A 57,671-nucleotide genomic window follows, 5' to 3' on the forward strand; every position below is an offset into this window, starting at 1 on the left:
AATTCTCGTTCTGGAAAATCAACCTTTTCTTGCCATCTATGACACAGTGTGCTATATTTAATAATTGGATATCATGGGTGTATTATGTAAAAAAATAATACACAGATTGGAGGTATTAATATGGTTTATACATGGGACATTACTATTCCGGAACTGACAGCTGACGAACCCCGCAAAGCCTATGTCTACCTACCGGAATCTTATCATACAGATTCAGATCAACGTTATCCAGTTTTATACATGTTTGATGGACACAATGTATTTTTTGATTCACATGCTACCTATGGCAAGAGTTGGGGAATGAAAGAATATATGGATGCTACATCCACTCCTCTGATCATTGCTGCTGTAGAATGTAACCACAATCCGAACAATGGACGGCTGGAAGAATATTCACCATATACTTTCAGCGATTCTCGTTTTGGAAAAGTTATTGGCCGCGGCAGAACGACAATGGAATGGCTGATTCATACATTTAAGGAAGAAATTGACAAACGCTTCCCTACTCTCCCAGACCGCGAGCATACTTTTATCGCAGGAAGTTCCATGGGTGGTCTGATGAGTCTGTACGCTGTATTAGAATATAATCGCTACTTCTCTCGTGCTGCTTGTCTCTCCCCTTCCCTCTGGGTAGATATTCAAAGAATCGAGCAACTGATCAAACGATCAAAGATCCAACCAGATACAGTTGTTTACATGGATTATGGTTCCAGAGAGATTCATTTCCATCCAAACATGTTACAACAATTTGGAAAAGTGGCATCTCTGCTTTTAAAACGTCATGTGATGCTTGACTGCCGGATTGTTCCCGGCGGAGATCACTGCGAAGCGAGCTGGGAAAAGCAGATTCCATTTTTCATGAATACTCTGCTATACCAGAAATAACAGGAGGAAACTTATGAAAGTACAATATTTTAAGCAGTTCAGCCCAGCGCTTAATAAAGATATGGAATGTAAGGTCTATGGACATGCAGGTCGTCCGATGCTCTTCATTCCTTGTCAGAACGGCCGATTCTTTGATTTTGAGAATTTCCATATGACTGACATATGGGCACCATGGATTGATTCTGGAGAAGTCATGGTATTTTCTATCGATACGATCGATCAGGAAACATGGTCTAATGAAGGAGGAGATCCTCGATGGAGAATCTGCCGCTATGAGGACTGGGTACGCTATATCACGGATGAGATGGTTCCATTTATGCGTGATATGGTGAATGAATGCAATGGCTGGACCGGCTATCCGGGTGTATTGGTCTTCGGCTGTAGTCTTGGGGCAACTCACGCCGCTAACCTGTATTTCCGACGTCCGGATCTCTTTGACAGACTATTAGCATTAAGCGGAATCTATACCGCAGAATATGGATTCGGTTCTTACATGGATGATCTTGTCTATAACAATTCACCAGTTCATTATCTGGCAAATATGCCATTAGATCATCCTTACATTTCTATGTATAATGAACAAAAGTCAGCCATCTGTGTGGGGCAGGGAGCATGGGAACTTCCGGATTCTACCAGACAGTTGGATGGTATTCTGAAAAACAAGGGTATCCATACATGGGTGGATTATTGGGGAATGGACTGCTACCATGACTGGATCTGGTGGTACAAGCAAGTCACTTATTTTGTACCATATTTGTTAGATTAGAGGGGTTTCTTTTTCTATGTAACGTTATAGTTCAACAAAAGAAAGCGAGTAAACACAAATGACAAAGAATTTTATTTTTATTTCTCCAAACTTTCCTACAAACTACTGGCAGTTTTGTGCGGAATTAAAGAAAAATGGTCTGAATGTTCTGGGTATTGGTGATCAGCCTTATGATGAATTATCTCAGGAATTAAAAAACAGTTTGAATGAATATTACAAAGTAAACAGTCTGGAAAATTATGATGAAGTATACCGTGCCGTTGCATTTTTCACTTATAAATACGGACGGATCGACTGGCTGGAGTCTAACAATGAATACTGGCTGGAACGTGATGCAATGCTGCGTACAGATTTTAATATCTCCAGCGGTTTCCACACAGAAGACATGCCTCGTATTAAATACAAATCAAAGATGAAAGAATTCTACACGAAGGCTGGAATCCCGGTAGCCCGCTATCATCTGGTTGACAATGTCGAAAATTGTCAGGATTTTATTAAGCTCGTTGGTTATCCAGTCATTGTAAAACCAGACAATGGTGTTGGCGCATCCCATACCTTTAAGCTTTCATCTGACCAAGATCTTCTTCAGTTCTTTAATGAGAAAGAAGCTGATACACAATACATCATGGAGGAGTTTATCGACGCAGAAGTTAATTCTTACGATGCTGTCATCGATTCTAATGGCGATCCAATGTTCGAGACGGGTAACGTAACTCCAGATTCAATCATGGATATCGTCAATAATTCTGATAACTCTATCTATCATATTGTGAAAAATCTTTCTGAAGATGTACGTACTGCCGGACGTGCTACTGTAAAAAGCTTCGGTGTAAAGAGCCGTTTCGTTCATTTTGAATTCTTCCGTCTTCTAAAGGATTACGACGGAATGGGCAAGAAAGGCGATGTTGTGGCTCTGGAAGTTAACATGCGTCCTTGCGGCGGATTTTCTCCTGATATGATGAATTACGCTAACAGTACCAATGTATACAAGATCTGGGCGGATATGATCGCCTTTGATCACTCCACTCTGCCAGACGGCAAACATGCTTACTGTGCTTATGCCGGGCGTCGTGATGGAAAAGATTTCGTGCTGAGCCATGAAGAAATTCTTGAAAAATATGGTGATAACCTGAAGATGGTCGACCGGATTCCTGATGTATTGTCCGGTGCGATGGGTAATCAGATGTATGTTGCGGTATTCAATACTAAGAAGGAAATGGATAGTTTCTATAAAAATGTCTTGAAATGTAATTAATCGACAAATACATTTAAATTATTCTAAGCCTGTCATGCTACAAAAAGCTGACAGGCTTATACATTTAAAAATCATCATATATTGTTCTTTACTATCCAACTGTAAGGCTCAATGGTTTTATTTCACCAGTATCTGGATTATACCCCCAAAACTCATTCTTATCATTTACAAAATAGTATTTTCCTTTTACAAGTTTTCGATTATCAGAAACATCTGTCGGAATATTCATAAATTCATGTGATTCAATATCATATAATCTCTGTCCCATTTTAATCTTTGTTTCCGTAACTTTACCACTATATCCATCAGAATTTGAAGCCAAAGTGTCTGTTAATTCAATAATCCACTTTCCATTTGTATCTAATACACCATAAAATCTGGTTCTATTTTCGTTTTGTACTTCTATTCCACAATATCCATCTTTAAATGCATATTCTTCTTGCCATCCTGGTGTACCAGTATTTCCCTCCCAGAACAATATATCATACTCACTCAAATCTATTTTTACATTCATATGTATATCATAAAACTTTTTTTGAGTTTTGCTCAAAAATAATCCATCGTTATAATAAGATGTCTCGTATAAAATATCATTCGTTGAAGTTGGACCAACCAGATAATTCCCATGAACATCCTGAATACCTTTGTTATTTTGAGCACTTATAACTGCATACCCATCAGAAAATTCTCCCTTCGGATTCAATATTTCTCCAGTCTCCACATTAACAGAAAATAATGCATCTTTATTAGTATTTCTAATTCGGCAAACACAATCCCCTGCATATTCAACAGATGATATATACTTAAAATTATTTATCGCATGCGGATCATTTTGCTTTAAATATTCATTATTTGAATCAACGCGGCATAATTCCTTACCATTTTCATCATATGCTTTTATAATTATCAAACTATTGGAAGGTGTTTCTTGATTCTCCCGTACCCATACGACATCTTGGGAATCCATTCTGCAAATTCCTAATATCTGTTCATGGTCAGTATCTTTTATAAATTTGTCTTGCATGTCATTACCTTCTATATCATATATACACCCATCATCATATTTTAAATAATGAGAATTTAAATCTACCTTATTCTTTATATTGCCATCCAAATCCACGAATATGCTATCTCCATTTTCTGTTTTTAGCAAAAACAGTTCATCACGATCTAAATAAGTAAAATCTACGATACTACCTTGGATATTGTTTGAAGTTTGAATTGAATGATTGTTATCATCTAAAATATCCTCAATATTATACTCTCTAATTATTTTTCCATTACATGATTCCCATACTTCTCCATTATCGCTATCAACAATTACATAAGCGATTTCTTCCTTCATAGTTTCATTTGTATAATATTGATATTCTTTTGTACTTCCTTCTGATATACCCCCTGCACGATATGCACAATAATAATTATCTAGTATTTCTTCAATTTCTTCGTCTGAGTACTTTTTATTTAAGGTAGATTGATTATTTGTTTTTTCTAATTTAATAGATAAATCTTTAGATTCAAAATAAAATCTATTCTCCCCTTTTTCAAGATTAAGAGTTATCGTTTCAGTTTTATCGTCAGAATTATTAGATTTATATTTTAATAAAAGTTTTAATTTATGAGAAATAATAGAATAATTATACTCACCATCACCTAAATTATCTTTATCATCTTTAAATATTAAATTCCCTGATATAGAATTCGATTCCTTTACATTAGATGGAGAAAAAAATTTTATTACACAATCCTTATATATTGAATTTATATTTAATGAAGTGACATTCCAAGTTCCAACTAATAATTCTGAATCAAACTTATCTTTACAGCCTCCCATGCAAAAACAAAATAAAACAATCAACAAAATAATATGAATTCTCTTTATCACTCTTATTCTTTCCTCCTCTTGATCAATATAATTTTAATGAAATCTATAGCAAAATGGTTTTCTGCCTAACTTAGTCATTATATCTGATAAGTTCAAGAGTTAACTCCTGTGATTTTAATTGAATACAATTATCATCTTTAAAATCCAAAGTAAAAGTCTGATAAAACGTCCAATCGTTTGGAACACCAAACTCATCATATAATTCTAATTCAATTTTTTTTGAAGACTTATGGTAATTGTATTTTCCTCTTCTTTGTGATCCAGAATTCGTTATATAGTTCAAATCACCATAAGTACTACCTTTCTCATCCGGTTCATAAAATTCGATGACATAATTATCAAATGAAGAATCACCACCAATATTGTGAATTTCCCAAATATCCGTTAATTTGTCCAAATCGTTTTTCCCACATCCAAATAAAAGAACTCCGCATCCTAATATAACTAATACTATTTTTTTGACACACTTTCTCATTATTTTCCTCCATCTCATTATCATCATCGGTTAGTCGTACTACGACTAACATTATTATAGTCACAATACGACTATTTTTCAATAGTCACGGGAAGACTTTTTTATAATATATGAAATAATCAAAGGAGAATCTAAATGATTTTTTATAATATAAGAAATTTAAGGGAAGATAGTGATAAAACTCAACAAGAACTGGCATCTTATTTGAATGTCAAACAAACAACCTACTCAAAATATGAACTTGGAAAAATCAACATACCTATTGAAGTATTTATAAAATTAGCAGATTATTATGATGTTTCGGTAGATTATCTTCTTGGTAGAACATCAAAGAAAAAATAAATTAAAATCCTCTATTTATGCTTCTATTATCTATTGGCTGAAAACATTTTTGTTACATTAAAAATATTATTAATATTAGGCAAAACATTTTTAATATGCGAAACTATTTTCCAAAATACGATTAATAAAAATTTATTAATTACAAGATATAAGAAAGCTAATGTTGATGAATGCGCATTAAATGAAAGGGTTGGGCATACAATAAAAGGCAGGAATCTACCTGCCTTTTCTATGCTAATTGTTGTCAAATATATGTTGTCAATTAGTTGTCAAATGTATTAGCATTTATTACTTTTTAAATAATTTAAAACATTCTAAAAATACTGATTTTACGTTATTTATTAGAATCTTCCAGCTTTAGCTGCTTCTTCTACGGAAACTGCTACCGCAACTGTCATACCTACCATCGGGTTATTACCCGCTCCGATGAGTCCCATCATCTCTACATGGGCCGGAACGGATGAAGAACCTGCAAACTGTGCATCAGAGTGCATACGTCCTAAAGTATCTGTCATTCCATAAGAAGCTGGACCTGCAGCCATGTTATCTGGATGAAGTGTACGTCCTGTACCACCGCCGGATGCTACTGAGAAGTACTTCTTGCCCTGCTCGATACATTCTTTCTTGTATGTACCTGCAACTGGATGCTGGAAACGTGTTGGGTTGGTAGAGTTACCTGTGATAGATACGTCTACGCCTTCTTTGTGCATGATGGCAACACCTTCACGTACATCATTTGCCCCATAGCAGTTAACTTTAGAACGAAGTCCGTCAGAGTAAGCGATTCTCTGAACTTCTTTCAGTTCTCCTGTATAGTAATCATATTCTGTCTGAACATAGGTAAATCCGTTAATTCTGGAAATGATCTTTGCCGCATCTTTTCCAAGTCCGTTCAAGATAACACGAAGTGGTTTCTTACGAACTTTGTTTGCCTTCTCTGCAATACCGATTGCACCTTCAGCTGCTGCGAATGACTCGTGGCCAGCTAAGAATGCGAAACAATCTGTATCTTCTTCCAGAAGCATCTTTCCTAAGTTACCATGTCCAAGACCAACTTTACGCTGATCTGCTACAGAACCTGGAATACAGAAAGCCTGCAGACCTTCTCCGATTGCTGCTGCTGCATCAGCTGCTGTCTTACATCCCTTTTTGATTGCAATTGCTGCACCTACTGTATAAGCCCAGCATGCATTTTCGAAACAGATTGGCTGAATACCTTTTACCTGATTGTATACATCAAGGCCGGCATCCTTTGTAATCTTCTCTGCTTCTTCGATGGAAGCAATACCATAGCTTCCTAATACTTCATTGATTTTATCAATTCTTCTTTCATATGATTCAAATAAAGCCATTTACTCGTCCTCCTGATTTTTTTGTTACCTTTTGAATCTTCCCACGAACACACATGAACCTCGTCCATGTGGCGCGTTGCGCCTTCAAAGCCTGTCCCGGTCTACCGATTTCATACAAGCATGAATCATCTGACCAGGTCATCCTTCTCTGTCCGCTTATCGCGTCTATTCTTTTCTAGGATCAATAATCTTTACTGCGTCTGCAACACGTCCATACTGTCCTTTTGCCTTTTCCCAAGCATCGTTAGGTGTATCACCAGCTTTGATGAAGTCAGTGAATTTTCCAAGGCTTACGAACTGATATCCGATAATCTCATCGTTCTCATCCAAAGCAATACCTGTTACATAACCTTCAGCCATTTCAAGATAACGAGGACCTTTTGCTAATGTTCCGTACATTGTTCCAACCTGAGAACGAAGTCCTTTTCCAAGGTCTTCCAGACCAGCACCAATTGCAAGTCCATCTTCTGAAAATGCACTCTGAGTTCTTCCATATACAATCTGAAGGAACAATTCTCTCATTGCTGTATTAATAGCATCACAGACAAGATCTGTATTCAATGCCTCTAAAATAGTTTTTCCTGGAAGGATTTCAGATGCCATGGCTGCTGAGTGAGTCATTCCTGAACATCCGATTGTCTCAACAAGAGCTTCCTGAATAATACCATCTTTAACATTTAAAGTAAGTTTACATGCACCCTGCTGAGGAGCACACCAGCCAATACCGTGTGTAAAACCAGAAATATCTTTTACTTCTTTAGCCTGTACCCATTTTGCTTCTTCCGGAATCGGAGCTGGTCCGTGATTCGCACCCTGAGCCACCGGACACATCATTTCTACTTCATGTGAATAAATCATTTTAAAACTCCTTTCAACTATGTATGATTTTTCTGTCGTAGGGCTTGTTATATCTTTAACACCATACTTATTTATATTTTCTCACATTATTCTACATTCGTCAATTGTTTTTCATTTGGGTACACCACATTTTTCAAAAGGGGACGTAGTAAAACTAAAAAATACTACGTCCCCTTTTTTTACATTTTTGCTGTCACCCACGAAAATCCCAAATCATGGGAATCATCTTTTTTATAATTTAAATCGTATCCTACCTGAACGCCTTCTTCATCCATGTAATAATTGACAATGTAAACACCATCAAGGCTGTCGCCTTCCAGGGTTTTTTTGATTTCTTCTTTGCTTAATTCTGACAGGAAGCTGTCGTTTTTTGTCTCGTCACGCATATTTTGAAGCCATTGATCAATCACTTCATCGTTGATATCTACCAGATCTTTTAATTGGTATGTTTCTCCAGTTTTGGGATTGATATTGCAAGTTCTGAGATGCTGGGAATAATATTGGCTTCCGCCTTCGTAATTATAATCTTCATAGGCGATACTTATTAGGTCATCTGACGCATAACATACTTTATATTTTGCATAGCTTATCAGCATAGGATTTTTTTCGCTAATCACTCTTTCTTTTATCGTATTAGAAGGATTATTATAGATTTCATTTACTGTCTGCATTGCACAATTCTTCAATGCTTTATTTACTTTTTCTTCTATATCGGTATCTGGTAATCCATGAACGACCGGATATGTTACATTGAATTCAATCAACATAGATTCCTTTTCTCGATCAGAAAATGAGTATGTATCTTCCGTTATTTCATACGACAAATTTTCTTCGATTTTTTCTGGGATTGATTCAATTCCTTGTAGATTTTCTTCATCTGTTGAATCTTCTTTTTCTTCATTTGGAAGATCATATTCGTGATTTGGCTCTTCTGCAAATTCTTCATAAATGTCTGGAACATCATAGATATTCTTCTGTATACTTTTTAGCAGTTTGACTTCACCAACAAACAGTCCGATAACTATGACCATACATATAATACTTACAATAATAATCGGTTTTTTAGATTTCTTTTTTACAGGTCTTACCAACCCAGGAATCACATACATTTCTAATGGAACAGAACGAATACCATTTACTACTTGTTCTTCCGCAGTCACATGCATTCCCAGATGTATATATTTTTGCACTGCCTGTGGCGCTGAATTTACTTTTGACACAAAGCTGCTGAGCACAATAATTATAAACACACTGAAACAGCATCCGACCAATGCCTTTTCCTTGATACTGTTTTCTTACAAAGAACAGACTGATATGTCCATCGTTTTTGACTGCGATTGTACCGCATAATTCTGTACCTTGAAATGCACCAAAGAAGAATATTTCTCTTCTTTGGCACATTGTATAAATGTTGTCATATTTGATGAACTTCTGGAACTCAGCAACACCTTCCGGAGTATAAGAAGGTGCAATTTCATCTGCAAATACATCCCATACAAGATGAAGTGCCGGCAGCAGCTCGTATTGTTGCAGCATTCTTATTTCCATGATTCAACCTCCTTAGGCATGATACTTCAATAATTCCTCACGAAGTAATGTCAAAGCCCTTGCAACCGCATATTCACGATTCTTGTCGCGATTGCCAGTAAAATAAAATTCTTCTACCCTGACATGCCCTTTTACATAACATCCTACGTATACAAGTCCAACTGGCTTTTCTTTGGTTCCGCCACCAGGTCCTGCGATACCGGTCACACTTAGAGCTGCATCTGCCCCTGTAGCTTCCGCGACGCCACGCACCATCTCACAGGCTGTCTGTGGACTGACTGCTCCATATTGCATCAAAGTCTCTCTTTTTACCTTCAGCAGACGTTCTTTTGCATCATTAGAATAAGTAATATAACCTTCCTTATATACATTCGATGCTCCTGCTACATTCAAGATCCTGCCTGCAAGAAGCCCTCCAGTACAAGACTCAGCAGTTGTGACCGATAGTTTCTTCTCTTCAAGTATTCTCACAATTGCCTCTTCCAGAGAAATATTTTCTTCCGTGGTATAGATCTTATCGCCAAACCGATGGAATAATTCTTCCATTACAGGAGCAATTAATGCGTTAGCAGCTTCCTCATCTGCTGCTTTGGCAGTTACCCTGAGATGTACTTCTCCAGTCTTAGCATAGGGTGCGATCGTTGGATTCGTCTGTGTATCCATCAGATCGGCAATCATCGTTTCCACTTTGCTCTCTCCGATGGAACATATTTTTATCATTTTCGAATAGATTCCTTCAGGCTGTAGACGATTCAAGTAAGGTGCAATGTCTCTTTCAAACATCGGCTTAATCTCATTTGGCGGTCCAGGAAGAAGAATTGCAATCTTGCCATTCTCTTCTAATATGAGTCCTGGTGCTGTTCCGTTATGATTGTCAACCACGATTGCACCGTCAGGGACCAATGCCTGCTTCCAATTGTTTGGAGTTACTTGGTTACTGTGTACCTGGCGAAAATATTCTTGGATTCTTTCTTTTGTATGTGTATCTTCACGTAGCTCTTTTCCAAATACCTTTGCTGTTACTTCTTTTGTCAGATCATCCTTTGTTGGACCAAGACCTCCGCTTAGAATAACGATGTCTGCCCTGGAAAGTGCAAGACGGACCGTATCTTCCAAACGTTCTTCGTTATCTCCTACCACACTCTGATGAAAACAAGATAACCCCAACATTGCACATTTTTCCGCAAGATAGGCCGCATTCGTATTGATAATATTACCTAATAGAATCTCTGTCCCTACGGAAATCAGTTCTACTGTCATTTTTACATGCCTCCCTGTGTCAATACCTGTACGTTCTTTGCAATATAATCAACCAAAGATATGATTGTCAATATTAAGGATGCCCATATCAACACAGTTCCAATCACGTCAAATACACCTCCGAGATCCATGATCAATACAATAATCATAAACATCTGAGAAACGGTCTTAAATTTTCCCCAGTAACTGGCAGCGATCACAATTCCGTTATCTGATGCCACAAGGCGGAATCCACTGATAATAAATTCTCTGGCAATTATGATAATTACAAACCAGGCCTGAAGTTTCCCTGATGGGATCATACAGATCATTGCAGAACATACCAACAGCTTATCTGCCAATGGATCCATAAACTTCCCAAAATTTGTCACCAGATTTCTTGCACGGGCAATCTTTCCATCCAACATATCTGTAAGGCTTGCCACACAGAAAATCACCAGGGCGATCCACTTATTCGCAGATCCACCTACATCTGTCAGCATAAAAAACACAAAAAAAGGTACCATAATTATTCTTAATACAGTTAATTTATTTGGTAAATTCATTACATCAACTCTCCTATCAAATCATATTCTAATGCTCCAGTTACTTTTACCTTAGCAAAATCACCGGACATCAGTTCTTCATCAGTGTTTATAAAGATTAGCCCATCTACATTTGGTGCATCCTTGTAGGTTCGTCCTACATAAGCATTTTCATCAGCAACTTTTCCTTCTATCATGACAAGAACTTCTTGTCCAATCATATCTTCTGCCTGATCAAATACAATATCCTGCTGCAATTCCATCAGTTCTGCCTGACGTTCTTGCTTCACTTCTTCTGGTATCTGATCCGACATCTCCGCTGCTTTTGTATCCTCTTCCGGCGAATAAGTAAACACTCCCAGGCGGTCAAATTCCATCTCATCTACAAACTCCATCAACTCCTCATGCTGTTCCTGTGTCTCACCGGGAAATCCGGTAATCAAAGTAGTACGAAGAGCAATGTCCGGAATCTCCTGGCGAAGTTTTTTTACAATCTTCTCCAGTTGCCGTTTCGAAGTTCTTCTTCCCATTCGCTTTAAGATGGTGTCATTCGCATGTTGAATCGGAAGATCTAGATAATGACAGATTTTCTTTTCTTCTTTCATTACTTGAATTAATGCATCGTCAATTTCTTCTGGGTAACAATACAAAAGCCGAATCCATCGAATACCATTTATTTTACATAACTCACGCAATAACTTGCTCAGAGACTTTTCCCCATAAAGATCCTTTCCATATAAAGTTGTCTCCTGTGCGACCAAGATCAATTCCTTTACTCCCTGTTCAGCCAATTCTTCTGCTTCTTTTAAAAGCCTTTCCATTGGTATGCTTCTGTAATTACCGCGAATCTTTGGAATGATACAATAAGTACAATGCTTATCACATCCTTCTGCAATCTTCAAATACGCATAATGGCCGCCCGTTGTTACCAATCTCTTTACATCTACTAACGGCAATGCGTCAACATCTGCCAATTCCAAATGTCCATTACCTGCGAGGGCTTCTTCTACTGTTTCTACAATTCTATCATAAGATGTTGTCCCAAGCACAGCATCTACTTCTGGTATCTCTTCCAGAATTTCTTTCTGATATCTCTGAGCAAGACATCCGGTCACAATTAATGCCTTCAATCTTCCTTCCGTCTTATACTGCGCCATTTCCAGAATCGTCTGAATACTCTCTTCCTTTGCATCATGGATAAAGCAACAAGTATTGATCACAATGACATCTGCCAATGTCTCATCATCTACCATCTGATATCCTTTTGCATCTAAAAGTCCAAGCATCACTTCCGAATCCACAAGATTCTTATCGCATCCAAGAGATATAAATAATATATTCATTCTTTCCTCCTTCCATTATTGTGAAGAAAGGCAGATACCTCACGGCATCTGCCTTATATTCACGTCAAACCGTATATGATTCTCTTACTCTTCTTCTCCGACCACTTTAATCTTGGCCTGATTCAATTCATCGATAGCGATAGATAACGGTTTTTCGCTGTCCTTTACAGGCACAAGCGGCATAGCTCCGTCAATAATCTCTCTTGCTCTCTTGGCAGTAGCCATAACAATAGAATAACGGCTGTTAACAACTTTTGTTTCGCCTTCTTCTACATCCTTATTTACTACCTTCATTAAATCTGTGTAAGATGGGTGTAACATACACTATTCTCCTTTCAATTCTGCTTTCATATTCTCTATAAATTCTATATTACGAAAACTTCTTCTGTGTTCTCCCTGGATAATCCGATGCATCTGTTCAACACAATCCTGAAGTACATCATTAATGATCAGATAATCATACTGATCCATGCCGTCAGCCTCTTCTTTGGCACGGTTCATACGGAAATCAATCACATCCATGGTCTCCGTTCCTCGTCCTACCAGACGATTGCGTAATTCCTTTGCAGTCGGTGGTGTCACGAACAATAACAACGTCTCCGGAAACTTCTCTTTCACTTTTAACGCACCTTGAATCTCTATCTCAAGGATAACATCCTTTCCGGCATCTAGCTGTTCTTCTACATATGCTCGCGGTGTCCCATAGTAATTATCCACGTATCTAGCATACTCTATCAATTCATCTTTCGCAATCATTTTTTCAAATTCTTCCACTGTTTTGAAAAAATATTCACGTCCATCTTCTTCACCCGGACGCGGATTTCTTGTAGTGGCAGATATGGACAACGCATAATTATCGTATTGACGCATCATTTCTTTCATAATGGTCCCTTTTCCGGAACCAGAAAATCCAGATACAACAATAAGAATTCCTTTTTCCTTCATGAATTTATCCCCTCTTTTCACTACTCAATATTCTGAATCTGTTCTCTGACCTTTTCAATCTCTGTTTTTAAATCAATTCCAATATTGGAGATTTCCAGATCATTCGCTTTTGACAGAATCGTATTCGCCTCTCGATTCATCTCCTGCGCAATAAAATCAAGCTTACGTCCAATTCCACTTTCCTCAGACTGGAGTGTCTCTTTCATATGTAAGATATGGCTACGGAGTCTGACCACTTCCTCATCTGTACATATCTTATCCGCAAATATCACTACTTCTGCAGCAATCCTTCCCTCTTCAATCTGAGTATCCTCTAACAATTCACGTACCTTCGTCTCAAGCTTTTCTCGGTACTCAGCCACAATCTGCGGAGAACGTTCCTCAATAACGTCCACCAGTTTCAACATACCGTCTAGCTTATTGATAATATCCGTCTTCAGGTTCTCACCCTCCAACGCTCTGGTCTCAACAAACTGCTTGATCGCACCATCCAGAGCCTTTTTCAGTCCATTCCACAATTCGTCTTCATCCATCAGCTGCTCTTCCATTGTCAACACTTCCGGATATCGTGACAGTGTAGAAACACGAATATCATTTTCCAGAGAAAACGATTCCTCCATCTTCTTAAAATAGGTCAGATATTCCTCTGCAAGCTTCTCATTATACTTCAAAGAAACCTGACTTTCAGACAAATCCTCATAGGTAATAAAAATGTCAACCTTACCTCGCTGAACACTTTTCTTTAATAAATTACGAATTGCACTTTCAAAAAAATTCAGTTTCTTCGGCATACGAATATTGGCATCAAGATAACGATGGTTTACCCCCTTCATCTCCACAGTAAACTTCCGCTCCCCATCAGACACCTCACAGCGTCCAAATCCTGTCATACTTTTTATCATATTATGGACCTCTTCTAATTCTAATATATTTGTAACAATCGGCACTTACGCCATTGTTTATTATAAGTCATTTGGCAAATCCCGTCAACTATGTTATGATATAGCAATGAACAGTGCAAAAACACTTAGGAACATAAAATCCTGCCAGCAGGATTTTATGAGACTATGTGTTTTTATAGGGCGAATGCCCTCAGCGAAAGAACTTTGTTCTTGAGCTGGCACTGTGGGCCCTATCTGGTCTGCATAGGGCGAATGCCCTCAGCGAAAGAACTTTGTTCTTGAGCTGGCACTGTGGCCCCTATCTGGTCTGCATAGGGCAAATGCACTACGGACTTTATCTTAGTAGAAAGGAACCATATTATGGCATTTGATGGAATAACTGTTGCTGCAATCGTTCAGGAATTACAATCGAACCTTGTCGATGGGCGAATTGCCAAGATTGCCCAGCCGGAACCTGACGAATTGCTGCTTACAATCAAGACACCACAAGGACAAAAGCGCCTCTATATCTCGGCCAGCGCTTCCCTTCCTTTGATATATTTAACCGACGAGAACAAGCCAAGTCCTATGACTGCGCCTAATTTTTGTATGCTTCTTCGGAAACATATTGGTAACGGGCGCATCACTTGTATTTCTCAACCTAAATTAGAACGAATTATTCATCTGGATATTGAACACTTGGATGAACTTGGTGATCTGTGCAAGAAAAAACTTATTATAGAAATCATGGGAAAGCACAGTAATATCATTTTTTGTGATGATAATGGAATGATTATTGATAGCATTAAGCATGTATCGGCTCAAATGAGTTCCATTCGTGAAGTATTGCCGGGACGCCAATACTTCATTCCTGATACAATGTCAAAACAAGATCCCTTAACTGTAGATCTCGAAGCTTTTATCACGATTCTACAAAATAAACCAATGCCTCTCAGTAAGGCAATCTATACCAGCTTTACTGGTATAAGTCCTGTTGTTGCAGAAGAAATCTGTTACCAGGGTGCTTTAGAATCAGGAATGACTGCTAATGATCTTTCCATAGATGTACTGACTCATTTATATCGACAATTTATCTATTATATAGAAGATGTTAAATCCGGTAATTTCCATCCAACAATCTATTATAATAGAAATGAACCGAAAGAATTCAGCGCTCTCCCCCTTTCTCATTATCAAGAGTACACAGAGAAAGAATATGATTCTATCTCAAAAGTGCTTGCTACGTATTATTCTACTAAGAACACATTGACCCGCATTCACCAGAAAAGCGCTGATTTACGTCACGTAGTTCAGACTTCGCTGGAACGGAATCGTAAAAAATACGATCTTCAGACAAAACAGTTAAAAGATACGGAAAACCGTGAAAAATATAAAGTATATGGTGAATTAATCAACACTTATGGTTACAATCTTCCCTCTGGCTCAAAGGAATTAACTGCGCTAAATTATTACACGAACCAGGAGATTACCATCCCTTTGGATCCTACCAAAACACCACAAGAAAATTCACAGAAATATTTTGGGAAATATAACAAACAAAAGAGAACTTACGAAGCACTGACAGGACTGATTCAAGAAACCGCAGATGATATTCAATATCTGGAATCTATTAGCAACTCTCTTGATATTGCCAGGAGCGAGGCAGATCTCGCACAGATTAAAGAAGAACTCATACAAACCGGCTATATCCGCAGGAAATATTCTAAAAAGAAGGTTAAGCTTACCAGTAGGCCAATGCATTATATCTCCAGCGATGGCTATCATATGTATGTAGGAAAGAATAATCTCCAGAATGACGAACTGACCTTTTCTTTTGCCTCTGGAAACGACTGGTGGTTCCATGCGAAAGGTGCTCCGGGATCTCACGTGATCGTAAAAACCAACGGTGATGAACTTCCGGATCGTACATTTGAAGAAGCAGGGCGATTAGCTGCATACTACTCTAAGAACCGTGGCAGTGATAAAGTAGAGATTGACTACGTAGAGAAAAAACATGTCAAAAAACCTAACGGTGCCAAACCTGGCTATGTGGTATACTATACGAACTATTCTCTAATGATTGATTCTGATATATCCAATATAAAAGCTGTGCAAGATTAACTGCACAGCTTTTTCAGATTATCCGATACGTACGGATCTTTTTATCTTTCTCATTACTATGAATCCTGTCACATCTGCCAACAGCCATCCGATTGGAATTGCCCACCAGATTCCCCATACTCCAATCTCTGGAACAGGAGCCAGTATATATGCCAATACGACTCGTGTGCCCAGAGATATCACCGTCAAGACTACTGACATCTCCGGCTTTCCGATAGAACGATAATATCCATATAGAAGGAACAGGATTCCAATGCCACAGTAGAAACTTCCCTCTACCCGAAGATATCCTACACCGACCTGAATAATCTCCTTCTCCTGCGGACTGATGAATATCATCATCAGATAAGCCGCAAAAATAAATACCATTACAGACACGATGATACAAAAAAGCACAGATATCATAACTGCTGAACGGACGCCCTTTTTTACTCTGTCCTCTTTTCCCGCGCCATGGTTTTGCGAAATGAAGATAGAGAAAGCATTACTGAATTCCTGTGCCGGCATGTATGCAAAAGAATCTATTTTTACTGCCGCTGCAAAAGCGGCCATAACAATCGTTCCAAAACTGTTCACCAGACCCTGAATCAGCAAAATTCCAAAATTCATTACAGATTGCTGGATACTGGACGCAAAAGAATATCTCGCCATTTCCGGCATCCGTCCTCTAGACTGACGTACCCTTTGAATGCTGATTCGAAGCCCAGGCTCTTTCCACCATGTATATATGGCAATTCCGATTCCTGCAGCTATCTGTGAAAATACAGTGGCAAATGCTGCTCCTTCAATTCCCCAATGCAATTTCATGACAAATATCACATCCAGAAGAACATTCAATACAGAGGAAATTCCCAGAAACCAAAGTGGTGTCACAGAATCACCCACTGCACGGAGTAAAAACGCATAATAATTATATAAGAACACAAAGAAGATTCCCCAGAAGATGCTCCAGACGTAATCATGCATCATACCCATTAAAGAATCTGGAATATTTAAGAATCTTAAGATAAAATCTATCTTTACAAAGACCAGGATATTCATCAGTACAGATATTCCACCGACTAAAAGGAAAGATGCCACTATTCCATCCTTCAGCCGCTCATAATCCCTTTTTCCATAATAAAACGAAAATAACGTTCCACTTCCCATACACATTCCTATTAATATAGAAGTCAAAAACGTCATCAAAGTATAGGCAGCTCCTACAGCTGCCAATGCCTCAGCGCCAAGGACCTGCCCTACGATTATCGTATCCACGATATTATAACACTGTTGTAACAGATTTCCCAATATCATCGGTCCCGAGAACAACAGCATTGTTTTCGAGACATTTCCTTCTGTCAGATTCTTCCCCATAACTCTATCTTGACTCTCATCTTATACCTTTTGTTTTTTACTGAGTTCCTGCCAGATAGTCAATGAACTGCTGTGCAGTTCTTCCAGACAGTCCACCGTGGCTTAATTCCCACTTATTAGCCTCCAACAGAAGCTTTTCCTCTGGCATCTCAATACCATTCTTTGCTGCCAGCTGGCGTACGATTTCCTGGAATTCCTTCTTGTCCGGTTTTCCAAAATAAATAGTCACACCAAATCTTGCAACCAACGACAGTTTCTCTTGCACGGTATCATTGGTGTGAAGTTCCTCATCCCGATCTTCCTTATCCTTAAAGGTCTCACGAATCAGATGTCTTCTATTAGAAGTTGCATAGATCAGAACATTCTCTGGCTTTCTTTCCAGACCTCCCTCAATTACTGCTTTCAGATATTTGTACTCAATTTCAAACTCTTCAAAAGAGAGATCGTCCATATAGATAATGAACTTATAATTACGGTTTTTGATCTGTGCGATAACATCATTCAGATCCTGAAACTGATGCTTATACACTTCAATCATTCGAAGTCCCTGATCATAATACTGATTCAAAATAGCTTTAATGGATGAAGATTTACCAGTCCCCGCATCACCGAACAACAGGCAGTTATTCGCCTTTCTTCCTTCTACAAATGCCCTGGTATTGTCTATCAATTTCTTTTTTGCAAGTTCATAACCAATCAAATCGTCCAAATGTACATGTGCAATATTTGTAATTGGAACGATCTGTGCACCTTCTTCTGTATGTTCAACACGAAATGCCTTATGAAGTCCAAGCTTACCTACCCCAAATTCTTTATAAAACTGTGTAAGAGTTGCCTTAAATTCCTCTACATCTTTTGTCTTTGCAAGGCTTCTGCTAAGATCACAGATTCTGTCACGGACTCTTCGATTAAATACCTTACCATACCCACTAGTTCCCTGATATTCCATCAGAATTGACAGACATTTGGCATCCAGTGCCTCTTCCAACTCTTTAAAATTATAATCAAATAATTCCTTAAAAATAGCGAAATCATGTAAAGCCACCTCATTAATACTTCCTTCTACCTCTCCAACGATTTCGCAGGATGTACTGTATGCATTTTCATGACTTGCCAACAGATATGTAAGATAATTGTGCCACAGATTTCCTTCAAATCCATGACTCACTGCCATTTCCAATATCTCATTGACAGACTCAAACAAAAGTCCTTTCAAGTCCTCCTGATTGTAATAATCGTTGTCATAATTTTCCATAAGAAACGTCATATCCTGAAGAATCTGTCCGTCTTCCATATGTTTGTATAGCATCAATTCATTTGTTCTCATCTTCGTCACTCCCTGGTATTTCTCTATATGTCATCTTCCGCTTAGTAATTTCCTAAGATTTTAAGACTGCGGCTCTCTTCTCTCAGTCCGCGGATTGCATTTTTCACAGCCGCATCAGCAAGGTTACCTTCAAAATCAACGAAGAAACGGTATTCCCAGTTTCTTCCCTCAATTGGTCTGGACTCAATCTTGCTCATGTTCAGATCATTATAGATAAAATGCGAAAGTAAATGGTACAAAGATCCGCTTTCGTGAGGCACTTCAAAGCAGATACTGATCTTCTTCGCATCTTTCAAAAATATCTTCTGATTTGTAACAACGATAAATCTTGTAAAATTATTTGGATTATCATTGATATTATCTTCGAGGATCTCCAGTCCATGTATCTTTGCAGCATATGCACTGCAGACCGCCGCCTGAGTCATATCCTGTTCATCAAGGATCTTCTTTGCGGCAATCGCGGTGTTTGCAACACTGATCTGCTGCCAATCACTATGTTCATCCAGATATCTGGATGCCTGCATCAATGCAACACCTTTCGAATATACCCGTTCAATATCTGACAATTTCGTTCCTGGGAGTCCGGACAACGTGTGCGTGATCGGAATAATGGTTTCTGCTACGATATAATTTTCAAATTCTACCAGCAGATCATACATCTCATCTACAGCTCCGGCTGTTGTATTTTCAATTGGAAGCACTGCAAAGTCAGCTGCCCCCTCTTCGATAGACTCCATGGCATCTCGAAATGTCCGCACATAAAAGCTATTGCAGTTTTCTCCAAAATAATCTTGCATTGCAGCCTGACTATAAGCTCCTTCTGTACCCGGGAAAACAATTCTTGCATGTTCTGCATGCAGGCTGTCTACCTCAATAAATGGAAGACGGCCAAGTGCTCCGGCTTCCACCAGCTGTTGATACTGCTTCTTTCGACTGATAGACATCAACTGTTCAAATATTTCCCGAATTCCTTTCTTATTAAAATCCGTAGTTGCTTTTGCTGCTACATTCTGTAATTTATCATGTTCCCGCTGACGGTCAAATACCTTAATCCCGTTACGAATCTTATATTCTCCCACCTCTTCGGTAAGTTTTGATCTTTGCTCATATAACTCTACGATCTGATCATCTACCTGATCTAATTTCTCTCTTAATTCCTCTAATGTCGACATCTGGCAATCTCCTTTACACAAACTAATCTGTATTATAATACATTTTTCGCATAAAATCCACCTTCCATTGGCATACTTATTGTTATGAGGCACAATTTTTTAACTTGTGGAACTGCTGGCTGGTGCATGGAAATCCTTTTTACCGGCCTTCGTTCTCTTCGTGAAGACAATCCGAAACTTACTGGGAATACTTCTATCTGGATGTTCCCCATCTACGGAATGGCTAGCTTTCTATCTCCAATCTGCAGGCGATTAAAAGGAAAGAGTATATGGTTAAGAGGAGGGGTCTATACATGTTGTATTTTTATTGGAGAATATGTCACAGGCTCTTTTCTGAAGAAACATAATGCCTGCCCATGGGATTATAGTAATGCTCCGTTAAATATTGATGGTCTGATACGACTGGACTATGCACCTCTATGGTTCGGCGCTGGACTGTTGTTCGAAAAAATTCTCAACAAACATTGAAAATCTTTCGCATTTATTATATGATGTATGAAAGATTTTCGATGTGGGAGGTTATTATGAGACACTTGATGAGTCCACTGGATTTTTCCGTGGAAGAACTAGACAAATTAATGGATCTGGCGGTTGATATTGAAGCCAATCCAACGAAATACGCGCATGCCTGTGAGGGGAAGAAATTAGCGACCCTCTTCTATGAACCAAGTACAAGAACAAGATTAAGTCATGAAGCTGCCATGTTGAATCTGGGCGGGAGCATTCTCGGATTTTCATCTGCAGATTCCAGTTCTGCCGCCAAGGGAGAAAGTGTATCCGATACCATCCGTATGATTTCCTGTTATGCAGATATCTGTGCAATGCGCCACCCAAAAGAAGGCGCACCTATGGTAGCCAGCAAGCATGCTACAATCCCTGTAATCAATGCAGGCGATGGCGGGCATCAGCATCCGACCCAGACACTGACCGATTTATTGACCATTCGTTGTCTAAAAGGTCATCTCGACAATATGACCATTGGTCTTTGTGGGGACTTGAAGTTTGGCCGTACGGTTCACTCTTTGATTCATGCATTAGTCAGATATCCGGGCATCAGATTTGTTTTGATTTCACCGGAAGAATTAAGACTTCCAAGCTATATCCGCTCCGATGTCCTGGACAAGAATCATATTCCATATGAAGAAGTTGTTCGTCTGGAGGATGCAATTCCGAATCTGGATCTGCTCTATATGACTCGTGTACAGAAAGAACGTTTCTTCAACGAAGAAGACTATGTAAGAATGAAGGACTTCTATATTCTGGATGCCAAGAAAATGCAGCTGGCCAAAGAAGACATGTATGTTCTCCACCCACTGCCACGTGTCAATGAGATCTCTGTTGAAGTTGACGATGATCCAAGAGCAGCTTATTTTAGGCAGTCCCAGTATGGTGTATATATTCGTATGGCATTGATATTGACATTGTTAGAAATCGAAGTATAGGGGGATATGAACATGGTAAATAACACTTTGAATGTAGGACGTATTGAAGAGGGATTTGTATTAGATCATATTCAGGCCGGCAAAAGTATGGAAATCTATAAATACCTTCACTTAGATAAATTAGACTGCTGTGTTGCTATTATTAAAAATGCAAAAAGCAGTAAAATGGGCAAAAAAGACATTATGAAGATTGAATGCCCAATTGATTTTATTGACCTGGATGTATTAGGATTCATCGACCACAATATCACGATTAATATTATTAAGGATTCTGAGATTGTAGAGAAGAAATCCCTGCATCTTCCAAAAAAGATTACGAACATCATCCGATGCAAGAATCCAAGATGCATTACCTCTATTGAGCAGGAATTGGACCACGTATTCGTATTGACCGATCCTGAAAAAGAAATCTATCGATGCATGTACTGTGAAGAAAAGTACGACGGCAATCGAAAATAAAAAGCAAGCAAGACGATAAGCCGGGTTATGTCGTTGAGTAATCATCTATCTAGACCCACCGTTGCCGATGGGTTCCAGCGACCTACCTAAGACGTGACGGGCCGCCACATTGTCTTTATCCGGTCTTGCTTCGGATGGGGTTTACATATGCCCCTGCTGTTACCAGCAAGGCGGTAGTCTCTTACACTGCCCTTCCACCCTTACCCGTGCAGAAGGAGTCTTCTGCACGGGCGGTTCATTTCTGTTGCACTTTCCTTGGAGTCGCCTCCACCGGACGTTATCCGGCATCCTGCCCTGTGAAGCCCGGACTTTCCTCACCTGCTGCCTTTCGGCACTTACAGCTGCGATTACTTGTCTTACTTGCCTTGGTTACTATATCACATCTTATTTTAAAATACAATTCTTATTTTGCAATTCCCTCATCCACGATCAGATCATGCCCATCAGCCGCCGTTGTCGCCAATGTATCACATCGTTCATTCTGAGGATGTCCATCATGACCTTTTACCCAGATAAATGTAACATGATGAGGTTCCTTTGCTTTTAATAAACGTTTCCACAGATCGACATTCTTGACCGGTTCATTCTTTCCCCTCTTCCATCCCTTTTTCATCCATCCATCAATCCAATGCTGATTAAATGCATCCACGACATATTTGGAATCTGAGTAAAGTTCCACCTCACATGGACGGTTCAGTGCTTCCAGCCCGGCTATCACTGCCATCAGTTCCATCCGGTTATTCGTGGTACGCTGATATCCCTGGGAGATTTCTTTTGTGTGCAGTTCCCCTTTTGAGTCTACATATTCCAGAACTGTTCCATATCCTCCTGGTCCATCCGGATTCCCCCGGGCAGCGCCATCTGTATATATTTTTACCTGCATTTACATACTCCTTTCAAACACCTGTTGTGGTCGGATCACATGCATCACTCGATTTTTGTATTCTTCAGCAGCCGGATTCTCCATCAAACGTTCATATATATCATAATCTTCCCACATATGCATAGGGAAGATACATCTTGTATCCGTATGCTTCATAAAATAATCAAGTCCCCAGTAATATTGTTCGCCCTGCCTCGGATCCAGCGGCACAAAAGCCACATCTATCCTCTCTCCCTCTATCTTCCTGATCTCATTCTGAAACATGCGTTTCATCATCAGATTATAAGCTTCACTTTCTTCTTCCCAATGCCACCAGTTCAGATCTCCGGCATGATAGATCACTTTGTCACGAAAGCGTACAAAGAACGCTACACCCTCATCGGTAGAGCGAAGCGTTCTAATCTGTAACTCATCTACTTGTATTCCCTGACGAGGCCCTATATAAACAGTCTTGCCATCCGGTCCTTCCGCCATAATATCATCAGACAAAATATATTGTATATTCTTATACCTGTCTGCCCATTGGAAAATTTCTTTTTTAAAATGATCATAATGAACATGGCTGGCAAATACATAGATTTTCTTTTCTTCTGTAATTGGAGGAAGATATCCTTTATAATAATCAAAGATCAGGACAATATCTTTCTCTTCCACCACATATCCACTATGGTTCAGATAAGTAATACGCATTCTTTTAAGCCTCTCCCTGAATGACATCTACTGCATGCATGATCTCTGGAAGCAGATAACGGAGACTTTCCTTAACTGCCTGCGGCTTACCCGGCAGATTAACAATCAATACATCCTTACGGATACCAGCTGTACTTCTATTCAGCATAGAACGCTTTGTCAGCTGCATGGTATGAGCACGCATAGCTTCCGGAATGCCAAGCAGCGGTCTTTCTACCACATCCATGGTTGCCTCCGGTGTACAGTCTTCCGGACCGCATCCAGCTCCGCCTGTCGTCAGGACAAGATCTGTCAGATGCCCATCTGCCAATCTCTCCATGACCGTTGATAACACTTCTCTATCTGTTGGAAGAGCTCTCATAAATACAATCTCAAGTCCTGCTTCTTCCACGATCTTCTTAATCACTTCTCCACTCTTATTTTCTTCATTTCCTCTGTATATATCAGTGTTCGCTGTGATAATCGCAACTCTCATATTGTACCTCCATCTAATTTTTCATCAGTGTTCATATATTTTATATATTATATCTTTTACAGAAATAATGCAATGATAACCGTGCAAATTCCTGCAACCCCCATTGCGACTCCGCTGACTGCACCTTCTACTTCTCCAATCTCGAGTGCTTTCGCCGTTCCTATTGCATGACTTGCAGTCCCAAAAGCAACACCTGTTGCCACCGGATCTTTGAGACGAAATAATTTAATCAAAAACGGATGGATGATTGCACCGACAGTTCCACAGATGATCACTGCCATCATCGTGATGGATTTTAATCCGCCTAATTGCTCCGATACATCCAGGGCAATCGCCGTGGTCACAGACTTTGGAAGTAGCGAATATATCATCTCCTCATGCATTACCAGCATACGGCACAAGATTACTGTACTTCCCATCGACAAGATGCTTCCAAGCAGGCATCCGATTACAATTGGGAAAAATTGTTCTTTCAGAACCGCCCGCTGCCTGTAGATGGACAACCCAAGCATCGCAGTCACCGGTACAAGAAACATGGATACAAATTGTGCTCCTTCCATATAATCATCGTAAGAGATATGTAACACCTTCATCACAAGAACACAGATTACCATGGCAATCAAAAGCGGATTTGCAATCGGTGATTTTATTTTCTTCGACACCTGTCCGCCGATATAGAAGGAAAAGACAGTTAACAACACACCAAAAAAAGGATTTGACCAGATTTCACTCATGATTCTTTCCTCCTTTTTTTCCTATTTTTTTCATACAGATCTGAACAGCCCTCACAGATGCATAGGTTCCAAGGAATGTCAGAACCAATGAGATCATCACAACCACAACAAACCCTACGATCTGCCCTTTTAAAAGTTCTAGATCCTCAATCATTCCTATTGACAACGGCACAAAGACTAACGCCATATTGGACAGCAGAAAATCTCCTGTCTCCTGAATCTGTTCTTCTTTTAGTGTCTTTGTTCCTAGTAACAATGCAAGTATCAATATCGCCATGACACTGCTTGGAAATGTAATCGGAAGCAGCGAAACGATAAACTCTGCTATAAGACAAAGACACAAAATAATACTTAATTGCTTTAATATTTTTCTATGCATATTCTTTCTCCCTGCTTTTATCATTTGCATCACATTAGATTGAACGCACTGAAACAGTATAACATAAAAACAGCGCCAAGTTCTACCCCTGGCGCCATTTCTGTATTCACTTTCTCGAAATCTGGTCCATAGATTTCCAATGTTACATTGCTTTATGATACAGCATCTCAATATCTTTTAATGTAGACTGTCTTGGATTAGCAGCAATATTACCACTCTTCATTGCATCTGCCGCCATCTGTGGAATCTTATCTTCTGTCACACCAACCTCTGATAATGTCTTTGGAATTCCAAGATCCGCATTCAGCTTCTTAATCTCTTCTACCAGCATCTCCGGTCTGAAATCAGAAACAGGTTCCTTTTTCTCACGGATGTAATTGTAGATCTTTTCATACCGGCCGTGATCTGCAAGTGCATTATATTCTACAATGACTGGAAGAAGAATCGAATTCGCCACGCCATGTGGAACACCGAAGAACGCACTGACCGGATGGGACATAGCATGGACATTGCCAAGTCTTGCCCATGCAAATGCAATACCAGCGAACATACTTCCTGACATCATCGCGCAGGCAGCTTCTTCATCTTGACGGTTTGCGACGAATCGGCGGATATTTCCTCCTATCAGCTCCATAGCTTTTTCTGCCATCGCATCTGAGAATGGAGATGCTCCCAGAGAAGTATATGCTTCCCAGGCATGGATCAGCGCATCGATACCACAAGATGCTGCAATTGATGGTGGTACAGACATGATCATCTCTGGATCCAGCAATGCGTATTTTGGAAGCAACTCGTAACTGAATACTGTTAATTTATAATTTCTGGAGGTATCCGTAATAACAGAAAATGCAGTAACCTCGCTTCCGGTTCCTGCCGTAGTTGGAATCGCAATGATTGGTTCAATGGGACCTGGTACCAGATGTGCGCCTTCATATTCCACAATAGATCCACCATACCTTGCCAGTACACCAACTGCTTTCGCCACATCCATCGGACTTCCTCCACCTAATGCTACAATACTGGTCGCTCCAGACTCTTTATATATCTTCGTTGCCGCATCCACCATATCAACCGTTGGATTCGGTAAAATATCCAGGAATGTGCAAGTCTCAATTCCCGCATCTTCAACAATTTCCTGAATCTTCTCAACAACTCCTAATTTTTCCAGGCCATGGTCAGAAATAATCATCATTTTTTTAGAACCACATTTTTCCAGCAATTCTGGCAGTCTCTTTAATGAGCCCATTCCAAACACGATGTCCTGAGGTACTTTAAACGTATAATCCTTCATTTTCCAATCTCCTTTGTTCCTTCAATTTAACATAAAAAGGAGTCACATAGAAACATGTGACTCCTTTGTCATGACTATTATACTACTTTTCTCCTCAGATTCAAGCCCTTTTTCCACAGATGCATGCGAAAGTTCTGTGGCATACATCCTTACATTTTCTCTTGATTCCATGTTTCATTACACGGAAGATTCCCCACATACCGGATTCTACATCCCATTTCAGACTTCCGGACCGATATAGGTAATCTCCCGGACAGGAAGCACCCTCTTTCAATTCCAGATTGAATGTATTTCCGATGCTGACTGCTCCTTGTACAGAGATGATTCTGGAATGAGGATCCTCTGGCTGCTCCTTCCACTCATGTCCATGTATGCAAAATCCAACATTTCTAGGTTTATCAGCCGGCATCATCGTACGGAAGATGACTCGATCTCCTGCATAAGCTCTGAATAACGGGGTTGCCGGATCACCATGAACTTTACTGCTGAATATCTTCGCAATTCTTGAATCCCGTTTTAGTCTGTTTGCATATCTTTCCGAGCGATAATTGTATCCCTTTTCTCCTGTATCTTCTGCATCTACTTCTTCCCTTTCGCCTGCTGCTGTCTGAATCAGCTTATTCTCTTTATCCAGCAGACGAATTCCGTTTTGTACCAATACTACACACTCGCGGAAATGCTCTGCATCCGGCGGCACAATGACAGCTTCTTCATCATAGATTGCTTTCTTAGGAGATGAATTCTGATACCACTTTGATCCTGCCGGTTCTATTAAAATTGTTCCGAATAATCCATGATATCTGTGATTTCTTATGTCGCCAAAAGACTGAATGATACATGCACCATATTCTCGGTCTGCATACCAGAGATACTTCTTACTTTCCCCAATTCCTACTGTCTGTTCTCGATTGTTATATCCTATATTGACACCAGAGTCATATAGCGGATCATATTGTAGGAACTGCGGATTCAGTGAAACGCGCATTGATGGCCTGTGGGCAATATCCAACGGTACTTTCGGATAATCATAATATGGAACTGGTTTTCTCGGATCAAACAGATTGTGAAGCGTTACTTCAATCCAGTCACCCGCGTTTGCCCTTAGGATCAAAGGTCTTGGTCTTTGCTTTCCAGTCAGAACTCGTTCTGCATCATCAATCGGAACAAAAAGCAGTCCATCGGGGTCATGATCCCCATATTCATTATATAGAATATTCTTTTGAATTGCTGCAACTTCATAACGGCGTATGACAGCATTTCTTCCGGGACATGGCGGAAGCGGAAGAATCTGATTTTTCTCCTTACATAATGGCTTCAGACATTTTTCCTGTTGCTGATACACACGGATAATTCCCCATAATCCTAACCAGGCATCGTCAATTCCACCAAAATAATACAGATAATCTCCCGGACCATACGACTTTGTAATCCGAATATTGAATGCTTCTGATATCCCCAGTGTCTGAGAAGCTACATCTGGTGACACGATATCTGCAACTTCTTTTTTCCAAGACATCCCAGTAATATTCAGAGCATGCTGTTCTTCATGTGCCCCATCCAGCAGGCGGATCATCAATTCATCTCCCGGATACGTCTCCAAAACTGGCGTTGCAGGATCCCCATGAACATAAGAACTAAAAATATAAGCCGGATCATTATTTCCAGAAAGTCTCTCCCGCATTGGTTCACAGCGGTAATTGATCCCCATCACTCCAGGATCATCATGAGATCCAGGAACTTCCGGCGGATTCAGCGCTTTTCCCTTCTTATCAAAAAGCAATGCAAAATCATGGACAAATAAAGCATACTCCCGGAACGATGTTCCATCACGCCTGCGTATGACTGCTTTGGTACCATATGGCAATATTTCTCCTGTACGTATATCGTGAAATGTTGCACCTGCTTCTTCTATAACTAAAGCGCCAAACACTCCATGCTGCTGGTGTGAATTTGCGAATAGATGATCATGGAAGAATACCGTTCTTAACTCCGTATTAGCAAAGAAACGTTCTATCAATGTCTCATACTGTCTTGCTCCTGCAATATTATTCCATCCATTCGCTGCTCCATCAGATACAATCGTGTCGAATTTTACCAGATGAATATGGTATCCCACGATATCCGTTTTTGTCTCCATCTGGAATGGACTCGCATTTAAACATTCCGGCAGAAGATTTGTCAATCTCACTTCAATACAATCACCTGCATTTGCCCGGATGACAAGCGGTTCTACCTGAATCTGTTCTTTTTCTACTTTTCGAATATAGGATTCTAATCCTCCATGTTTTTCCAGTTCTTCCTTCATTACAAAGAATCTTCCCTGGGGATCATGCCATCCGTAACGATTGTATACTACTTTCGCCTGTACCAGCGCAATCTCAAAAATCTTCACCTTTTCATTCGTTTCTCCCCAACATTCACATCCATCATCTCCATGGGAACGAGCATCGGTATAACATGGACAGGTATCTGTATAGAGCGCTCCAGGTTTAAAGTCTTCTACAAAATTCGCCCGTTCCAGTTCTGTTGGCTCAATCTGGTTATCACCTTCATTATCAACGATTCCCAACGGTGGTTGCAATGGTCTTTCTCCCGATTCACCTTGAATAAAATTCGGATATCCCGGATGTTCCTTTTCTTTCTTTGGCGGAAGAACTCTGTCTTTTAATGGCTGTAATGGCGGGATAACCGTTCCGTCTGGCAGGCATCCTGTTCCATCCTGCAGCCTGTCATAGATTCTCCACAAGGTCCACATTCCTTCATGGAAATGCGGATACAAATGGCAATGGAAAATGACATCCCCAATCGTTCTGTTCAGACTCCCTGCTCCGTGCAAGATATCCAACGTATAACATTCCTGAGGACTGATGGAAATAGAATCTATGATCGTAGAATTCGGATTTTGTCCTTCCAGTCTCCACTGATGATTGTGCAGATGGAATACATGCGTCTCTTTGATTCCTCCATGAACCAGACGGATCTTCGCCGGATCCCCTACATACGCCTTCAGGATCGGTGGCGCCGGATCTCCATAGACCCAGGAACTCATGGAAATATCTTCTCCCGTATCTGTATGTTCTTCTGTCAGCGGCATTCGGTTCCTCATGGGTTCTGCACGATAGCTGATTGCTGTTGTAGAAGAGGGAAGCCCTGTATGAGGATCTTTCGGCTGATTACCATCTTTGTCTTTGATTTCCAGTTCATCATGGAAAAATACCGCATATTCCCGAAAAGCAGGTTTCCAGGGATGATAGATATCTGCAAACAATCCACTTTCCAGCTCTTTTCCGCTCTCTGGGTCCAGCCATCTGGATTCTGCTTCTTCCACAATAATCGCACCAAATAATCCATGTACATTCGTACCATCTTCACTACTTCTGGTATCTCCCATATCCTGAAACAGATAGACTCCTTCTCGATCTGCATACCATGTATATAAAATCTGATTCTGCGTTGTTGTATCCTTATTATATCCTACACTGGCGCCATCCGAAGTCTGAACGTCATAAGCCAGTCCCTGTACATGTATAGACAATGGCCGATTCAACGAATGAGAGAAAATAATCTCTACTTTCTCTCCTACATTTGCCCGGATAACCAGCGGCTTCACTTCTTCATAAGGCTGTGGAATATCTTTCTGAAAATTCCGGATTGCATTTTTGCGTATTCGATCTGCATCCTTCTTTAACACATAGAGAAGACCATTTGGGTCATGATCTCCATATTTATTATATACAATCGGAATTTCTATCGCCTCTATCTCATAGCAGCGGACTTTTCTGCGCAATGAGTAATCACATAATTCCAACATCTTTTAGTAGGTCCTTTCCATTCCACATTCCAAGATTCGGATATAGTGATTGGCTTCCCGTAACACATGGTCCGCCAATAATGGTAATATGAGGGATGCAATCTCACAATTCAGAATACCTTCTGCTCCTGCCTCTTTGAATTTTCGATACTTTAATGTCTCTTCCAGAGATTTTCTCCGTATCCCATCCATCGCCTTACAATTCTGCGTCCTTGCCATTTCAAGTAACTCGCCATATTCCACTGCAAAATGATCTGCCGATTCGATTAATTCTGTCTCTGTCGGGTCGAGAAGTCCCCGGATAAACCATGCATGTTCCATCATGATCTGATTCCAGAACATCTCCTGATCTCTGATTTTTTTATAGGAAACTCGCTGATCTTCAACCAAGTCAGTCAAAATTGACCGGTACAATTTTGCTTCCCTTAAAATGTGCTGGATTAACAATGGATAATTAAATGTAAATAAACATCCTTCCTCCACTTCTCTTAAGATACTTTCCTTAAATCCTATCAATTCATCCAACAAATGAATAGCCTTTCGATTCAACTGATCGATCGAACGTATCATTCTTTTGTGTCTATTGCCAGAACAATCTGCTTCAAGCTGTTGTTCTGCCATTGTAATTCTATGGTCAATCGAAATTCCCGTTAACTGACTGGTTCTTCTCTCTGCCTGAAGTGTGAACTGTGTGACCAGTTCTTGTGATTTCAATATCTCATGGTTCATCAGGCCACAATTAAACTGTATGACCTGACGCAACAGATTCTCGAACTCATTACGCAGTCGGTCTGCTCTTTGAATCCACTGTGTTTCTTTGCATGGGAATCCTGCCTCAAGAAACAATGCGTGTTCCTTCATGATTCTTGCAAAAAACAGGTGTGTTTCTATTGATAATGTTACATAATTTTCCATCATCTTGCATATTCCTGTTATTTATTTTTCTCTATAATATATGCAGGAATCTATAAAGTGTCAGATGATGATGCATACCAGTCCGCCATTACTGTCATTTACAATTTTCTGCATGGTATCCTGGAGTTTTTCCTGACTTTCATCATTGATCATTGCCATCTTATTCCTCATTCCATCCATTACCAGTTCTTCAATGGATTTTCCAAAGATATTCGTTCCCCAGATACCTCCTTCCCGCTCCTTTGTATCTTTAATATATCGTATCAAATCTTCTGCTTGCTGTTCACTTCCCACGATCGGTGCTATTTCTGTCTCAATATTAGCCCGGATCAGATGAATAGATGGGGCCTCTGAATGAATCTTAACTCCGTATTTGTTACCTTGTTTAATAATCGTCGGTTCTTCTAATGTAATCTCTTCTTTTTTCGGGCAGACCATCCCATACCCTTTCATCTTTACAGTAGAAAATGCATCTCGTACTCCTTCATATTCTGCTTTTAACTCCGACAGACTTTTCATTGTCGAAATCAATTCATATTGTCCGGCTATATGTGTCCCTGTCAATTCACTCAACATCTCATAATAAAACTTCTCTGCTACAGCAATCCGAACTTTAACACATCCCGTATCCATTTCGATACAATCTACTTTCATATCTTCTATATATGAACTGTCTGGTTTCTCAATTCCGGCCACAGCATCTTTAATCTCGCAAAAATGACCCATAACATTTTTTATATGTACCAACATATCTTGCTTAATTTTATGATCTCTCGAGAGCATCTCTGTCCATTTCGGAATATAGAATTGAATTTCTGATATTGGGAATTCATAGAGCACAGCCTCCATAATCCGCATGATATCTTCTTCTTTTAACTGTTCACAATTCACCGGTAATGCACATACCCCCATCTGTTTTTCCCATTCTTCTACGGTCTGCTTTGCCTCATCCCCATATGGCTTCTTGGAATTAACCAGTACAATAAATGGCTTGCCAATACTCTGCAACTCCCGGATTGTTTTCTCGGTTCCGTCACGATAATTTTCTTTTGGAATATCTGTAATTGAGCCATCTGTTGTCACTACTATTCCTATCGTTGCATGATCATGAATCACCTTTCTGGTTCCGATGGCTGCTGCTTTTGTAAAGGGAATCTCATGATCGAACCAAGGCGTTTTTACCTGTCTTTCTTCATTCCCCTCAATATGTCCTGATGCTCCTTCTACCATATATCCCACACAATCAATCAAACGCACCTTCACTGTGACATCATCTGACACCTGAATTTCGGCTGCTTCCTTAGGAACGAATTTGGGTTCTGTTGTCATAATAGTACGTCCAGAAGCAGACTGCGGCAATTCATCCCTTGTCCGTTCTTTGCCATGCTCATCCTTCATATGTGGTAATACCAGAACATCCATAAATCGTTTGATAAATGTTGATTTCCCCGTCCGCACCGGTCCTACAACTCCTATGTATATCTCTCCGTTGGTCCTTGCCTGTATATCTTTGTATAAATGATACTGATCCATTGTCCTGACTCCTTTACGTCTATGCTGTTAGAATATATGCGGTCTATTTTTGATTTAGACTAAGAAAATCAGCTGGCAATATCTGGATAAACGCAAGATTTTCAATCAAAAATTATTACATTTATCAATACATTTTACCCAATTCTGGCATTAATAATAGAACTAATTGTTGGGGCAATAAAATTCGTGGATTTTATTTTAAGTTCATGTTAAGATATGCTCAAACAAATGACGAAAGGGGAAGTCTTATGAATCTATATCATTTAAGATATTTTGTAACACTGGCCCACTTAGAACATTACACGAAAGCAGCGGAGATATTATCAATCACTCAACCAAGTCTCAGTCATGCCATCTCTTCTCTCGAAAAAGAACTTGGGGTAAAATTATTCGAAAAAGATGGTCGCAATGTTGTTCTGACCAAATGCGGGCAGGCATTCCTAGATGATGTTGAACATTCGCTCTGTATACTGGATTCATGTATTAACAAGTTACAAATGACGGGAAGCGGTGAAGGACATATTGACATCGCCATGCTTCCTTCTCTCAGTACTATTGTTTCTCGCCATGCAAAAGATTTTCTAGATTCACAACCGGATAAAGGAATTGACTTCTATTTTCATACATCTACCGGATTGACTTCAGATATTCTTCATGGATTAAAAAAACGCCGCTATGATATCGCTTTCTGTACACTGCAGGAAAATGAACCTTTGATTGATTTTGTTCCAATTTCCAAACAAAAGCTGGTGCTCATTGTACCCAAAGGTCATCCCTTGGAAAATCGAGATTCTGTAGATCTTGCAGAAACTCTCCCTTATCCTCAGATTATGTTCTCAAAAGAAAGTGGACTAGAACCTGTGATAGACAAATTATTCGAAGATTGTGGCGGACGTCCCAAAGTTGCCTACTCCATAGGCGACGACCAGATTGTGGCAGATCTTGTAAGTGCTGGATTTGGAATCGCAATTATTCCACACATGCCAACATTAAATAATATGCCAGTTAAAATCATTGAGATTACAAATTCCACCTGGGAGCGCATTTTTTACATGGCAACTTTAAAAAATGTATATCAGGCACCTATTGTTCATGAATTCAAACAGTTCATAGAAAAAAAGAACGGAGGTCTTTAAAAACCTCCGTTCTTTTTATTCTTTCCAAGGTAAAGCAGTATGTTCAGCTTTACTATCTCGAAGCATAAGCTCGTTCACAGCTTCTCTTGGATCTTTATTTTCAAATAATACTTCATTTACTTTATTGATGATTGGAAGCGAAACATCATATTTTTCTCCTAATTTTACAGCTGCTTTCGTAGAATATACACCTTCAACCACCATCTTGACTTCATCCATTGCCTCCTGCATACTCATTCCCTGACCTATAAGGTAACCTGCCTTTCGGTTACGGCTATGCACACTGGCACATGTTACGATCAGATCACCGATACCTGTAAGTCCTGTAAAACTTTCAATTGCACCGCCCATCTTAACACCGAGTCTTGCAATCTCTGCAATTCCTCTGGTAATAAGAGCTGCTTTTGTGTTATCACCATATCCCAATCCATCTGCAATTCCAGCTGCCAGAGCAATAACATTCTTAAGTGAACCACCTAGTTCCATTCCCAGAATATCCGGGCTTGTATATACACGGAACACTTCACTCATAAACATTTCCTGAAGATAATCTGCCGTCTCCTTAGTTTTTGCCCCAATGACAACCGTTGTCGGAAGGCCTCTTCCTACTTCCTCTGCATGGCTCGGTCCTGACAATACTGCCACATCTGCCTGAGGTATCTCTTCCTCAATCTGCTGCGAAAGAGTCATTAATGTACTTTCTTCGATTCCTTTTGCCACATCCACGATGATCTGTCCTTCTGCAATAAAAGGACACATATTACGAGAAGTACTTCTTGTAAATGGAGACGGAACCGCAAGAACCACAAAATCTTTTCCCTTTACAGTGCTTTCGATATCCGTTGTGAACATCATATCTTCTGGAATCTTAACGCCAGGAAGTTTACTTTCATGTTCCCTCTTTTCCGAAAGCATCTTTACCTCATCTTCATTGATTGACCAGACCGTTACCTGATGACCATTTTTGTGGAGCAAAAGTGCCAAAGCAGTTCCCCAGCTTCCTGCTCCCATAATGCCTACATTTGCCATAATCGTATCCGTTCCTTTCTTTTATTACTTATTTATTTTTTCCGACGCTTAATTTATTCTCCGTGCCGGATAATAATCTTTGAATATTTGCTCTATGTTTAAAGAAGGCTGACAGCATCAAGAACGCAGCAATCGCATACATCTCCCAGAGATAATTCGCTGACACTCCAAATCCTCCCATCTGTCCATATACCACAACTTCCACAAGATATATAATAACAACCGCAAGAGAACCTAATGAAACATATCTTGTTACGCCTACAATTGCTACAAATGCCACCAGACAGATCAGTACCATCCACACATTTGTTGTACTGACCAGAAGCCCTGCTGTTGCCGCAATTCCTTTTCCTCCTTTAAATTTGAGATAAAATGGGTAGTTATGCCCAAGAACTGCCCCCATACCTGCATACATTGCAAGAAGCGGTATCATATCGGCATGGGTCTTGCCATAAAGGAGATGAACTATAACCACAGCAAACACACATTTAAAACAATCGCCAAGGAAGGTAACCAAGCCTGCTTTCCAACCCATTGTGCGAAGCGCATTGGTTGTCCCGGCATTGCCGCTTCCCTGTTTACGAATATCAATATTATGCATCTTCCCATATATATATCCTGTCTGAAATAATCCAAACACATATCCGATCATTACACATATCAAACGTTCCATAACTAGTGATCCTTTTCCTTTCTTTCTCGAATAAAGAATTTCAGAGACGTTCCTCTGAATCCGAATGCCTCTCGAATCTTATTCTCAAGATATCTTGTATATGAGAAATGCATCAATTCTTTGTCATTTACAAATATAACGAATGTTGGCGGTTTAACTGACACCTGCGTAATATAATATAGTTTTAGTCTCTTTCCTTTGTCAGAAGGAGGCTGCTGCATCGCTACTGCCTCCGCCATGATTTCATTAAGAACACCCGTTGCTACACGCATGGTCTGATTTTCAATAATCATATCAATCATATCATACAATTTAGGCAGACGCTGCCCTGTCTGTGCAGAAACATACATGATTTCGGCATATGGCATAAATGACAGCACACGCCGAATCTCATTCTCATATTCCCGCATAGTCTTATCATTTTTCTCAATAGCATCCCACTTATTGACAACTATGATAATTCCTTTTCCGCGTTCATGGGCAATTCCTGCAATCTTTGCATCCTGTTCTGTGACACCTTCTGTGGCATCAATGACCACCAGCACCACATCTGCCCGTTCTACAGCAGTTACCGTGCGGATAATGCTATAACGTTCAATTTCTTCTTTAATCTTGTTCTTTCTTCGAAGACCTGCCGTATCGATAAAAACATATTCTTTTCCATCGTGAACAATCTCTGTATCAATTGCATCTCTGGTTGTTCCGGCTACATTGGATACAATGACTCTCTGTTCACCTAATAACTTATTAATGATCGATGACTTTCCAACATTGGGCTTACCTACGATTGCTACTCTCGGACGTTCATCCTCTTCTTCTTCCTCAGAATGTTCTGGGAAATACTTTGCTACCTCATCCAGCATATCTCCCATTCCAAGTCTGGATGCTGCTGATATTGGCATCGGGTCTCCAATCCCAAGATTATAAAATTCATAGACATCCGGCATAAACTTATCAAAATTGTCAACTTTATTTACTGCCAGAACAATTGGTTTTCCAGATCTTCTTAACATATCTGCAACTTTAGAATCTGAATCCACAAGCCCTTGACGGACATCTGTCAAAAATATGATTACATCGGCAGTATCAATCGCAATCTGTGCCTGTTCTCTCATCTGTGATAAGATGATATCTTTACTCTCCGGTTCAATACCACCGGTATCAATCAAGGTAAATTCTTTATCCAGCCAGGAAACATCTGCATAGATTCGGTCTCTGGTCACACCAGGCGTATCTTTCACAATTGAGATCATCTCACCGGCTAAAACATTAAAAAGAGTTGATTTTCCGACATTCGGTCTCCCCACAATAGCCACAACTGGTTTACTCATGTTAAAACTCCTATTCTAATATCTCATTGACAATAACATCTATAAAATCTTGTCCGCTTGATTTTACAATATCTGCCCGCACTTGTAAAGCATCTTCCACCTGCGCAAGCGTAATATCATCCAAAAACACCTCTTCCTGACTGCGGAACATGTTACATGGCAACAATAATCTGTCCCCCAGCTTTTGATTCTGTAACTGATGAATCAAATCCTGACCTGTAATCAATCCGGACACTGTAATCAATTCTCCGAAAAAATCATTGCGAATCGGATAGACATGTATTTGGGTATTGGAATACTTCTCTTCTATCCTGGAAGCCATCTTTTGTATATATGGATATGCCAGAAACCCTGTCGCAATTGAAAGTTCCCTGTCGCGATCATCCCCATCTACTTTTTCATAAGCTTCTTCGAATTCATTTTCCAACAACCGCAACATTCCCACACCATTCTCCAGCTGCAGATATCCATCATACCGCTCTTCTTCTGGCATCTCTTCTCCTGCTAAAATATACCATTCATCTCCGGCATGAATAAAATGGATTCCATATTCTTCGTAGAACTTGTCCTGCCACCTATGGATCGTATCTAAGATCTTGACTGCATCCTCACGGGTAAATGGTTCCAAAGGATACAGACCCTCTCTGTATTTGGTAAGCCCTACCGGTACAACAGATACGCTTTGCAGGCACGGAACATATTTTGATAAATCTCGAATGCTTCTTTCTAACTCCTCGCCATCATTAATTCCTTTACATAATACAATCTGCCCATTCATCTGAATCCCGCTCTCATACAGTGTATCCACTTTTTTTAAAGCATCTCCGGCGAAACGGTTATGGAGCATCTTACAACGCAGCTCTGGATTTGTTGTCTGAAAAGAGATATTAATTGGCTCCAAATGATAACGAACAATACGTTCTATATCATGATCACTCATATTTGTCAGTGTCACATAATTCCCCTGTAAAAAAGAAAGTCTGGAGTCATCATCTTTAAAATATAAGGTATCTCGCATTCCCTCCGGCATCTGATCAATGAAACAGAACATGCATTTATTATGGCAAGAGCGATATTCATCCATCAACCCCTGTTCAAACTCAATTCCCAAATCTTCTTCGTAATCTTTCTCTATCTCAAGTTCCCATTCTTCACCATTTGGCTTTTCAATCAAAAGAACTAACTCTTCATCATTAACATAAAAATGATAATCGAACACATCTTCAATTTCATTATTATTTATAGAAATTAATTTATCTCCTGCCTCAATTCCTAATTCATCTGCAATGCTTCCCGGCAAGACATCTTTTATCATATGCTCATGCTTCATACATTTGCTCCTTATGAACTTTTGTCATTACTATAGCACACCTTCTTCAAATAGTCCAATCTGTAGTTGACCTTTTTATAGTAAAAGTGATATAAATAACTTAGAACATAATATAAAATTCTAAAATACAGGAGATTACTATGCCGAATATTAAATTAATGGAAAATGCGCTTCCGATAGCGCCATTAAAAATTGCTGCTCTTGATTCATGTAAAGACCTTGGACAAAAAGTCAATGATTATATCGTTCAATTTAGGCAGCAGACATTAAAAGAATCTTTGGATTCCCCTCTTTTTTCCAGTTATCAGTTAGATAACTATCTGGTCAAATGTAATTGTCCGCGTTTTGGTTCTGGAGAAGCCAAGGGACTAATTAGTGAATCCATTCGAGGAAAAGACCTGTTCATCATGGTTGATGTATGTAATTACAGCCTGACTTACAAGGTAAATGGACATCTTAATCACATGTCTCCGGATGATCATTATCAAGACTTAAAACGTATTATCTCGGCTGCTAACGGTAAAGCACATCGTCTAAATGTCATTATGCCATTCTTATATGAAAGCCGCCAGCATAAACGTACCAAACGTGAATCTCTAGATTGTGCTCTGGCACTCCAGGAATTGATTGATATGGGCGTCGATAACATTCTTACATTCGATGCGCATGATCCCAGAGTGCAGAATTCCATCCCACTACATGGATTCGATAACTTTAATCCTCCGTATCAGTTCATGAAAGCCCTTCTGCGTGCAGAACCGGAGTTAATTGTAGATAAAGAACACTTAATGATCGTCAGCCCTGATGAGGGTGCAATGCATCGTGCGGTATATTTTTCTAACGTACTGGGTGTCAACATGGGTATGTTTTACAAGCGTCGTGACTACTCTACTATCATTAACGGTAAGAATCCTATTGTAGCACATGAATTTTTGGGCGACGATATCCATGGTAAAGATATCATTATAATTGACGACATGATATCTTCCGGCGAAAGTATGCTGGACGTTGCAAGACAGATCAAAGAACGAGGAGCAAGCCGTGTATTTGTCTGCACTGCTTTTGGATTATTTACAGAAGGTTTCGATATTTTTGACGATTATTATAACAAGGGTTACATCGACCGTGTTATTACGACTAATCTCACATATCTGCCTCCGGTTGCTTATGAAAAACCATATTTTGTAGTTGCAGATATGAGCAAATTCATCGCATTAATCATTGATGCACTGAACCATGATATTTCCATTGGAGCTGTATTAAATCCAACAGATAAGATTCATGCACTGTTAAAAAAGCATAATGAGTCATTGGGAATTTAGTTGAGTTAGTTGGTAATTGGGTGTGTACGGCGAGAGGATGGATGGGATGTTTGCCATCCATCTTCTCGCCTGACATCCCCCAAATCCGTAACTTCCTCATCCAGGAGAATTCCTGCGCGTCATGCAGAGGGAAAAATCATAGTAAAGATATTGTCAAAAAACTGGCAGAATAACTAACTGATTCTTCCATTGAAATAATGATAAATAGTATAAAAACATCGCTCCCCATTGCGCTTCGCGCCATGAATTCCTCCAGATGAGTTCGTTCATTAATTGGGAATGTCAGGCGCAAGGGAGCTGGATAGGCTGGTCTGTATCCGTCCAGCCAAGCGATAGAATCCGTTACAGAAAAAAGAGTTGCAATTCCGTGTGAGAATTTGGCATCCAGCCAAATTCGAAAGGACTGCTGAATCGAGAAATTATCCAAATTTCTCGGTGAATCAGTCCGGTCACGAAATTGCAACTCTTCTTTATGTTATGGATTCTTGGCGAAGGATATCGGATACAGACCAGCCTATCCAACTCCCTTGCGCCGTACACACCCAATTACCAACTAACTCAACTAAATTCCTATCTTAAAACACGAACCCGCAATACTTCTCCTACTTTTTTCAGATCTTCTACAACTTTCTCCGGCACATCTGAATCAATATCAATCATCGTATATGCGTATCCGCCTTTACTCTTGTTAGTCATATCTGCAATGTTCATGTTGTCGTCTGCAAGAATCTTGGTAAACTGTCCAATCATATTTGGAACGTTGTGATGAAGGAGAAGAATTCTTGTATTTTCTCCTCTGTATCCCATGTCACAATCCGGGTAATTTACAGAGTTTTTGATGTTGCCATGCTCAAGATAATTTCTCAGTTCTTTTACTGCCATCTTTGCGCAATTATCTTCTGATTCTTCTGTAGAAGCGCCAAGATGCGGTATCACAATTGCTCCTTTCACTCCTGCTGTAATAGGCGTCGGGAAATCAGATACATAATGTTTTACATGCCCGGATACCAATGCATCTACCATTGCCTCTTCATCAACTAGAACATTTCTTGCAAAATTCAGAACAACAACACCCTTTTTCATAAGACCGATTGCATTTTTATCGATCATTCCTTTGGTACTGTCAAGTGCTGGCACATGAATTGTAATATAGTCACAATCCTTATACAATTCATCTACCGTCTTCGCATGATGGATATTTCTGGATAATTTCCATGCCGATTCAACAGATACATATGGATCATATCCATATACGTCCATTCCAAGATTCGTTGCTGCATTCGCTACCAATACACCGATAGCTCCCAGACCAATAACACCTAACTTCTTACCCTCGAGTTCGCATCCGGCAAATGCTTTCTTGGCTTTTTCGGCATCTTTGGCGATATTGCCATCTTCTTCATTTTCCTGTACCCAGTTGATTCCTCCAATGATATCCCTGGATGCCAGAAGCATTCCGGCAATAACCAATTCTTTTACTCCATTTGCATTGGCACCTGGGGTGTTAAATACAACAATTCCTTTCTCAGCACATTTATCCAGAGGAATATTATTAACTCCTGCCCCTGCTCTTGCAATTGCCTTTAACTCAGGTGCAAATTCCATTTCATGCATTCCTGCACTTCTTACCAAAATAGCATCTGCATCTTCTGCTGCGCTTACTGGTGCATAATTTTCTGTAAATTCTTCCAACCCTATGCCAGAAATTGGATTTAAGCAATGATATTTATACATGATTATAAATTCTCCTCCTCAAACTTCTTCATAAATGCTACTAATGTTTCTACACCTTCTACAGGCATTGCATTATAAATACTTGCACGCATTCCACCTACTGTACGATGGCCTTTCAGATTCTCTAATCCAGCTTCTTTAGCTTCTTTTACGAATTTTGCATCCAGGTCAGCGTCGCCAGTCACAAATGGTACATTCATAAGAGAACGATCTTTTGGCACAACTGTTCCCTTGAACAGTTTGCTTTGATCCAGAAAATCATAGAGAATCTTTGCCTTCTTTTCATTGTGCTCTTTCATTGCTTCAAGACCACCTTGTTTTTTCAGCCATTTAAATACCTTTCCGCAGATATAAATGCCATAAGCCGGCGGTGTATTGTATAAAGAACCTGCATCTGCATGTGTCTTATACTTCAACATTGTCGGTGTTCCTGGAAGAACATCATCTGTAATCAGATCTTCTCTGATAATCACGATAACAGTACCTGCAGGTCCTACGTTCTTCTGGACACCTCCATATACGACTCCGTATTTTGTAACATCTATTGGCTCTGATAGGAAGCATGAGGATACATCTGCTACCAGAATCTTACCTTTTGTATTTGGAAGTTCTTTGTACTTAGTTCCATAGATTGTATTATTCTCACAGATATATACGTAATCTGCATCTTCTGATATCGGCAGATCAGAGCAATCTGGAATATAACTGAATGTCTTATCTGCAGAAGATGCGACAATATTTACTTTTCCATATTTTTCCGCCTCGGCAGCGGCTTTTTTCGCCCACTGACCTGTTACGATATAATCTGCCACGCCATTTTTCATTAAATTCATTGGAATCATGGCAAACTGCTGAGATGCTCCGCCTTGCAGGAATAATACCTTATAATTATCCGGTATATTCATCAACTCGCGGATATCAGCCTCTGCAGTTTCAATAATCTCCTGAAACGCTTTCGAGCGGTGACTCATTTCCATCACGGACATTCCAGTTCCATTATAATCTAACATCTCTTCTGCTGCTTCTCTTAATACCTCTTCCGGTAAGACTGCCGGTCCTGCTGAAAAATTGTACACTCTGCTCATTTCAAGTTCCTCCATTTTCTTTATTAGTTATTTTTTCCCTTCAAGTCTTTTTCATCAAACGCTTCACTGATGGCTGCTCCCGGTGCGACCATTGGCCATACCTTTTCGTCACAGTCAATCTGACAGTCAATGACTACTGGTTTTCCAAGAGACAGAGCTTTTTCAAACGCTTCTTTAAATTCATCTCTCGTAGTCGCTCTTAATCCAACTGCACCCATAGCTTCAGCAAGTTTTACAAAATCTACAGCATCATTCAAAACTGTCGCCGAATATCTCTGTTCATAGAATAGATTCTGCCATTGACGTACCATTCCGAGTACATGGTTATTGATTACAACTTGAATAACCGGGATATTATGCCGTACAGCTGTTGCAATTTCATTCATGTTCATACGGAAACAACCATCTCCGGCGATATTCACTACTGTCTTGTCTGGCATTCCTGTCTTGGCACCCAAGGATGCTCCAAGACCATACCCCATTGTTCCAAGACCTCCGGAAGTCAACAATGTTCTCGGTTTTGTATATTTATAAAACTGTGCTGCCCACATCTGATGCTGTCCTACTTCTGTTACAATAATTGCATCTCCCTGAGTCTGACGATAGATTTCTTCCACAACATACGGTCCTGTTAACATATCTGGATGATAAGATAATGGATAACGCTTCTTATAATCCATGATCTTTTCTATCCATTCTGGGTGGCTCTGCTGTTCCAGACGTTCATTGAGAATACTGAGAACAACTTTGATATCTCCTACCACTCCATCTGTAATCAGAACATTCTTATTCATTTCTGCCGCATCTACATCAAACTGTAAGATTTTAGCATTTTTGGCAAATTTTTTTGCATTTCCTGTTACACGGTCACTGAATCTTGCACCGATTACTATCAATAAATCACATTCGCTAACTCCATAATTGGACGTCTTAGTTCCATGCATTCCCAACATTCCTGTATATAATGGATCTGTTCCCGGGAAGGCTCCTTTTCCCATCAAGGAATCTGTAACTGGTGCATCTACTTTTTTTACAAATGTATAAAGTTCTTCACTGGCACCAGATAATACAGCCCCGCCACCAACAAATATGTATGGTTTCTTTGCCTTGGATATCATTTTCAATGCAGATTGGATATCTTCTTCGCAAATATCAGTGGATGGTACTACCGGTTTAATCTCTGCTTTTTTATACTCAGCCTTGTTTGCAGTCACATCCTTTGGAATATCAATCAAAACTGGACCTGGTCTTCCTTTTTTGGCAATAACAAATGCCTTACGTATGGTATCTGCAAGATTTTTTACATCTTTGACAATGAAATTATGCTTTGTAATCGGCATAGTAATTCCAGCAATATCGATCTCTTGAAAACTATCTTTTCCAAGAAGTGATACTCCAACATTACAAGTAATAGCTACAATCGGAATAGAATCCATATATGCTGTAGCAATTCCTGTAACCAGGTTGGTAGCTCCCGGCCCACTGGTGGCAAAACATACACCAACTTTTCCGGTTGCTCTTGCATATCCATCTGCAGCATGAGCTGCTCCTTGCTCGTGTGAGGTCAGGATATGGGTGATCTCATCACTATGTTTATATAATTCATCGTATACATTCAAAATTGCTCCGCCTGGATATCCAAATACGGTATCCACGCCTTGTTCTTTCAAACATTCGATTACGATCTGTGATCCTGTCAATTGCATACCTTAAGCTCTCCTGTTCTATCTATAGTATCTTTTCTTAATTCTTTGGTATTTCCAGAATTGCCCCACGGTTTCCGGATGTCACCATAGATGCATATCTTGCCAGATAGCCAGTTGTTACTTTTGGCTCTCTTGGTTTCCATGCTTCTTTTCTCTTTGCCAGCTCTTCATCAGAAACATCGATTTCTAACTTCAGGTTAGGAATGTCAATCTTGATAATATCGCCTTCTTCTACCAATGCGATTGGTCCACCGACTGCCGCTTCCGGTGACACATGACCGATAGATGCTCCTCTGGATGCTCCGCTAAATCGGCCGTCTGTAATTAATGCCACACTAGAACCAAGACCCATTCCTGCAATTGCAGAAGTCGGATTTAACATTTCTCTCATACCCGGTCCGCCTTTTGGCCCTTCATAGCGAATAACAACAACATCACCAGCGACAATCTTACCGCCTTTGATTGCATCAATTGCATCTTCTTCACAATCAAATACTCTTGCAGGTCCTTCGTGCACTAACATCTCTTCCACTACTGCAGAACGTTTTACAACGCTTCCATCCGGCGCAAGATTTCCTTTTAATACTGCAAGACCGCCAGTCTGAGAATAAGGGTTATCGATTGGACGAATAACTTCCGGGTTCTTATTGACTGCATCTTTGATATTTTCACCTACTGTCTTACCGGTAACGGTCATACATTCTGTATGAAGGAGACCTTTCTTGTTCAATTCATTCATAACGGCATAAACACCACCAGCTTCGTTAAGATCTTCCATATAAGTTGGGCCAGCCGGTGCGAGGTGACACAAATTTGGAGTCTTCTCACTGATTCCATTTGCAAAATCGATTTCAAAGTCCATGCCAATCTCATGTGCAATTGCTGGAAGATGCAACATACTATTTGTTGAACATCCCAATGCCATATCCACAGTTAACGCATTTAAAATTGCATCCTCTGTCATAATATCTCTCGGACAAATATTCTTCTCCCAAAGTTCCATAACCTTCATGCCTGCTTGTTTTGCAAGGCGGATTCTTTCTGAATATACCGCTGGAATAGTACCATTTCCACCAAGGCCCATACCCAACACTTCCGTCAGACAATTCATGCTGTTCGCAGTATACATACCGGAACAAGAACCACATGTCGGACAAACTTTATTTTCAAATTCACACAATCCCTCATCCGAAAGGGTACCCGCTGCATTTGCTCCAACTGCTTCAAACATACTGGAAAGGCTTCTCTTCTGTCCCATTACATGTCCAGCCAGCATTGGGCCACCGCTCACAAAAATTGTCGGCACATTAATTCTGGCTGCAGCCATCAAAAGTCCTGGCACATTCTTATCACAATTCGGTACCATGACCAATGCATCAAACTGATGTGCCATTGCCATAGCTTCCGTAGAATCCGCGATAAGATCTCTGGTGACCAGAGAATACTTCATACCAATATGTCCCATCGCAATTCCATCACATACTGCAATTGCCGGAAATACAATTGGCGTTCCCCCTGCCATGGCAACTCCCTGCTTGACTGCATTCACGATTTTATCCAGGTTCATATGCCCCGGAACGATCTCATTATAAGAGCTGACAATACCTACTAACGGTCTCTCCATCTCCTCTTTTGTAAGCCCCAATGCGTTAAATAAAGAACGATGAGGCGCCTGCTGTTTCCCTTTTGTAACTGTATCACTTCTCATATCTATCCTCCTGGGGACGTAGTATTTTTAAAAAATACTACGTCCCTATATTAATTTTGTGGTGTACCTAAATGTTAAATGCCCTGTACCTAAATGTAACTTGCAATCAGATCTCCCATCTCGACTGTACCGATTTGTTTCTTTCCATCAGACATAATATCAATGGTCCGATATCCTTTTTTCAGCACTTTTTGGACTGCTGCTTCAATTGCATCTGCTTCCTGATCTAAATCAAAACTGAAGCGTAGCATCATAGCTGCAGATAGAATGGTTGCAATCGGATTGGCAATTCCTTTACCCGCAATATCTGGTGCAGATCCACCGCTTGGTTCGTAAAGACCGAATTTGGTCTCGTTAAGGCTTGCACTTGCAAGCATTCCGATGGATCCAGTAACCATACTTGCTTCGTCAGACAGAATATCGCCAAACATATTTTCTGTCAGTACTACGTCAAACTGTTTTGGATCTTTTACAAGCTGCATTGCACAGTTATCAACTAACATATGTTCCAATGTCACTTCTGGATATTCTGTGGCAACTTCTTCTACAATTTTCCTCCAGAGTCTGGAAGAATCTAACACATTTGCCTTATCAACACTGGTCACTTTTTTTCTTCTTTTCATCGCAATATCAAAACCACGTTTGGCAATACGACGAATCTCATTTTCATTATATGTAAGGGAATCGTACGCCGTCATAACGCCATTTTCTTCAACAGTCTTTCTTTCACCGAAATAGAGACCACCCGTCAATTCTCTCATGATCATCAGGTCAAAACCACCTTCTGTAATCTCTTCTTTTAACGGGCATGCACCTTTTAATTCATCGTACAAAATTGCAGGTCTTAAGTTAGCAAATAGATTCAGTTCCTTGCGAATTCTTAAAAGGCCTGCTTCAGGTCTTTTGGATGGTTCCAACTGATACCATGGTGAAGTCTTGGCATCTCCCCCAATGGATCCCATCAACACTGCATCACAGGATTTCGCCGTTGCTACTGTCTCATCTGTAAGCGGCTCCCCATGTACATCTATAGATGCTCCTCCCATTAAAAGTTGTGTGTAGTCACAGGTATGTCCGTATACTTCTGCAACTTTATCCAACACTTTCATGGCTTCCGCTACAATCTCCGGTCCGATTCCATCCCCTTTAATAACTCCAATTTTCAGGTTCATAATTCTCATCCTTCCTAAGACAAAAAATCTTTACCACTTATATTATCTTATTTCTATTCATGTTTCAAGACTTTAATTGACTAAATTGTCGATTCAATGTCGATTCATGCAGTTTTTACATCTTAGAAATAGATATTTATCAGAAATTGTTTATAATTATAATGTAAGTCAAGTATATTTATGCAAATTCAATCAGTAAAATCCTTTTCATCTTTACATTACTCAATAGCAGGGTCTTTCATCTGATATAATCGCGTCCATTCTTTCGTCTCATCATTTCGTTGCACTTCTGACTGATGCTGATAAAGAAATCTGACCAATTCATAACAATTGATCCAGATCTCATTATCTCCTTCTCGCTGTGATTCATCAAATATTAATTGAAGACCAAAATGCAAATGATATTCATCAATGTTATTTACATTTTCTTCTGTACTGTATCCAGTCCTTCCAATATATCCAATGACATCTCCTGCCTGCACAATATCTCCTTTTTTTAATCCCTCCGCATAAGGACGGTTCTGCCTGAGATGTGCATAATAATAGTAACGTCTGCCATCAAAGCTATTGATTCCGACACGCCATCCACCATATTGATTCCATCCAAGCTCTTCAACATACCCTGATTCCACCGTAATCACCGGTGTTCCGACTTGCCCCATCATATCATGTCCCAGATGATTTCTCTGATATCCATAACTTCTAGACACCCCAAAATCATCATAATCAGAATATGGGAATCCTTTTGCAATAGGGTGAAACCCTTTAAGACCATATACTTTTTTCCAAACCTTTTCAGTTGTTTTATCTTCTTTAGGCTGTTCCATCTCATAGGCCCCTACCAAGCCATCCAGCACAGCACCATAAGCTTCCCGGTAATAGTCAAAATACTGCATATTTTTTGACAGTTCATTAACTGAAATCTTTCCCTCCACTAACAAATCTGCGATTTCTTTCATATCCTTTGATTGATAATTTGAAAAATCACCACCATATTTTGCCCCCAAATATGCCAATAGCTCCACCCAGTTCAGATGAATCTTCTCCCCATAAGTCTTTACATCATATTCATAGGCCTGTTTCATTGCATCACAAGTTACATTAAATTCCACCCACTGGATAAAAGTTTTATTCTCATCCTTCATCAAATCCACAGTCTCTACAGTTCTCGATTGCGATATCTGATAACTATATATGCCACTCACCATAACTATCAGACACAACATCACAATAATCCTCTGCTTCTTCATTCCAATTCCTACACACTCTAATTCTTATCACAATACTTTATGCTCAAAGATGTAAGAATATTTAATTGGGGACGGAGGAAATTTAAATTTCCTCCGTCCCCAATATCAGATTTGCATTCTTTATCCGCTCCTGCGTTGGCGGAGCAATATCTTTCAACTCATATTCTATTCCAAGTTCTTTCCATTTGTATACTCCTAAAGTATGGTATGGAAGTACTTCTACTTTTTCTACATTATCAAGTGTTTCAATAAATTGATGTAGTTTCATCAGATACTCGTTTTTATCATTTCGTTCTGGTACTAAAACGTGTCTGATCCAGACTGGTTTTTTAATATCAGACAAGTACTTCGCCAGGTCCAAAATATTTTCATTAGTACATCCGGTGAGGATTCTATGCTGCTCATCATCTATATGCTTAACGTCCAACAGAATCAAATCGGTGTACTCCATGAGTTTTTGAAATTTGTCAAAGAATGGCTCTTCTCTTGTAAATGGATTACCGCTGGTATCCAACGTTGTGTGAATCCCTTTTGCTTTCGCCTTCTGAAATAACTCTGACAAAAAATCTATTTGCAAGAGGGGTTCTCCTCCACTGACGGTAATACCTCCCGTACTTCCCCAGTAAGAACGGTATCTTAATGCCTTTTCAATCAGTTCGTCTGCTGTATAGATCGTCCCCGACTGCAGATTCCAGGTATCCGGATTATGACAGAACTGGCAGCGCATGGCACAGCCGGCCGTAAATATCACAAATCGGACGCCTGGTCCATCTACAGATCCAAAGCTTTCCAAAGAATGAACATATCCTTTTGTCATTATCTTGCCCTTTTTAACCATAGTTTCAAGTTTACGTTTGTATATAATTACATTTCCTTATGGCATGTTCTTGCAATAACATCCATCTGCTGCTCACGTGTCAGGTCAATGAATTTTACAGCATATCCTGATACTCGGATCGTAAAATTAGCATATTCTGGTTTTTCCGGATGCTCCATAGCGTCAATCAATTTCTCTGTACCAAATACGTTCACGTTCAGATGATGAGCTCCCTGTCTGAAATATCCATCCATTACATTTACCAGATTCTCTGTACGCTCTTTGTCATCGTGTCCCAGCGCACCTGGACTAATGGTCTGTGTATTAGATATGCCATCCAGCGCAAGTTCATATGGAAGCTTAGCTACAGAATTCAATGATGCAAGAAGTCCGTTCTTTTCCGCACCATAAGATGGGTTGGCACCTGGCGCAAGCGGCTCACCAGCTTTTCTTCCGTCTGGGAGAGATCCTGTTGCCTTACCGTATACAACATTGGATGTAATCGTAAGAATAGAAGTTGTTGGTTCAGAATCTCTGTATGTATGGCATTTGCTCAGTTTATGCATAAATGTCTTCAGAATCCAGATTGCAATATCATCGGCGCGGTCATCATCATTCCCGTATCTTGGGAATTCTCCTTCTGGCTCAAATCCTATGGCAAGACCATTCTCATCACGAAGCACTTTTACTTTAGCATACTTAATAGCACTCAGAGAATCTACCACATGTGAGAATCCTGCAATTCCTGTTGCAAATGTACGTCTGACATCTGTATCAATCAACGCCATTTCAGCTGCTTCATAGTAATACTTATCATGCATATAATGAATCATATTCAAGGTATCTACATATAATTTTGACAGCCATTCCATCATTGCATCATATTTTTCCATTACTTCATCATAGTCAAGATATTCAGCTGTAATCGGCTGATATGCCGGTCCTACCTGCTGTTTTGATTTTTCATCAATACCACCGTTAATTGCATATAACAGGCATTTTGCGAGGTTCGCACGTGCACCAAAGAACTGAATCTCTTTTCCGGTCTGAGTCGCAGATACGCAACAACAGATACTGTAATCATCTCCCCATACCGGACGCATTACATCATCATTTTCATACTGAATAGAACTTGTCGTCACGGAAATATGCGCTGCATACTTCTTGAAGTTTTCAGGCAATCTCTCAGAATAGAGAACCGTCAGGTTCGGCTCTGGTGATGGTCCCATATTTTCCAATGTATGGAGAAAACGGTAGTCATTCTTTGTTACCATAGAACGTCCATCCTGTCCCAGACCTGCCACTTCCAGAGTTGCCCATACCGGGTCTCCAGAGAACAATTCATTATAAGAAGGAATTCTTGCGAATTTAACCATTCTGAATTTCATGACCATATGGTCAATTAATTCCTGTGCTTCCGCTTCTGTCAGAGTTCCATTCTGAAGATCTCTTTCAATATAAATGTCCAGGAAAGTAGAAATACGCCCAACACTCATGGCCGCACCATTCTGAGTCTTGATTGCTGCAAGATATCCAAAATACAACCACTGTACTGCTTCCTTTGCATCTTTCGCAGGTTTAGAAATATCGAATCCATATACAGCTGCCATTTCTTTCATCTGCTCCAAAGCACGGATCTGATCAGCAATCTCTTCACGAAGGCGGAAATCCGTTCCTTTCATTCCATGTCTTGCGTAACGCTCAAAATCATAATGTTTCTTCTCAATCAGAAAATCAATACCATACAGAGCCACTCGACGATAATCACCAACAATACGTCCTCTTCCATATGTGTCCGGAAGACCTGTTATAATCTTATTATGACGCGCCTTCTTCATCTCAGGTGTATAGATATCAAATACTCCCTGATTATGTGTTTTATGATATTTTGTAAAAATCTCATGAAGCTTCTCGCTTGGTTGATACCCATAAGTAGTACAAGCCTGCTCTGCCATCTTGATTCCCCCATAAGGCATAAATGCTCTCTTAAGTGGTTTATCCGTCTGCAGGCCTACCACCTTTTCCAGATCCTTTAAATCTTCACTAATGTAGCCAGGTCCATATGCAGTAAGTCCTGATACAATTTCTGTCTCCATATCAAGAACGCCGCCCTTTGCACGCTCTTCTTTTTGCAGTTCCTGCAACTTACCCCATAACTGATTCGTTGCATCTGTCGGACCAACCAGAAAAGACTCATCTCCTTCATAAGGTTTGTAATTATTCTGAATAAAATCACGGACGTCAACAGAATTTCTCCAATTTTTGCCTTCAAATCCTATCCACTGTTCACATTGTCTCATTGACTTTTATCCCCTTTCTTTCTCTACTTATTACCGTTTGCCCGCACAGTATATCATCTTGTGAAAAAAATATCAACGGGATTATAGACAGTAATTATCATTTAAAGCTATGTATCTAATTTTGTGCAATCTACAGGGGAACAGGAATTTTCCCAAAAATCCTTTCGCGCCTCCTCCAAAGCAACAAAAAAAGACCCCTTTTGATTAAGGGTCTTTTTACGTTTTCCTTTTATTCTGCTGAAGCTTTTTCTACTTGTGCTATTGCTGCTTTCTGCATTGGGATACGGCAATTCCTGTTGCTTCCGAATTCTACAATGACATCTTCTTCGCTGATATCAATAATAACACCATAGAAACCACTTGTTGTCAATACTGTATCTCCGACTTCCATCTCTGAGATCATTGCCTGAACTCTTTTCTGCTCCTTTTTCTGTGGCCTTATAAAAATAAACCAAAAACCACCAAAAATAACTGCATATACAATAATCAGTAATACCCAGCTTCCACCTGAACTTTGTGATGCTAATGCGTACATATTAATTCCTCCTAATATCTTTAAACACTATTGCTATCATACACAATATTGCAACTTTCATCAAGTAATTTTCTTGAATTCATCATTTTTTATGCTTCTTTTTTCAACATACCGGCAATTTTTCTTTTTTTATACTCCTGATAATTTCCTTCATCAATGGCCTGACGAATCTCTTCCATCATTGTATTGTAAAAATACAAATTGTGAAGTACGCATAAGCGCATCCCCAGCATCTCTTTTGCCTTCAGCAAATGTCTGATATATGCCCGGGAATAAGTACGACATGCAGGGCATTGGCAACCTTCTTCTATTGGACTGTCATCCAACTCATATTTTGCATTAAATAGATTAAGTTTACCTTGATTGGTATATACATGCCCATGGCGGCCATTCCTGCTTGGATAAACACAGTCAAAAAAATCAACACCACGATCAACAGCTTCTAATATATTCACCGGAGTTCCTACCCCCATAAGATAGGTTGGCTTATCTACCGGAAGATACGGAACAACTGCATCCAGAATTCGATACATATCTTCGTGAGACTCTCCAACAGCCAGCCCTCCGACAGCATATCCATCGAGATTCAATTCTGCAATTTCCTGTGCATGTCGAATACGGATATCTTCATAGATACCACCCTGATTAATTCCAAATAACATCTGATGTTGATTAATCGTATCCGGCAGTTGATTCAGCCTATCCATCTCTTCTTTACATCGTTTCAGCCATCGTGTTGTTCTGTCTACAGAATTTTCAATATACTCTTTTTCCGCTACACTAGAAGGGCACTCATCAAATGCCATGGCAATGGTAGAGGCCAGATTCGATTGAATCTGCATACTCTGCTCCGGTCCCATGAAGATCTTTCTTCCATCAATATGAGAATTAAAATAAACACCTTCTTCTTTAATTTTTCTAAGTCCTGCCAGAGAAAAAACCTGGAATCCGCCGGAATCGGTCAAAATCGGCTTGTCCCAGACCATAAACTTATGAAGTCCTCCTAACTTTTTCACCACTTCATCTCCAGGTCGAACATGAAGATGATATGTATTAGAAAGCTCTACCTGCGTTTTAATTTCTTGCAGATCAGTCGTAGAAACTGCACCCTTGATTGCAGCCGCTGTTCCCACATTCATAAATACAGGGGTCTCAATGACCCCATGCACTGTATGTAATCTTCCTCTTTTGGCAAGACCATCTCTTTTTATCAATTCATACATGGTCTTTTCCTCATTCTTCAAAATATTCTATTTAATAATGGCAAACTACTGGAGTTCCCGCTGATATCAGGTTATACAATTGTCCGGCTACATCATATGGCAAATTCACACACCCATGTGAGCCATTTGTTAAATACCTTGATCCTCCAAATGACGATTGCCAGGTAGCATCATGGAAGCCAATTCCTCCATTAAACGGCATCCAATATTTCACCGGAGTCTCATATTCATATGTTCCATCCGGCTTTTTTGTACCTCTTAAAGTCTGATCTAATGCTTTATAAGCCAAAGTATAGACACCCTGCGGGGTTCCATTTCCTCTATTAGGGTTACCAGTTACAACACCTGACTGTAGAACCACCTGACCATCCTGTATAAAATACATTTGCTGTGCAGTAAGATCCACCTCTGCGTATGTACTCCCTACATCATTTCCTTCATGGCTGGCTGCACGACTGACATAATTAGGCTCTCTTGTCACTGTCTCACCATTTTGAATATTCGCAATCAATGCATTATACTCTGCTTCCTGATCAATCTTCCATCCATAACTTCCACCTTCAACTGTTACCACATTACCGGTCGCTGTAGTAAAGTTTCTTGGTTTTCCTTTGGTATCATACTTATCCGCCAGAGACTGTACATATGCCCTGACAGCCCCTTCATCAAAAGTTACATTCATATCTGCATCCACACTCACCCATTGAGATATAACAGATGCATCCACTACTTCAGTATAAGGGTTAAAATCATAAGTAATATTAGCTCCAAGATAACTGTTCATAGCATCTTTTGCAGCAATGACTTCCTCTGAATCAGACAGAAATCTAGGCAATATATAACATCCTGTCTCATAGAGATCCAGTGTTGGCTGAAATCCATTAATCGCTTCTTCTACTTTTTCACTGAATACTTCTATATTGATCTGAGTCCCCACAACCTCAGGGACAACTACAAATTGATCATTTTGAAATTCCGGATGTGCATCTACAGAAACTGTCTGATTCTCTTCCTTCATGCACTCAAGATTACTAATAATAGCAGCCAACGAATCTGCATCGTATTTCACACCAACTTCTGCTTCAATCTCCGGATGATTCCATAAAGATGTGATCCACAAGAAATTATCCTGCTCTTTCACAAGTTTTTTTAATTCATCTCCAGGCACATATTCCAAAGAAATATCAGAACCATTGATTTCTTCTCTATCACCATCAGATTCTTCCAACGTCAGAACATAATCTTTTACTTGTTGTTCCATATATGCTTCTACCTGACTAACATTTTTCAACGAAAAATCTATACCGTTAATCTTTGTATAAAACATAAAATGATTATTAAAGAAAATTGCAAATCCAACATATATAAGCAGCAAAACACCAAAAATGCTTCCAATTATAATTGCAGCAGTTTTTTTGTGCTTTTTCTTTCTGGCCGCTTTCTCCTCCATATCTGCCTGATCATCATCTTCTTCCTCATCTGAATCTTCAAAATCATCATCTTCTTCTAATTCTTCTGTTGTAGAAGAATCGTCATCAGAAGGTATATCATCGCTATCCATATATATTTCTTCATTTTTATCTTCCGTTTCTTGAAAAGCTTCTGAATTGTTGAGATCTTCAAAAATTTCTTTCATGGTCTCCTCTACAATCTCATCAGCTTTTTTATCTCTATCTTCCATTCACCTTACACCTCAATAATAATTATCATGTCATTTTATTATAATATGCATATATTCAAAAGTACAGAAAAAAATGCCAAAAATAAATGAAGATTTCCTGAAGAGAATACAATTGCTGGTTGTGTTTTTTTTCTATTCTATAATATAATGGACTATGTGAAAATAAAACATCTGATTATATAGAATAAAAAAGGAGATTTATCTATGGCAGGATCAACATATGGAACATTATTTACAATCACAACCTGGGGAGAATCTCACGGACCAGCAATTGGTGTAGTTGTTGACGGATGTCCTGCAGGACTCCCCCTCACTCCAGAGGATATACAGCAGTTCTTAGATCGACGGAAACCTGGGCAGAGTAAGTTCACGACCGCCCGAAACGAATCCGATCAAGTGGAAATACTTTCTGGTATTTTTGAAGGATACACAACCGGTACCCCAATTTCCTTAATTGTCCACAATGAAGATCAACGTTCTCGAGATTATGGCAAAATCAAAGACTGCTATCGTCCCGGACATGCCGATTATACTTTTGACTGCAAATATGGATTTCGTGATTATCGCGGTGGCGGAAGGACTTCTGGAAGAGAAACTATTGGTCGCGTTGCCGCTGGTGCAATTGCTTCAAAGATATTGGAACAGCTCGGAATTCATATTACTACTTATACAAAGGCTATCGGTAATATTGTAATCCCTGAATCTGACTACGACTACACATGTATTTCCAACAACAAGCTCTATATGCCGAATGAGAAATATGCTGAAATCGCAAGTGAATATTTAGAGAATTGCATGAAAAGTCAGGATTCTTCCGGAGGCATTATTGAGTGCATAATCAACGGAATGCCAGTGGGAATTGGAGACCCTGTCTTCCACAAACTAGACGCCAGACTCGCACAGGCTATCATGTCAATCGGAGCTGTAAAAGGAGTCGAAATTGGCGATGGATTCCAGGCCTCCGTTTCAAAAGGAAGCTGTAATAATGATGCTTTCTATTCCGAAGATGGAAAAGTTACTAAGAAGACAAATCACGCCGGAGGTACATTGGGTGGTTTAAGCGATGGAAGTCCTATCATTTTAAGGGCAGCAATCAAGCCAACACCTTCTATCTCCCAGGAGCAAGAAACCATTGATAAAAATCTACAAAATACCCTTATTGCTATCACCGGTCGTCACGATCCTGTAATTGTTCCAAGAGCCGTTGTTGTCGTTGAATCAATGGCAGCTATTACACTTGTCGATCTACTGATGACAAATATGGCTTCACGTATGGATCACCTGAGAACAATTTATCATTCCAACGATTAATACCAATGTTTAACACTCAAAAAGCTCTGATAGATACATTGATCCGTCAGAGCTTTTTATTATAACACTCGTCTTAATTATAATAATTATACGTGAAAACAGCCTCCACCGATAAATTCACGCAGAAGTGAATTTGTCGGCACATTTTCACTTCCTATTCCTACAAAATAATCCAGAAATTTCAACAAACGTTTTGCTTCCTGATATTCCGGTACATCCGGGCTGATTCCAAACAATAAAGGTTCTACATAGATTTTCAACACTGCTAATTCATAAATCAACGCAGAATTAAACATCACATCTGCCTCTTCTTGATATGGGAATATGTTCCTCTCTTCTCCTCTTCTTACGGACGGCCACATATTGATTGTTTTTTGAGCAGAGGCTCCTCTGGTACGTGCATCTCTTACAATCCTTCTGAGAAGCCGTCCATCCGTCGTCGGAATACGATTATGCTCATCAATATTTAATTGCGTCAACGCACTGATATAAATCCGGAACTTATTTTCATCCGGAAGATGTTCTGTTAATTTGGGATTCAGGCAATGAATCCCTTCAATCACAAGGACATCGTTTGGTCCAAGTTTCTTCGTTTTTGTTCCATATTCCTTATGACCTGTCACAAAATTAAAATTCGGAATCACTACTTCTTTTCCGGCAAGCAGATCCTGCAACTGCTGATTAAACAATTTTACATCTACAGCCTCCAGGCATTCATAATCATAGGCCCCCGTCTCGTCTCTTGGGTTCTCCTCTCTTTCCACAAAATAATTGTCTACTGCAATAGGATGCGGTACCAGACCATTCGCCCGAAGCTGAACAGACAGGCGATGAGAAAATGTTGTTTTTCCAGATGAAGAAGGACCCGCAATCAATATAAATTTCAATTCTGGTCGCTTGGCAATCTGCGCGGCAATCTCGGCTATCTTTTTCTCTTGAAGTGCCTCCTGCACCAAAACCGTCTCATGCACATCACTTTTGGTAATCTTATCATTCAATGCACCGACCGTCTCAATCCCTTGCATATCGCCCCACTTCGTTGACTCTTTTAATACCTGGAATAATTTATTCTGTGGTTCAAAAGGGGGAACAACTTTTGGCGCAGACTGTTCAGGCATCTGAATCACAAATCCCTCATCATACAGAAATAATTTGAAATATTTGAGATAGCCAGCGCTTGGCACCATATATCCATAATAATAATCTTCAAACTCATTCATACTATAGATATTTACTTTCGAGACGCGGCGATAACGGAACAACCTTTCTTTATCATACATCCCATGTTGACCAAAAAGAGCGATTGCCTCTGAAGTATGAATCGTACGCTTATTAATAGGCATATCCACAGAAACCATTTCCTGCATTCTCGCTTCGACCCGCGCTAAAAATTCTTGATTTAGGTTCACATTTCCTTCAAT

General features: G+C 39.8%; 50 protein-coding genes, 1 other RNA gene and 1 pseudogene (1 of these 52 running past the window's edge). 11 read left to right on the forward strand and 41 right to left on the reverse strand.

The genetic code is table 11. From position 1 onward, the window contains the following. The first annotated feature begins 120 nt into the window (after positions 1 to 120). From ACQRBH_RS00005 to ACQRBH_RS00015, 3 genes are read left to right on the forward strand one after another with little or no spacing between them, the layout of a single operon-like run. Positions 121 to 885 carry an alpha/beta hydrolase gene (locus ACQRBH_RS00005; RefSeq protein WP_427760516.1) on the forward strand — a complete coding sequence of 255 codons (765 nt, stop codon included), beginning with the start codon at positions 121 to 123 and terminating at the stop codon, positions 883 to 885. 13 nt (positions 886 to 898) lie between these two features. Further along, entirely contained in the window at positions 899 to 1,651 is a 753-nt protein-coding gene (locus ACQRBH_RS00010) for an esterase family protein (RefSeq protein WP_427760518.1), read from the forward strand. A gap of 58 nt (positions 1,652 to 1,709) precedes the next feature. Further along, the gene (locus ACQRBH_RS00015; RefSeq protein WP_427760520.1) at positions 1,710 to 2,906 is read left to right on the forward strand and encodes an ATP-grasp domain-containing protein; all 1,197 of its coding nucleotides are present in this window, start codon (positions 1,710 to 1,712) and stop codon (positions 2,904 to 2,906) included. A gap of 91 nt (positions 2,907 to 2,997) precedes the next feature. Here ACQRBH_RS00015 and ACQRBH_RS00020 read toward each other — a convergent pair whose 3' ends face one another. Beyond that, the gene (locus ACQRBH_RS00020; protein ID WP_427760522.1) at positions 2,998 to 4,791 is read right to left on the reverse strand and encodes a hypothetical protein; all 1,794 of its coding nucleotides are present in this window, start codon (positions 4,789 to 4,791) and stop codon (positions 2,998 to 3,000) included. 70 nt (positions 4,792 to 4,861) lie between these two features. Continuing rightward, the gene (locus tag ACQRBH_RS00025) at positions 4,862 to 5,266 is read right to left on the reverse strand and encodes a hypothetical protein (RefSeq protein ID WP_427760524.1); all 405 of its coding nucleotides are present in this window, start codon (positions 5,264 to 5,266) and stop codon (positions 4,862 to 4,864) included. Between the two features lie 135 nt (positions 5,267 to 5,401). On the opposite strand from ACQRBH_RS00025, the gene ACQRBH_RS00030 reads away from it, so the two are divergent. Continuing rightward, positions 5,402 to 5,608, forward strand: coding sequence for a helix-turn-helix domain-containing protein (locus ACQRBH_RS00030; RefSeq protein ID WP_427742169.1), 207 nt, complete (start codon positions 5,402 to 5,404; stop codon positions 5,606 to 5,608). Positions 5,609 to 5,949: 341 nt separating this feature from the next. Here ACQRBH_RS00030 and ACQRBH_RS00035 read toward each other — a convergent pair whose 3' ends face one another. The 10 genes and pseudogenes from ACQRBH_RS00035 to ACQRBH_RS00080 form a co-directional block, all read right to left on the reverse strand. Next, positions 5,950 to 6,960: a GGGtGRT protein gene (locus tag ACQRBH_RS00035; protein WP_235231910.1), complete on the reverse strand. Its 1,011-nt coding sequence runs from the start codon at positions 6,958 to 6,960 to the stop codon at positions 5,950 to 5,952. Between the two features lie 165 nt (positions 6,961 to 7,125). Further along, positions 7,126 to 7,818, reverse strand: a complete 693-nt coding sequence (locus tag ACQRBH_RS00040) for an iron-sulfur cluster assembly scaffold protein (protein WP_158372156.1) — start codon at positions 7,816 to 7,818, stop codon at positions 7,126 to 7,128. Between the two features lie 179 nt (positions 7,819 to 7,997). Beyond that, on the reverse strand, positions 7,998 to 8,978 hold the full coding sequence (locus ACQRBH_RS00045) for a PdaC/SigV domain-containing protein (RefSeq protein ID WP_427760737.1): 981 nt from the start codon (positions 8,976 to 8,978) through the stop codon (positions 7,998 to 8,000). 3 nt (positions 8,979 to 8,981) lie between these two features. Further along, positions 8,982 to 9,366: pseudogene (locus ACQRBH_RS00050) on the reverse strand (GNAT family N-acetyltransferase); the annotation flags it as partial. A 12-nt stretch (positions 9,367 to 9,378) separates the two neighbouring features. Then, entirely contained in the window at positions 9,379 to 10,626 is a 1,248-nt protein-coding gene (locus ACQRBH_RS00055) for a competence/damage-inducible protein A (protein ID WP_235231908.1), read from the reverse strand. Positions 10,627 to 10,628: 2 nt separating this feature from the next. After that, positions 10,629 to 11,171 carry a CDP-diacylglycerol--glycerol-3-phosphate 3-phosphatidyltransferase gene (gene pgsA, locus ACQRBH_RS00060; RefSeq protein ID WP_235231907.1) on the reverse strand — a complete coding sequence of 181 codons (543 nt, stop codon included), beginning with the start codon at positions 11,169 to 11,171 and terminating at the stop codon, positions 10,629 to 10,631. Next, a complete protein-coding gene (rimO, locus tag ACQRBH_RS00065; protein ID WP_427760526.1) occupies positions 11,171 to 12,493 on the reverse strand; it encodes a 30S ribosomal protein S12 methylthiotransferase RimO in 1,323 nt (440 codons plus the stop codon). The genes pgsA and rimO overlap by 1 nt, the downstream gene beginning before the upstream one ends. A gap of 84 nt (positions 12,494 to 12,577) precedes the next feature. After that, a complete protein-coding gene (rpoZ, locus tag ACQRBH_RS00070) occupies positions 12,578 to 12,814 on the reverse strand; it encodes a DNA-directed RNA polymerase subunit omega (protein WP_235231905.1) in 237 nt (78 codons plus the stop codon). 3 nt (positions 12,815 to 12,817) lie between these two features. Continuing rightward, positions 12,818 to 13,438, reverse strand: a complete 621-nt coding sequence (gene gmk, locus ACQRBH_RS00075) for a guanylate kinase (protein ID WP_427760528.1) — start codon at positions 13,436 to 13,438, stop codon at positions 12,818 to 12,820. A 20-nt stretch (positions 13,439 to 13,458) separates the two neighbouring features. Further along, entirely contained in the window at positions 13,459 to 14,340 is an 882-nt protein-coding gene (locus tag ACQRBH_RS00080) for a YicC/YloC family endoribonuclease (RefSeq protein WP_427760530.1), read from the reverse strand. A 360-nt stretch (positions 14,341 to 14,700) separates the two neighbouring features. On the opposite strand from ACQRBH_RS00080, the gene ACQRBH_RS00085 reads away from it, so the two are divergent. Further along, complete coding sequence (locus ACQRBH_RS00085) at positions 14,701 to 16,440, forward strand: Rqc2 family fibronectin-binding protein (protein WP_427742178.1); 1,740 nt, start codon at positions 14,701 to 14,703, stop codon at positions 16,438 to 16,440. A gap of 18 nt (positions 16,441 to 16,458) precedes the next feature. On the opposite strand, the gene ACQRBH_RS00090 is transcribed toward ACQRBH_RS00085, so the two are convergent. Genes ACQRBH_RS00090 through pheA form a run of 3 tightly spaced genes read right to left on the reverse strand, consistent with a single transcriptional unit; the run spans position 16,459 to position 20,295 of the window. After that, on the reverse strand, positions 16,459 to 17,796 hold the full coding sequence (locus ACQRBH_RS00090; protein ID WP_427742179.1) for an MATE family efflux transporter: 1,338 nt from the start codon (positions 17,794 to 17,796) through the stop codon (positions 16,459 to 16,461). Positions 17,797 to 17,833: 37 nt separating this feature from the next. Then, the gene (locus ACQRBH_RS00095) at positions 17,834 to 19,123 is read right to left on the reverse strand and encodes an ATP-binding protein (RefSeq protein WP_427760532.1); all 1,290 of its coding nucleotides are present in this window, start codon (positions 19,121 to 19,123) and stop codon (positions 17,834 to 17,836) included. Between the two features lie 41 nt (positions 19,124 to 19,164). Then, the gene (gene pheA / locus ACQRBH_RS00100) at positions 19,165 to 20,295 is read right to left on the reverse strand and encodes a prephenate dehydratase (RefSeq protein WP_427760534.1); all 1,131 of its coding nucleotides are present in this window, start codon (positions 20,293 to 20,295) and stop codon (positions 19,165 to 19,167) included. Positions 20,296 to 20,379: 84 nt separating this feature from the next. Between pheA and ACQRBH_RS00105 the strand changes: the two genes are divergently transcribed. The 3 genes from ACQRBH_RS00105 to ACQRBH_RS00115 are packed head-to-tail and all read left to right on the forward strand — an operon-like array spanning position 20,380 to position 22,196. After that, positions 20,380 to 20,763 (forward strand): putative ABC transporter permease, encoded by a 384-nt coding sequence (locus ACQRBH_RS00105; RefSeq protein WP_235231898.1) that lies wholly within the window; start codon positions 20,380 to 20,382, stop codon positions 20,761 to 20,763. A 56-nt stretch (positions 20,764 to 20,819) separates the two neighbouring features. Beyond that, positions 20,820 to 21,737, forward strand: a complete 918-nt coding sequence (pyrB, locus tag ACQRBH_RS00110) for an aspartate carbamoyltransferase (RefSeq protein ID WP_235231897.1) — start codon at positions 20,820 to 20,822, stop codon at positions 21,735 to 21,737. 12 nt (positions 21,738 to 21,749) lie between these two features. After that, on the forward strand, positions 21,750 to 22,196 hold the full coding sequence (locus ACQRBH_RS00115) for an aspartate carbamoyltransferase regulatory subunit (protein ID WP_235231896.1): 447 nt from the start codon (positions 21,750 to 21,752) through the stop codon (positions 22,194 to 22,196). On the opposite strand, the gene rnpB is transcribed toward ACQRBH_RS00115, so the two are convergent. The 10 genes from rnpB to spoIVA form a co-directional block, all read right to left on the reverse strand. Next, an RNA gene (gene rnpB, locus ACQRBH_RS00120) (RNase P RNA component class A) lies at positions 22,197 to 22,559 on the reverse strand. Positions 22,560 to 22,599: 40 nt separating this feature from the next. Continuing rightward, positions 22,600 to 23,079 carry a ribonuclease HI gene (gene rnhA / locus ACQRBH_RS00125; protein WP_427742185.1) on the reverse strand — a complete coding sequence of 160 codons (480 nt, stop codon included), beginning with the start codon at positions 23,077 to 23,079 and terminating at the stop codon, positions 22,600 to 22,602. After that, a complete protein-coding gene (locus ACQRBH_RS00130; RefSeq protein ID WP_427760536.1) occupies positions 23,080 to 23,769 on the reverse strand; it encodes an MBL fold metallo-hydrolase in 690 nt (229 codons plus the stop codon). A 4-nt stretch (positions 23,770 to 23,773) separates the two neighbouring features. Beyond that, on the reverse strand, positions 23,774 to 24,244 hold the full coding sequence (locus ACQRBH_RS00135; RefSeq protein WP_235231893.1) for a MogA/MoaB family molybdenum cofactor biosynthesis protein: 471 nt from the start codon (positions 24,242 to 24,244) through the stop codon (positions 23,774 to 23,776). A gap of 56 nt (positions 24,245 to 24,300) precedes the next feature. Further along, a complete protein-coding gene (locus tag ACQRBH_RS00140) occupies positions 24,301 to 24,978 on the reverse strand; it encodes an LrgB family protein (protein ID WP_427760538.1) in 678 nt (225 codons plus the stop codon). Then, entirely contained in the window at positions 24,971 to 25,357 is a 387-nt protein-coding gene (locus ACQRBH_RS00145; protein WP_427742188.1) for a CidA/LrgA family protein, read from the reverse strand. The genes ACQRBH_RS00140 and ACQRBH_RS00145 overlap by 8 nt, the downstream gene beginning before the upstream one ends. 142 nt (positions 25,358 to 25,499) lie before the next feature. Next, the gene (locus ACQRBH_RS00150) at positions 25,500 to 26,648 is read right to left on the reverse strand and encodes an iron-containing alcohol dehydrogenase (protein ID WP_427760540.1); all 1,149 of its coding nucleotides are present in this window, start codon (positions 26,646 to 26,648) and stop codon (positions 25,500 to 25,502) included. Between the two features lie 100 nt (positions 26,649 to 26,748). Further along, positions 26,749 to 30,459 carry a multicopper oxidase domain-containing protein gene (locus ACQRBH_RS00155; RefSeq protein ID WP_427760542.1) on the reverse strand — a complete coding sequence of 1,237 codons (3,711 nt, stop codon included), beginning with the start codon at positions 30,457 to 30,459 and terminating at the stop codon, positions 26,749 to 26,751. A gap of 3 nt (positions 30,460 to 30,462) precedes the next feature. After that, positions 30,463 to 31,377: a DUF2935 domain-containing protein gene (locus tag ACQRBH_RS00160; protein ID WP_427760544.1), complete on the reverse strand. Its 915-nt coding sequence runs from the start codon at positions 31,375 to 31,377 to the stop codon at positions 30,463 to 30,465. A gap of 57 nt (positions 31,378 to 31,434) precedes the next feature. Next, positions 31,435 to 32,907: a stage IV sporulation protein A gene (gene spoIVA / locus ACQRBH_RS00165; RefSeq protein ID WP_427742194.1), complete on the reverse strand. Its 1,473-nt coding sequence runs from the start codon at positions 32,905 to 32,907 to the stop codon at positions 31,435 to 31,437. Positions 32,908 to 33,155: 248 nt separating this feature from the next. Between spoIVA and ACQRBH_RS00170 the strand changes: the two genes are divergently transcribed. Continuing rightward, positions 33,156 to 34,043, forward strand: a complete 888-nt coding sequence (locus tag ACQRBH_RS00170; RefSeq protein WP_235231887.1) for a LysR family transcriptional regulator — start codon at positions 33,156 to 33,158, stop codon at positions 34,041 to 34,043. Positions 34,044 to 34,058: 15 nt separating this feature from the next. Here the strand turns inward: ACQRBH_RS00170 and ACQRBH_RS00175 are convergent, their stop codons facing one another. Genes ACQRBH_RS00175 through ACQRBH_RS00190 form a run of 4 tightly spaced genes read right to left on the reverse strand, consistent with a single transcriptional unit; the run spans position 34,059 to position 38,406 of the window. Beyond that, a complete protein-coding gene (locus ACQRBH_RS00175) occupies positions 34,059 to 35,072 on the reverse strand; it encodes an NAD(P)H-dependent glycerol-3-phosphate dehydrogenase (RefSeq protein WP_427760546.1) in 1,014 nt (337 codons plus the stop codon). A gap of 28 nt (positions 35,073 to 35,100) precedes the next feature. Beyond that, positions 35,101 to 35,745: a glycerol-3-phosphate 1-O-acyltransferase PlsY gene (gene plsY, locus ACQRBH_RS00180; protein WP_427742198.1), complete on the reverse strand. Its 645-nt coding sequence runs from the start codon at positions 35,743 to 35,745 to the stop codon at positions 35,101 to 35,103. 2 nt (positions 35,746 to 35,747) lie between these two features. Further along, positions 35,748 to 37,076, reverse strand: coding sequence for a ribosome biogenesis GTPase Der (der, locus tag ACQRBH_RS00185; RefSeq protein ID WP_427742199.1), 1,329 nt, complete (start codon positions 37,074 to 37,076; stop codon positions 35,748 to 35,750). A 10-nt stretch (positions 37,077 to 37,086) separates the two neighbouring features. Continuing rightward, on the reverse strand, positions 37,087 to 38,406 hold the full coding sequence (locus ACQRBH_RS00190; RefSeq protein WP_427742200.1) for a DUF512 domain-containing protein: 1,320 nt from the start codon (positions 38,404 to 38,406) through the stop codon (positions 37,087 to 37,089). A 140-nt stretch (positions 38,407 to 38,546) separates the two neighbouring features. Here ACQRBH_RS00190 and ACQRBH_RS00195 point away from each other — a divergent pair, with 140 nt between their 5' ends. Further along, positions 38,547 to 39,728: a ribose-phosphate pyrophosphokinase gene (locus tag ACQRBH_RS00195; protein WP_427760548.1), complete on the forward strand. Its 1,182-nt coding sequence runs from the start codon at positions 38,547 to 38,549 to the stop codon at positions 39,726 to 39,728. Positions 39,729 to 40,298: 570 nt separating this feature from the next. On the opposite strand, the gene ACQRBH_RS00200 is transcribed toward ACQRBH_RS00195, so the two are convergent. The 11 genes from ACQRBH_RS00200 to ACQRBH_RS00250 form a co-directional block, all read right to left on the reverse strand. After that, on the reverse strand, positions 40,299 to 41,462 hold the full coding sequence (locus ACQRBH_RS00200) for a phosphoglycerate dehydrogenase (protein ID WP_427742203.1): 1,164 nt from the start codon (positions 41,460 to 41,462) through the stop codon (positions 40,299 to 40,301). A gap of 2 nt (positions 41,463 to 41,464) precedes the next feature. After that, positions 41,465 to 42,547 (reverse strand): 3-phosphoserine/phosphohydroxythreonine transaminase, encoded by a 1,083-nt coding sequence (gene serC / locus ACQRBH_RS00205; RefSeq protein ID WP_427742204.1) that lies wholly within the window; start codon positions 42,545 to 42,547, stop codon positions 41,465 to 41,467. Between the two features lie 23 nt (positions 42,548 to 42,570). Next, positions 42,571 to 44,253, reverse strand: a complete 1,683-nt coding sequence (gene ilvB / locus ACQRBH_RS00210; RefSeq protein WP_427760550.1) for a biosynthetic-type acetolactate synthase large subunit — start codon at positions 44,251 to 44,253, stop codon at positions 42,571 to 42,573. Between the two features lie 37 nt (positions 44,254 to 44,290). Beyond that, entirely contained in the window at positions 44,291 to 45,961 is a 1,671-nt protein-coding gene (gene ilvD, locus ACQRBH_RS00215) for a dihydroxy-acid dehydratase (protein ID WP_235231878.1), read from the reverse strand. A gap of 89 nt (positions 45,962 to 46,050) precedes the next feature. Further along, positions 46,051 to 47,133, reverse strand: a complete 1,083-nt coding sequence (leuB, locus tag ACQRBH_RS00220; protein ID WP_427742206.1) for a 3-isopropylmalate dehydrogenase — start codon at positions 47,131 to 47,133, stop codon at positions 46,051 to 46,053. A gap of 218 nt (positions 47,134 to 47,351) precedes the next feature. Further along, positions 47,352 to 48,383, reverse strand: a complete 1,032-nt coding sequence (locus ACQRBH_RS00225) for a M23 family metallopeptidase (RefSeq protein WP_427760552.1) — start codon at positions 48,381 to 48,383, stop codon at positions 47,352 to 47,354. A gap of 82 nt (positions 48,384 to 48,465) precedes the next feature. Continuing rightward, entirely contained in the window at positions 48,466 to 49,200 is a 735-nt protein-coding gene (gene pflA, locus ACQRBH_RS00230) for a pyruvate formate-lyase-activating protein (protein WP_427742209.1), read from the reverse strand. Between the two features lie 47 nt (positions 49,201 to 49,247). Then, on the reverse strand, positions 49,248 to 51,500 hold the full coding sequence (pflB, locus tag ACQRBH_RS00235; RefSeq protein ID WP_427760554.1) for a formate C-acetyltransferase: 2,253 nt from the start codon (positions 51,498 to 51,500) through the stop codon (positions 49,248 to 49,250). A gap of 229 nt (positions 51,501 to 51,729) precedes the next feature. Beyond that, positions 51,730 to 52,035: a preprotein translocase subunit YajC gene (gene yajC / locus ACQRBH_RS00240; protein ID WP_235231873.1), complete on the reverse strand. Its 306-nt coding sequence runs from the start codon at positions 52,033 to 52,035 to the stop codon at positions 51,730 to 51,732. A gap of 89 nt (positions 52,036 to 52,124) precedes the next feature. Then, positions 52,125 to 53,258 carry a tRNA guanosine(34) transglycosylase Tgt gene (tgt, locus tag ACQRBH_RS00245; RefSeq protein ID WP_427760556.1) on the reverse strand — a complete coding sequence of 378 codons (1,134 nt, stop codon included), beginning with the start codon at positions 53,256 to 53,258 and terminating at the stop codon, positions 52,125 to 52,127. A 31-nt stretch (positions 53,259 to 53,289) separates the two neighbouring features. Further along, complete coding sequence (locus ACQRBH_RS00250; RefSeq protein WP_427760558.1) at positions 53,290 to 54,939, reverse strand: peptidoglycan binding domain-containing protein; 1,650 nt, start codon at positions 54,937 to 54,939, stop codon at positions 53,290 to 53,292. Between the two features lie 204 nt (positions 54,940 to 55,143). Between ACQRBH_RS00250 and aroC the strand changes: the two genes are divergently transcribed. Next, positions 55,144 to 56,250 (forward strand): chorismate synthase, encoded by a 1,107-nt coding sequence (gene aroC, locus ACQRBH_RS00255; RefSeq protein ID WP_427742215.1) that lies wholly within the window; start codon positions 55,144 to 55,146, stop codon positions 56,248 to 56,250. 86 nt (positions 56,251 to 56,336) lie between these two features. Here aroC and ACQRBH_RS00260 read toward each other — a convergent pair whose 3' ends face one another. Further along, positions 56,337 to 57,671, reverse strand: partial view of a nucleoside kinase gene (locus ACQRBH_RS00260; RefSeq protein WP_427742217.1) — the 3' portion only. 333 nt of this gene lie beyond the right edge of the window; only the last 1,335 of its 1,668 coding nucleotides appear in the window; the start codon falls outside the window, past its right edge — the gene reads right to left on this strand; it ends in the stop codon at positions 56,337 to 56,339.

Origin of the sequence: Bariatricus sp. SGI.161, from assembly GCF_050313695.1 — a bacterium.
In the GTDB taxonomy this organism is placed as follows: domain Bacteria; phylum Bacillota; class Clostridia; order Lachnospirales; family Lachnospiraceae; genus JAFBIX01.

What these genes read in the sequence shown, in the direction of transcription:
- ilvD (WP_235231878.1), bottom strand. Translation starts at nt 45,961, where the DNA reads ATGAGAAGTGATACAGTTACAAAAGGGAAACAGCAGGCGCCTCATCGT.
- ACQRBH_RS00055 (WP_235231908.1), bottom strand. Translation starts at nt 10,626, where the DNA reads ATGACAGTAGAACTGATTTCCGTAGGGACAGAGATTCTATTAGGTAAT.
- ACQRBH_RS00040 (WP_158372156.1), bottom strand. Translation starts at nt 7,818, where the DNA reads ATGATTTATTCACATGAAGTAGAAATGATGTGTCCGGTGGCTCAGGGT.
- pflA (WP_427742209.1), bottom strand. Translation starts at nt 49,200, where the DNA reads ATGACAAAAGGATATGTTCATTCTTTGGAAAGCTTTGGATCTGTAGAT.
- ACQRBH_RS00250 (WP_427760558.1), bottom strand. Translation starts at nt 54,939, where the DNA reads ATGGAAGATAGAGATAAAAAAGCTGATGAGATTGTAGAGGAGACCATG.
- rpoZ (WP_235231905.1), bottom strand. Translation starts at nt 12,814, where the DNA reads ATGTTACACCCATCTTACACAGATTTAATGAAGGTAGTAAATAAGGAT.
- tgt (WP_427760556.1), bottom strand. Translation starts at nt 53,258, where the DNA reads ATGTATGAATTGATAAAAAGAGATGGTCTTGCCAAAAGAGGAAGATTA.
- ACQRBH_RS00150 (WP_427760540.1), bottom strand. Translation starts at nt 26,648, where the DNA reads ATGAAGGATTATACGTTTAAAGTACCTCAGGACATCGTGTTTGGAATG.
- ACQRBH_RS00225 (WP_427760552.1), bottom strand. Translation starts at nt 48,383, where the DNA reads ATGAAGAAGCAGAGGATTATTGTGATGTTGTGTCTGATAGTTATGGTG.
- ACQRBH_RS00135 (WP_235231893.1), bottom strand. Translation starts at nt 24,244, where the DNA reads ATGAGAGTTGCGATTATCACAGCGAACACTGATATATACAGAGGAAAT.
- pflB (WP_427760554.1), bottom strand. Translation starts at nt 51,500, where the DNA reads ATGAGACAATGTGAACAGTGGATAGGATTTGAAGGCAAAAATTGGAGA.
- rnhA (WP_427742185.1), bottom strand. Translation starts at nt 23,079, where the DNA reads ATGCAGGTAAAAATATATACAGATGGCGCTGCCCGGGGGAATCCGGAT.
- ACQRBH_RS00095 (WP_427760532.1), bottom strand. Translation starts at nt 19,123, where the DNA reads ATGAGAACAAATGAATTGATGCTATACAAACATATGGAAGACGGACAG.
- serC (WP_427742204.1), bottom strand. Translation starts at nt 42,547, where the DNA reads ATGAGCAGAGTGTACAATTTTTCAGCAGGACCGGCAGTCTTACCGGAA.
- ACQRBH_RS00115 (WP_235231896.1), top strand. Translation starts at nt 21,750, where the DNA reads ATGGTAAATAACACTTTGAATGTAGGACGTATTGAAGAGGGATTTGTA.
- gmk (WP_427760528.1), bottom strand. Translation starts at nt 13,438, where the DNA reads ATGAAGGAAAAAGGAATTCTTATTGTTGTATCTGGATTTTCTGGTTCC.
- ACQRBH_RS00160 (WP_427760544.1), bottom strand. Translation starts at nt 31,377, where the DNA reads ATGATGGAAAATTATGTAACATTATCAATAGAAACACACCTGTTTTTT.
- pyrB (WP_235231897.1), top strand. Translation starts at nt 20,820, where the DNA reads ATGAGACACTTGATGAGTCCACTGGATTTTTCCGTGGAAGAACTAGAC.
- rimO (WP_427760526.1), bottom strand. Translation starts at nt 12,493, where the DNA reads ATGAATATATTATTTATATCTCTTGGATGCGATAAGAATCTTGTGGAT.
- ACQRBH_RS00025 (WP_427760524.1), bottom strand. Translation starts at nt 5,266, where the DNA reads ATGAGAAAGTGTGTCAAAAAAATAGTATTAGTTATATTAGGATGCGGA.
- plsY (WP_427742198.1), bottom strand. Translation starts at nt 35,745, where the DNA reads ATGGAACGTTTGATATGTGTAATGATCGGATATGTGTTTGGATTATTT.
- ACQRBH_RS00175 (WP_427760546.1), bottom strand. Translation starts at nt 35,072, where the DNA reads ATGGCAAATGTAGGCATTATGGGAGCAGGAAGCTGGGGAACTGCTTTG.
- ACQRBH_RS00195 (WP_427760548.1), top strand. Translation starts at nt 38,547, where the DNA reads ATGCCGAATATTAAATTAATGGAAAATGCGCTTCCGATAGCGCCATTA.
- ACQRBH_RS00190 (WP_427742200.1), bottom strand. Translation starts at nt 38,406, where the DNA reads ATGAAGCATGAGCATATGATAAAAGATGTCTTGCCGGGAAGCATTGCA.
- ACQRBH_RS00170 (WP_235231887.1), top strand. Translation starts at nt 33,156, where the DNA reads ATGAATCTATATCATTTAAGATATTTTGTAACACTGGCCCACTTAGAA.
- ACQRBH_RS00140 (WP_427760538.1), bottom strand. Translation starts at nt 24,978, where the DNA reads ATGAGTGAAATCTGGTCAAATCCTTTTTTTGGTGTGTTGTTAACTGTC.
- ACQRBH_RS00200 (WP_427742203.1), bottom strand. Translation starts at nt 41,462, where the DNA reads ATGTATAAATATCATTGCTTAAATCCAATTTCTGGCATAGGGTTGGAA.
- ilvB (WP_427760550.1), bottom strand. Translation starts at nt 44,253, where the DNA reads ATGCAATTGACAGGATCACAGATCGTAATCGAATGTTTGAAAGAACAA.
- ACQRBH_RS00145 (WP_427742188.1), bottom strand. Translation starts at nt 25,357, where the DNA reads ATGCATAGAAAAATATTAAAGCAATTAAGTATTATTTTGTGTCTTTGT.
- ACQRBH_RS00080 (WP_427760530.1), bottom strand. Translation starts at nt 14,340, where the DNA reads ATGATAAAAAGTATGACAGGATTTGGACGCTGTGAGGTGTCTGATGGG.
- ACQRBH_RS00015 (WP_427760520.1), top strand. Translation starts at nt 1,710, where the DNA reads ATGACAAAGAATTTTATTTTTATTTCTCCAAACTTTCCTACAAACTAC.
- aroC (WP_427742215.1), top strand. Translation starts at nt 55,144, where the DNA reads ATGGCAGGATCAACATATGGAACATTATTTACAATCACAACCTGGGGA.
- pgsA (WP_235231907.1), bottom strand. Translation starts at nt 11,171, where the DNA reads ATGAATTTACCAAATAAATTAACTGTATTAAGAATAATTATGGTACCT.
- ACQRBH_RS00005 (WP_427760516.1), top strand. Translation starts at nt 121, where the DNA reads ATGGTTTATACATGGGACATTACTATTCCGGAACTGACAGCTGACGAA.
- ACQRBH_RS00105 (WP_235231898.1), top strand. Translation starts at nt 20,380, where the DNA reads ATGAGGCACAATTTTTTAACTTGTGGAACTGCTGGCTGGTGCATGGAA.
- ACQRBH_RS00010 (WP_427760518.1), top strand. Translation starts at nt 899, where the DNA reads ATGAAAGTACAATATTTTAAGCAGTTCAGCCCAGCGCTTAATAAAGAT.
- ACQRBH_RS00085 (WP_427742178.1), top strand. Translation starts at nt 14,701, where the DNA reads ATGGCATTTGATGGAATAACTGTTGCTGCAATCGTTCAGGAATTACAA.
- ACQRBH_RS00035 (WP_235231910.1), bottom strand. Translation starts at nt 6,960, where the DNA reads ATGGCTTTATTTGAATCATATGAAAGAAGAATTGATAAAATCAATGAA.
- ACQRBH_RS00030 (WP_427742169.1), top strand. Translation starts at nt 5,402, where the DNA reads ATGATTTTTTATAATATAAGAAATTTAAGGGAAGATAGTGATAAAACT.
- yajC (WP_235231873.1), bottom strand. Translation starts at nt 52,035, where the DNA reads ATGTACGCATTAGCATCACAAAGTTCAGGTGGAAGCTGGGTATTACTG.
- leuB (WP_427742206.1), bottom strand. Translation starts at nt 47,133, where the DNA reads ATGAACCTGAAAATTGGAGTTATTAAAGGGGATGGAATCGGACCGGAG.
- ACQRBH_RS00155 (WP_427760542.1), bottom strand. Translation starts at nt 30,459, where the DNA reads ATGTTGGAATTATGTGATTACTCATTGCGCAGAAAAGTCCGCTGCTAT.
- ACQRBH_RS00090 (WP_427742179.1), bottom strand. Translation starts at nt 17,796, where the DNA reads ATGGGGAAGAATCTGACAGAAGGAAATGTCTCGAAAACAATGCTGTTG.
- ACQRBH_RS00130 (WP_427760536.1), bottom strand. Translation starts at nt 23,769, where the DNA reads ATGCGTATTACTTATCTGAACCATAGTGGATATGTGGTGGAAGAGAAA.
- spoIVA (WP_427742194.1), bottom strand. Translation starts at nt 32,907, where the DNA reads ATGGATCAGTATCATTTATACAAAGATATACAGGCAAGGACCAACGGA.
- pheA (WP_427760534.1), bottom strand. Translation starts at nt 20,295, where the DNA reads ATGTCGACATTAGAGGAATTAAGAGAGAAATTAGATCAGGTAGATGAT.
- der (WP_427742199.1), bottom strand. Translation starts at nt 37,076, where the DNA reads ATGAGTAAACCAGTTGTGGCTATTGTGGGGAGACCGAATGTCGGAAAA.